Raw genomic sequence first — 57,671 nt, 5'->3', positions numbered from 1 at the left:
TGACTCCTTAGTGCCCAATCATCCTGTTCAGACCGGCTGACTCCATACTCCGCTGCGACACGGCTGCCGTGAATGGCCATATGGACATTGGCGAATGCACACAGTAGACCGTCATGAATCATGAGATCGGTAAGCTCTGAATCGCCCATCCGGGCTCCCCACCTTGCTACTGGAACAGCATAAGGCGCATTGCTCATGCTTTCCATTCCGCCGGCTGCTATGATTTCCGCATCACCGGACCGGATGATTTGATCCGCTAATGTGATAGCACGCAAGCCGGAGGCGCATACTTTGTTGATCGTTTCCGACGGAACACTCCAATCAAGTCCCGCAAGTCTCGCAGCCTGCCTTGACGGAATTTGCCCTGCGCCTGCTTGGAGCACCATACCCATAATGACCCCATCCACGTTCGCGGCCTCAACTCCGGATTTTTGCAGCGCTCCCTTAATCGCGGCTCCTCCCAGCTCGACGGCCTTTACGTCTTTGAAAACTCCTCCGAATTTGCCGAATGCCGTTCTTGCCCCGCCGACGATGACCGTTTCACGCACTGCGGCAATCGCCTCCTATTCCGCCAAAATGCGATAAATGAAATCCGTTTGCATGCCGCCGGTTCCGATGTCCGTTTCCAGGCACTTGGCATCCCGTAAAAAACGCTCCATCCGGTATTCCCGCATATAGCCATAACCGCCAAATACTTGAACCGCATCGATCGCGACGGCTACAGCGGTGTCTGCGGTATATTTTCTGGCTATGGCGGCTTCCCTGCTGCAGGATAAGCCCTCGTTCATGCGCCATGAAGCCTGATAGGTGAGTAACCGCGCAGCCTCAATCTTGGCCGACATGTCAGCCAATTTAAAAGAAATACCTTGCTGTCGACCGATCAGTTTGCCGAATTGCATGCGCTCCTTGGCGTAATCAGCCGCCGCTTCCAAAGCTCCTTGAGCGATACCGACTGCTTGCGCAGCGGCGCCAATATGTCCGATATCGATGACTTGATCGGCAATTTCTTGGCCCTGACCCTCTTTCCCGATCCTATTTTCATTCGCGACCCTACAATGCTCAAATACCATTTCAGCGGTCATCAAAGAGCGCAAGCCCAGCTTCCGCACTTTATTTCCGATATAGCAGCCGGGCGTGCCGTTTTCGATTAGAAAAGCGCTGAGGACCGGCTTTCTTCTTATACTTGGCACTTGTGCGTAAACGATATAAATATCCGCTGCCCCTGCGTTGATAACGAAAGAATTTGCTCCGTTTAGAACAAATCCATCCTCGTCTGCCGTCGCAATAATACCGTTTTCCTTCGCGGTTTTATCTCTGCTGTCAGCTGGAAAACCGCATGCCCCCAGCTTCACTCCACCCGCCATTTCGTTCAAATAAAGCCGTTTAAGCTCTTCGCTTCCGAATCTGCAGACCGGCCAGGCAGAAAACGCAGTATGCGCAGCCAAAACGGCCGCAGTCGATGCACAGACCTGAGATAGCGATTCTAATACGACCGCATAAGTTAAGATATCGCTTCCCGCTCCGCCATATTGCTCTGGAATAGGAATTCCCGTTAAGCCAAGTTCTCCCATCTTTCTGAATAGCAACCGTTCAAATTGTTCCGTCTCATCCCGTCCCCCCGCATTTGGAGCAACTTCCTTTTCTGCAAAATGCCGAACGACCGAACGCGTCATCTCCAGCTCCTCGGATAGGTGAAATCGCATCTCCCTCCCTCCCTTGCGCAGTAAACCTGCATCGCGAGCGTTGCTTCTTCTAGTGGACAAAGTTCGACCTTATCCGCGTTTAACCTATTATATGAAGGCCTCATTATAAAAAATAACTTTAGCGTTCCAGATTCGGAACATATTCTCGCTATCGCTCGAAGACAAAAAAAAAGATCCGCCAAATGGCGGATCAAAATTACAGCCTGTAAACGTAAGGGTCTTTAGGTGTATCTATCGGCTTCCACTCCGATACTTTTAAGACAGGAATTTTTTGCTTAAACGGCTGATATAGCTCCCAGGTTAGCTTGCCAGTGACATGAAACCATTCATCGTCTTTAATTTCAGTGTTATTAGGGAATTCAACAAGCATGCCGAATACGCCGGAATCCGCAACACAGTGAATAAATCCGAAGCGGAAAATAAAATAATGATTCCCGTCCACCTGCTGCCCTTTATAGGCAAAGCCGTCGAAGCCGATTGTTTTTCCCATAAAAGCTTCCGGTGAATTATAAATAGCTTCCATTCCTTTTAAATAATCTGCGTCGTTTAGAATAATAGTCGGTCGATTGATGAATTCAGCCAATTCTTTATTTTTTACTTCGTTATAATCTTCTTTACGATAAAAAACACTTGTATCCGGCTTTAAAAACTGATGGGCTCCCGGGTTATTTTCAATATTTTGCTCAAAGGTCGGAAAGGAAAAGCCCTTGGCCTTTACAAAGCTTGAATCAAGCGCCTGCGCAGGCAGAAAAAGTCCTGTAACTATAGGAACAAATAGAATGAGGTAGCTGAAAAAGCGCTTCAACCTGCTGGACTCGCCGTGCGAATGGCCATGTTCGTGATGATCATGTACATGGCCATGCTGCTGGTGCTCAGTATGTTGGCATTGCTCGTTATGTTCATGCCCTGCCGCCGCAGCTGCCAGCTTCTTCTCTTCCGCAATTTGCTCACGTGAGACGCGTACAAATTCAAAAATGCTCAGGAGCCCCATAATGATGACAGCGCTAATAGATAAATAAGCATATTTCATATTAATGTATTTGTTAATATCGCCTGTATAATGGAGCATAAAGAACATGAAAGAAAATCCGAATAAAATAAAAAATCGAATCATCCGAATAACCTCCCTACAATTAACGAACCTGCGAGCGTGAAGAAGGCTACCAGACCGATCAGTACGGCAACAAATTTTCCGCGGTAGGTACCCAGCAGCATCAACGTATTTTTAATATCGATCATCGGACCAAAAACAAGAAACGCGGATAACGATCCAACGGTAAACGTACTTCTGAATGACGCTGCAATGAAAGCATCCGCTTCCGAACAAAGGGAAATCACAAAGGCCAATGCAATCATGACCAGCGATGAGGTCAGCGGGTTACTTCCCAAATGGAGCAGGTAAGATGTAGGAACGAATGTCTGCATGCACGCAGCGATAAATGCGCCCAAAACTAAATATTTTCCTACCGAAAAAAACTCATCGATGGCATGAACAATAATTTCATAAAGTCGGGATTGCAACGAAACGCGTTTAGTCAAATGTGCAGTGCTTGGCTCTAACGCCGCGGCAACCTGAGGCTCATAGCTTCGGAACGGAAGCTCTTTGAACATAAATGAAAGGATTACAGAAACGGTAAACGCGACCGCAACTGCCAACCCTGCGCGGATTCCCACCATTTTCCAATCATTTCCGAAAGCGATATAGGTTGAAAATAACACGATTGGATTGATAATCGGTCCGGTCAGCATAAATGCAATACCGGCATGAAGCGGCATGCCCTTATTGATTAGCCGGCGGGTGATCGGAACGATGCCGCATTCGCATGAAGGAAACAAAATACCGACACCGCAGCCGAAAATCGTGGCAAGGAACCGGTTTTTAGGCATAATGCGGGCTATCCAATTCTCCTTCACGAAGGTTTGGATGAGTCCGGAAATAAGTACGCCCACCAAAACAAATGGAATAGCTTCCATCACCATACTTATAAAGATCGTATTTAATTGATAGATTGTAGTCAACCCTGCTCATCTCCACAACGTATACTTGAATCAAATTCACTAACTACTAATATAGCTCGTAGAGCTTTAATAATAAAGAAACAAAAAAAGCCACGATTTACGTGGCTTTAGAAGCAAATCCTATCTTTTCCCGTTCTATCGGCTAGGAGCGCCGCATCCGGAGCGGCTTTATCATAACCGTTGATGTTTTGAATCCCGGCATTTTGCAATTGGGGTCCAGCTCCGGACTAGTAGCTTTGTTAACGTTCTGTATGCCTCCCCAGTGCATAGGTACAAATAAAGTGTCCTCCCGAATTTGGTCCGTAATTCGGCTGCGCACGTTAAAGCTGCCTCTTCTGGAGCTGACCTCTACCCATTCCCCATCCTCGATTTGATATTTCCTTGCTGTTCTCGGATGAATTTCGACATAGTTTTCCACGCTGCGTGCGGCTAATGACGGACTTCTGCGCGTCTGCACGCCGGTCAAATAGTGGGACAAAACTCGTCCGTTTGTCATGGTTAGCGGGAACTCCTCGTCAGGCGTCTCTTGCGGGAGCCTGCTTTGCACGGGATGGAATACCGCTTTTCCGTCGGAGTGTGCAAAGGAATCCTTGAACATATTCCCCAAACCTTCTTGCTCGGGTGACGGACAAGGCCAATAAACCCCTCCTTCCCGGCGCAGTCTGTCATACGTAATTCCATAATAATCAGCTAAGCCTCCGCGGCTCGCGACTCTAAGCTCCTCGAAAATCTGTTCGGATGATTGGAAAGAAAAATAGGATGATTTACCCAGCCTGTTTGCGAGTTCGCATAAAATGGCCCAATCATGCCAAGCTTCTCCAGGTGCGCTAAGAGTTGTTTCCCGCAGCAGCACGCGCCCTTCGAGATTAGTCAAGGTTCCATCGTTCTCCAGGTAAGCTGTCACGGGCAGTACTACATCAGCCATGCGGGCAGTCTCTGACAAAAACATATCCGCCACTACAAAGAAATCAACTTTAGACAGCCCTTCCTCCACTAAATTGGCGTTCGGGTTGGAAACGACGGGATTGGAGCCCATAACAAATAAGGAACGAATAGCGCGTTGATGCACGAGCTCCATCATTTCATACGCAGACACTCCTTTGCGGGGCAGCTGCTCGGGATCTATTCCCCATACTTTTGCTACATAGGCCCGGTCGACGTCGCTCTCAATCGAACGGTAGCCTGGCAATTGATCGCTCTTCTGGCCATGCTCCCTGCCGCCTTGTCCGTTTCCTTGACCGGTGACTGCGCCGTAACCGCAGCCTGGCTTGCCGATTTTCCCCGTAGCAAGCACCATATTCAAAAAGTTCCGCACCGCTACATGACCATCCGTCTGCTGCTCGACACCTCTAGCAGTAAAGATGATGCCGGTCGGAGCCTTCCCATAAGCAGCGGCAGCCTTCCGGATGTTTGCTTCATCAATGCCGGTGAGCTCAGCCACTTCCTGCAGACTGACCTCAGACAAATGCCGTTTCAGCTCATCATAGCCGTTCGTCCTGGCCGTAATAAACTTCTCGTCAATCATATCCTCTTCCAGAAGCACTTTTAGCATTCCGTTTGCTAAAGCGGCGTCCGTTCCCGGTTTAATTTGAAGATGAATGTCAGCGATTGACGCAGTTGCCGTTACCCTTGGATCAATGACGATGATCGTTGCTCCGTTTTCTTTGGCCTTCGTAAAATATGGCATCAACGTCGGCTGGCATTCCGCAATATTCGTTCCGGCCAGCACGATGCAGCGTGCAAGAGGAATATCCGACAACCGACAGGTCAGTCCCCTGTCGACGCCGAATGTTTTTGCTCCCGCTGAAGCGGCTGCCGACATGCAAAAGCGTCCGTTATAATCGATATATTTCGTGCCCAGCGCAACTCGCGCGAACTTACCGAGTAAATAGGCAGTCTCGTTGGTTAGTGATCCTCCGCCGTATAGGCCAATCGCGTCGGGACCATGCTCCTCGCTTATAGAGATGAACCGGTCTCTAATCGTATTTAGAGCCTCTTCCCAAGAAACCGGTACAAACTCGCCGTTCCGCTTGACTAACGGATGCAGGAGCCGGTCTGCACTCACCGCATGCTGGAACGCATTCATTCCTTTGACACACAAGCGACCTTCCGATGCGGCGTTTGGAACGCCTTCGACTGTGTATGAATAGCGCCGTGCGCCCGGAACGGGCATCGCCTTTGTGATTTGCATTTTGCACTGCACACTGCAGAAGGGGCACTGCGTCTCCATAACAAAGCCCGAATCCTTGCTTACCGGATCATTTAACAATTGCCGCATATGCCTTCACCGAGCCTTTCGTCATTTTTAATAGGCATACCCGCATCGCCTGCTCTCTCTACTAATTCCTGACGGAAATCCAGATCGAACAGCATTTCTCTTATTTCGACGATACCTTCCCGTTCTATCCATTTCCAAACTGATTCCCCGTAGTATGACCTTTCCCGATAAAGCTGCAGGCACGAAACGGCAAGCTCCCCAGCCTGCTCATCGGTCTCTGCTATCCCTATGAGCTGCCCTTGCTTGACCGGGTGCTCAGCATGGCCGCCTGCAAAGATCTCCCATCCGGCTGGAGCGCCCGTTATGCCTATGTCATGAACGAGCACGCCTGCCGGGCTGTTCATTCCTGACGTTATAGCTGCTTTCACCGGATAAGGCAAAGATAAAGGTTCCCAAACTTTGCGCAGTTTCTCCCCTAGGTAACGGGAATTGAATTCTTCATCTTTATCTTCAGATGTCTTTATTCCAACAGACAGGCTGTTATATTTCTCGTCCTTGACGAATGAAACCTCTTGAATGGATAGTCTAGGATGAAATAGCTCAAGATAATAACGGATAGACGACTGACAGATCTCGCAACCCAAAGGCTTTTTCCAACCTAGGAACAGCATGGCTTCATGTATATCGGAAAACTCTTTTTGAGCAATCGACGCCTTAAGCATCTCGTGATTTAGCTCGGTACAGCCGCAGACAGGCGGCGCAGCGGAAGATAATCCTTCTTTCCCGTTACGGAGGGCATATCGCACAACAGCTTCCATCATTGGACGACAACCGCCGCAAGAGCTTGATGCCTTCGTGCAGTCACGTACCTGTTCAGGGGTCTGCAGGCCATCCTCTATAACAGCTCGCATGATGGCCCCCTTGCTGACAGCATTGCATGCGCATACCGTTTCACGGTCAGGCATGTCTGCTGCTGCTGCATCAAGTCCCCCGCCGCCGCTATTTCCTGCAGGCGTAGAAAGCGCTGATACCGGAGCTTTTCTCTTGACTAGACTTAGCAATGAGGTGCCTTCAACTGTATCACCGAATAAAATGGCACCGCGTATAGTGCCGCCTTTCATTGTCACTTTTTTGTAAGTTCCCCGTACGCCGTCGTACATTTGCAAAGCCGTGTCGGCTTCGCCTTCACGAATATCTCCTACCGAGAAGACTTCCACGCCGGATACTTTAAGCTGGGCATATGGAACAGATCCCGTATACGGGTCCGTATCCTGACCGCATAGGACACGAGCCAACACCTTACCTTGCTCATACAAGGGAGCTACAAGACCATAGGCGGTTCCCCGATGCTCCGCGCATTCGCCGACCGCGTAGACATGTGGAATACTCGTTCTCATAAAATCGTCTACAATTATGGCTCTATTGGTTTCTATGCCGCAGGTTTTTGCAAGCTGAATGTTCGGCCGGATGCCTACCGAGATAACGATCAAATCCGCTTCAAGAGTACTCCCGCCAGTAAAACGGACGCCTTTGGCTCTATTTAATCCGATAATGCTTTCCGTTTCTTTATTTAACCAAAAGCGCATGCCCTGCTGTTCCAATTCCGCTCTTAACAGGTCAGCAGACATGCGGTCCAGCTGCCGGTTCATTAAATAGGGCGCATTATGAATTACATCCGTTTCCATGCCGAGGTTAAGTAAGCCCCTCGCCGCTTCAAGACCAAGCAAGCCCCCGCCTATGACTATTGCTTTGCGATATTTTTTGGCATAGTCCATCATCGTGTTACAGTCATCTATATTTCGAAACGATATAACTCCAGGCTTGCGAACGCCTGCTATAGGCGGAATAAATGCAGATGAACCTGTTGCTATAATAAGGGAATCGTAAGCTGTCCGAATACCGGATGCCGTTTCAACCTCTTGTGTTTCAGCATGAATGCGTACGACCGTCTCTCCCGTATAGAGACGTATTCCCTTTTCCTCATACCAAGACCAATCATTTAGTACTATATCATTAATCGAGGAGTCGCCCTGAAGAACCTTAGACAACAAAATCCGGTTATAATTCGGATGAACCTCGTTTCCAAAAACCGTAATATGAAACTGCTGCGGATCAAGCTTGTAAATTTCCTCTACACATTTGATACCAGCCATTCCATTTCCGATTACAACCAGCTTTTTTCTCTTCATATGATGTCCACATCCACTCACGCGATTTACTATACAGAAAGATTAACCCAGCGAACCTCTTGCCCAATTGAAGCTCCCGAGCCTCCAGGAGGTATAAGTACAAGCGCATTCGCGCTGGCGAAAGCCGCCACATTGCCGGATTTGTCATTACCCAGCAGATCCACCATCCACTCTTTCTCGGCACGATAGACGAAAGCCCGTGCATACCTGGGGTATGGACTTGGCTTTTTAATGGATTCGGTTAATCGACCCTCCATCCATTCGGACCGATAATCGCTCCTTCCTGTCATCTTCAGAACGACTGGCCGCAGAAGCAGCTCTAATCCGGTAAAACAAGCAGAAGGATTGCCGGACAAACAGACAAGCAGCTTGGAATTAATTTGAAAACCCGAGGTTGGCGTACCAGGCCTCATAGCGACCTTTGTAAATAAGGGCTCGGCGCCTGCATGCTCTGCAGCCACCTTGACATAATCGTAATCTCCCACGGAGACGCCGCCCGTGGTAACAACAAGATCAGCGCTATCAAGTGCGGAACTAATTGCTGCTTCAATCTTTTCCATACAATCCGAAACCGGTGCATAGCGAATCACAGTTGCGCCTAATTCCCTTAAACGCGATCCGACCATAAAGCTGTTAGCATCATAAATCCGGCCTGATTCCAGCCCGTGCCCAGGCAAGGTCAATTCGTCGCCAATGGGAATTACCGCAATGGTTGGTTTCCTATATACAGCTACCTCCGTTTGTCCAAAAGAAGCCAGTACCGCGATTTCCTTCGCTTTAATCGTCGTCCCTCTGAACAGCAATTGAATTCCCATCGGAACGTCCTCGCCTTTTTCTGCGATATGCTGGCCATGCGGATAAGGACGGTCGATTTGAATGACTGGAAAAGCGTTACTATCCTTATGTTGCTTGACAGTTTCCTGCATGATAACCGTATCATAGCCTTTTGGGACAGGTGCTCCCGTAAATATGCGTATGGCGCTTGATTGGCTAATCGCTGAATCATACGAACGCTCCGACTGTCCGGAACGAATCTCATCCGATACTTGCAGTTGAACCGGTTGTTCTTGACAAGCATTTAAAGCGACAGCCGAACGTATCGCATAACCGTCCATCGCCGCGCGTCTAAATGGAGGCAAGGAGAAAGGACTTTCAAAATCACATGCAAGCACCCTTGAATCGGCTTCCTCTAAAGGCACCATTTCAGATAAAGGTTCCTGCAAATGCGATATCATCTTTAAAACAGCTATTGAAACAGAAGCCGATAAAGGGTGATGAGCGGTTACGATCGACATGGCTTCCCTCCTCGGATGATATGAAAGAGAAAAATAAGCATAAAAAGCCCTCTCCTGCTTTCGCGGAAAAGGCATCGTTGCCGTAAAAGCTAGCACGCCACTGTGCAGCAAATCATGAATAATAAAGAATAATTTAAGATTAGAGCATTTATTTTTATATGTCAATATATATGACACGAAAATTGAAAACAATAAAGTAAGTGTTAGATATATTGACGTTGATGTGACTCAAATCAATCTTTCTCCTGCCAGCCTTCTAATATCATTGCTTTCTAAGACGGATTGGCCATTACCTGAATTTACAGAATGAATCATAGCTAGTCCTAGCTCCCGCAAAGAAATGGTGTAATTGGGAATAAGACGTTTTAAAACAGGGTAAAGCCAGCTAAATGCATAATAATAGTTATGAGTGTTCTTTAGTCCCTTTATCGGATGTATATAGCCTGGGCGAAACATATACGCTCTTTTGAATGGAAGCTTTAATAAATGGTTTTCCGTCATCCCTTTAATTCTAGCCCACATGCTTCTTCCCTGTTCCGTACTATCCGTCCCGATTCCCGATACATAACAGAAGACCATGCCGGGATTCAAGCTGGCAAGCATACCAGCCATGTATAAGGTCAGGTCATACGTCAACCTCTTATACTTCTTCTCCGTCATACCAGCCGAAGATACACCTAAGCAAAAAAAGCAGGCGTTGTAATTTACTAATTGTGCTTCAATAGATGATAGATCAAAAAAATTACTGTGCAAGATCTCGGTTAGCTTGGGATGTGATACTCCGCACGGATTCCGGTTGATAACCAAAACCTGCTCTACATCAGGATGATTAAGACATTCTTGCAATACACCCTCTCCAACCATTCCCGTAGCACCTGTAACGATTGCTCTAATTTTCGTTTTTGTTTGATTAGACTGTGGCTGCACAAGAGTACCTCCTTTCCTAATTTCTACTTTCGCTTATTTCAAGGGCAACTCAATTTTTTCCAAATAGTCTTTTATATATAAGCGTTTAGGGTTTTTTAGAAACCTTGCCATCCCTTCCGTCCAGCGGTCATTTCGTTTACCGTTCGTTCGACTGGCATAATAGGTTGAAATTTCAGCGTTATACTGCTCTAATTGATCGATGAATTGATCAGTGTCCTGATTGTACTCGTCTTCATGGTATATATTCATTTGCGGTAACCGTGGTTTTTTATCGGAATGATCTGCGGGGTATCCAACACACAAACCAAATAAAGGAACAACTCGGCTTGGTGTTTTGAGCAATTCGGATACCAGTTCCAAATGATTGCGGATTCCACCGATATAACAGACGCCTAATCCCATTGATTCGGCAGCCATGACAGCATTTTGGGCAGCTAGCGTTGCATCAATGACACCAACCATAAACATCTCTGTTGAAGTCAATGTTTCTTTTGCATCCTCACCTGACAAACCTTCCATCCGGCCTGCAAGCTCAAGACGATGCAGATCCAGACAAAATACGAAAAAATGGCCGTTTTTGCTGACATAAGCTTGATTGCCAGCCAGCTCGGCGAGCTTTTCCTTTTTCGAGGGATCTTTTATTCCGATAATCGAATAAGCTTGTACAAAGCTGGATGTTGCAGCAGCTTGAGCGCTTTGCACAATCACACTAATCTGTTCTTCCGTAAGCGGCTTATCCTCGAAAGAACGAATAGAACGATGATTTAATATCGTTTGAATCATTTCATTCATTTCTGTCCACATCCTATTCCCGTCATATAGGCTTTCGTAAAGTTTTATGCAAGAAAAACCGTATTGAGTTTTTATTGGCTGGACTTCATGTAACGTTTCAATGCCCAAAGTGCAATAGCCGCATCCCTGTATCATTCAAGATTGTCATTAACCATCAGAAATATTTTCCCAAACTCTTTCAATATCTTTTAATTGATCTTGAACAAAGATCAGCTTATATATATCCGGTTTTGAGGTACTATTCCAAAAATGATATCCGTAGTTCTTGTTGTAATAGTTCATTATAATCGTCATGATATTTCCATGTGTCCCAATCACAATAGTTTTGCCATAATAATCATTAAGTAATTTATGTATGACCGGTATTGCTCTTTCTTGAGCTTTCCTCGTTGTTTCCCCGCCTTCTAGAGCAAAATCAATATCAGAGAAAGACTTCTCTATAGCTTCTAACAAATGATCCCAAGAAGCTTTATAATCTAATCCTTTAATTGGTCTTTCTATCAGTTCTTCGTATACATCTATTGTTAAATTCTTAAATTCAGCTAAATACTGTACCGTTTGTATCGCTCTAGTGTATGGGCTGGAAACAATACAATCGACTTTAACATCAGCTAATATGTCAGCCACTTCTTTTGCATCGGCTAATCCCTTTTGGGATAGCCCTCTTGTTCTTTCTTCTCCGAATACAAATGGCGACTCCGCATGTCTAACCATATAAACTGTCGTGTTCATTGAATAGCACCTCGATTTCAATGAGATAGTTTTAATACTTCATTAAATAAACTCTTTATTTCCATCCGTTCTTAAGTAACTTAGAATTGCTGGGTTGATCCTATTGTGATATGATTAATGTAACAAAGACCAAGTGCTGTGAACACTTGGCCTGTACAATTGGCTTGGATGGGATTCCCTTCTGAGTTCTCAAAAGACAAAAGCCCACCTTCGGCGGTCAACCTTGGGGTGGGTTTTTACTTTCTCTTGTTGTTAATACTGATGTATGTTAAAAGAGCAAGAATAAACATGCCGAAAAGGAACATGATTGTAATAGCATCTTTTACTTCCATGGCTTCACCTCCTTTTGAAGGGAAACCACGCCCACCCAAGATTCAATTGTAATTTAATTCTAACCTAATACCTTCGGTACGCACAAGTGTTCTATTGGTTATTGCGGAACCTTCACTAAATTGATTCTCTTCATCTCCTTGAGACTTTGAAACCTCCCGATACTTTCATCATCCAATGAATTGCGACATCTCCTCGTTAATCGTATCACGCTGCTCCCAGAACAATCCGTGTCCGCTGCTTTCAAGCCACACAAGCTTGGAGTTTGGAATCCCTTCATTAATCGCCACAGCAAGCTGAGGAAGAACGATTTGGTCATGAATACCTTGAAAAATTAATGTAGGAACCCGAATCTTACCCAGATCAGCGAACAGCGACTCGTCTCTAAGCGATTCGAGAACAGCTGCAGTGGAATAACCTGCCGCCTGTAATCCTAATTGAAAGAACCAATCAGAAAAAGGTTCTGTCACATTTTGAAAGAAAAACATATCTCCAAACTCCTGCAGCATTTTAGGCCGGTTATTATAAGTATCCTCGATGAGCTTGCTTATCGCTTCTTTAGGCAAACCATAAGGGAAGCTTGGACGCTGAGTAAAGCTGGGTGCGGCGGCAGCCATTAACACAAGCTTCGATACGCCATGCCCGTTGTGACGTGCCATATACCGGATGGAAATCGCTCCGCCAACAGAGTGTCCTGCCAATGTGAAATTTTTTAAATTAAGCGCATCAATCACAGCGCGTACATCATCCGAAAGCCGATCGTAAGAGTAATCATGCAGCGGCTTATCTGAATTGCCGAATCCTCTAAGATCAATACCAATGCAACGATAGCCCATTGCTGGAAGCACATCGAACTGATATTCAAACAGCTTGTGGTTGGCAGGCCAACCGTGTATAAATAGTATGGTCTTCTCGCTTCCCGGGTTTACATCCTCTACGTATATATTCACGTGTGACTCCACAGCAACAAAATATCCCACACTCATTCCTCCAATAAATAACGTTTCGTTAGCATTAAGATACTCATTAGAGCATGAATAGGTGAATACCTATAAATCTGAAAGCTTAAAGTCTTCCTAAATATAAAACCGGCAAGGATACGCCATCTTCCGCGATTCCGTTCGAATCACCGCCAGTGATGTCGTTAATTATTTCGATCCTCAAACAATTTCTGACAAACATTACAACTCGTATCTGTTAATATTTTTACTATGTTGTCCCATCATTGAACAGGAGCGCTGATAAATGAAAACGATATCAAACGAAGTCTTTACTAATGAAACTATTACATTCGACGGGTTTAGTTTTATTGGGTGTACGTTTAAGAATTGTGTCATTCTTATTACCACTTTAGATTTTAACTTCGAAAGATGTTCGTTCTTTGAATCGATACTGCATGTCAATCCAAAGCTGCCTATTTTCGAAATCTCGCATCGCCTCTCGCAATCCTCGTATGATTCGGATACCAATTGTTATCGAAATGATTATCAATACCCTAGAACGGCAGTAAATCTTCCTACGGCAACGCTTAGATAAATCCAAATGTTCCTCCTTACATTAGTATTATTTGCTTCAAGGCACTCATAGCCTTAAGTAAAAACAATAAGGAGGAATGAAAAATTGCCGGTTTTCTTGTATCAGCTTGCATTGGTTATCATTGCAGTAAGGTCCGTTTACGTGATCGTACAGATTGATTTAAAACGGAAAGATTGGATGAACACGCTTTATCATGCCGCTATCGCATTCGTCTGTGTGTATTTTTTATTTTAAACGCTTCAGAAATAGATTTGCCTATGGTATGCTGCTCTAAAAAAATAACCCCGACCACATCGGACGGGGTTATTTTTCGACTCTATGAACATTAAATTTATTCCAAGAATCCGATTGGCCAGACCCTCATATATTCCATGAGCAGTGCGGTCGACATGTTATTACATAATACTACAGTCTACATTCGACAAATAACTCCTCTATCCCTCAAAAATCCAGGCAAAATACAGAAAAAACGAGCAGACTTGCAGTCTGCTCGTTCACCTCGTTATTAGATCACATCCGTCAGCTGTGTGCGGCTGTGGCTGTCCAGCGACTGCCAATCCGCGATTTCGCACCTTTTGCCATTAATGTCTGTCAGGATGATCCGGTTTCCGCTCGGGAACTGCATATGTTCATGCAGATTCCGCATGGCCATGCGTGTTGGGCCTAAATTCGTCTGAAGCTCCCATAGCCATAAATCTGATTTCTGCTTCACACTGCCAACCTTCGTAACCCGCGGCAGGAAATAACGGAACTGAAGCTCCCTCTCTATTTCCCTCAAGCTCTCTTCATCCAGCTGGGCAATATCGCGAATAATCCCAAGCTCATCGCCCTTTGCGTCCCGGATCGAAATATATTGCGTTGTGTACAAGAAAGGAAAAGCGCGGAATACAACAAGCTCCTCATAGGGCTTTCCATTAATCACACCTTGGAACACTCCGCCTTGACCGCGGCTGAACATAACACGTTCCGGCTCAAGCATATGAATGTCGTATGTGTCATTCATCAGCCTTCAACCCCCTTGATCTTGGAGAGCTCCTGCTGCGCTTCAACCAGCTTATGATAGGCGCCTTCTTTAGCGAGAAGCTCTTCATGCGTACCGACTTCGACTATTTTACCGCGCTCCAATACGACAAGCCGATCCGCGTTGCGAAGTGTAGACAGCCTATGCGCAATTGCAAAAGTAGTACGGCCTTTCACCAACCGCGTTATCGCTTCTTGGATTTGCCGTTCGGTTTCCGTATCCACGGATGCGGTCGCTTCATCCAAAATAAGAATGCGCGGATCGTGAATGATTGCGCGGGCAATCGACACCCGCTGCTTTTCTCCGCCGGACAACCGGTGTCCCCGTTCACCTACTCTTGTGTCATAGCCGTCAGGAAGCCTTACAATAAAATCATGAGCGTTAGCGATTTTAGCCGCCCGCATAATATCTTCCGGTGTCGCATCAGGTTTAGAGTAGGCGATATTTTCGGCGATCGTGCCGTCGAACAGAAAAGTCTCCTGCAGCACAACCCCAATTTGCTTGCGCAAGTCGGATTGGCTGATGCGCCGCAGGTCAACTCCATCTATGCTGATAGAGCCTTCATCCGTATCATAAAAGCGGCAAATCATATTAATGAATGTCGATTTACCTGCACCGGAATGGCCGACAAGCCCAATCATTTCCCCGGCCTTTACCTGCAGGTTGATGTCCTTAATAACCGGATGATGCTTCTCGTACCCGTATGTGACCTTATCAAACCTTACATGACCTTCAATAACACCGATTGGAACCGGGTCACGTACATCTGGAACCTCCGATGGGGTATCCATAATTTCAAATACGCGATCAGCAGCAGACAAGGCATTGCTCGCCCAGTTAATCATTTGGCTAACCCATTGCAGCGGACCAAAGAGCATCGTCAGATAAGCGATCAGCGCCATTAGCGTTCCAAGCTGAAGCTCCTCCCGAAGCACGGATTGACCGCCGAAATACCAAATAAGGAGCGTACCTAGTCCGGCAATAAAGGAGAATAGAGGGAACATGCCCTGCCAAAGCCCTTCGATTCGAATGTTATGACGGACAACCTCGCGATTAGCTTCCGCATACCGTGACATTTCCGTTGCTTCCTGACCGAATGCCTTGACGACGCGAACGCCTTGTAGGGAGTCCCCGACGAGCACATTCAAACGGAAGATCGACCGCCACTGCTGATACCAACGGCGGCCTATCTTGGGCCACAGCTTCATGGATACCACCACCATGAACGGCATAGGCAGCAGCGCGAATAAGGTCAGCTTCCAATCGAGCCCAAACATAATAATAAATATGGCGATAACACGAAGCGACTCTCCGCTTACCCATATAACCCCGTCGGTCATAAACTGCCGCATCGCTTCTGAATCGCTGTTGACCCGGCCAATAAATTGCGACGTTTGGCGCCTGTCAAAAAAAGCGAGCGACAGCCGCATCAGCGAGCTGTAAATATCTTTACGCAAATCACCCATTAATTTTGATCCGACCCAAACGCCGATTAGTCCGCGTACCGTTTGCATCACTGACATCACTAAAGCTGTAGCACCAAGTCCAATGACAACCATAAGCAGCGTGGAACCCATGTTTTTCGGCTGAAGGACATCGTCGATCATAACCTTAGTCAAGTAAGGGGGGATAAGCTCCACCAGCGTCGTAAATATGAGCAGGAACCCGGCCGCAATCATTTGCAGCTTATAAGGTTTGGCATACTTCAGCATGCGCGCGATAACTTTACCGTTGTTTTTGCAAATCGGGCATACCTGCGAACCTTCAGAAAGCGGATTTTCGCAAGTTGGACAGTAGCGCGGAAATTCTTTCTCCGAAGCCATGGGGCGCTCTTCGTCTTTGGCGATCGCAGTTAACAATTTGGCGGCAAACCCGAACACCGAGGATAGCGCGGCCGTATATCGAGCTACGACTACCGGTCCTTTCTTTGTATCTACCAGCAGCGTTCCGCCGCCAACGCCGTTTACGGCTCTTGCTTCCTTCAAATCCTCGACCTTGAGATTAAAATATTGTAAACCATCCGTCTCCCAAAGCAATATTTCCCGCTCCGTGAAAGTGATCCACTGCTCACCGAAATGACCGTTATTTCGCAGATCCGTTTTCGCGCTGAACAGTGGCTCGTCGGACATCTGAGCCCGAATTTTGTCCGGGAGTTTTTCCAGAATAGACATTTTGCTCCCCCATCAATAATAAAGGTTTAGCGTGCTTTAACGATAATCTTGCGAATACTTTCCCCGGACAAATGATACTTTCGCTCCAGATCGGCAACGGACCATCCGTTTGTATAGTAGAGACAAATCTCCTTGTTTCGTTCCGCCAGCAGCTTCCGTGTTCCGCTGACCTCGCCCCAAAGCGCCCGTTTTTCAGTCGGCTTGGGAATATAAATTAAATCACCCTGAATGTAGTTTTGAAGCTCCTTCAATAAACTAGGGGGAAGCACATCTCTTCCATTTTTGTAGTTCACGATAAACGTCCTCCTCGAACAGGCTTAACTTTGTGTGGCTGGTAGTAACAGTTGCATTCATCATCTTTCCTGCCTCCCTTCGAAATTTGTACAACCCATTTTGAACCCAAAAAACAAAAAAACCGTGGATGCTATATCCTCCACAGGAATCCCCTCGTATTGCAAATTATGGTAAATTCTTCACCACAAGCTTGACGTATCATACCTTTAAGCATAATAGGCCGGATTTGAAATATTCCTGGAATTGAGGATATTCAGTTAAAGTTTAACCACCTTAATTATGTTCAACATTTTTGTCTCCCCCTTTCGGCATTTATATGAAGTCACTATTAAAGTATAAAGAAAGCCCTTTCAGTTGACAAGAAATAATTAACAATATTGCCAGTAAAAATGTTTGTATAAATAAATAGGAGGAGGCCTCGCGGCCTCCCACTTATTAATGGTCTCCGATTAAACGGAGATCACCTCAAAGTTTGTAATCAAATCGATCATCTCCTTTCATTTAGCATTCGTCGGCCCGACAACAACAGTATACTTCCATTATATAGGTGAACGAAAGCTAAAGAACATCTATAAAAGAACTTTACCATTATTGCCCGCTTTAACAACTCGTCTAGCCATCGATTATGCGGCCATCAGCGTATTAAATTGTCCTCTACTATTCGAACCGGAGTGACGTAATGTAATGGAATGCCGGAGCAGTCTGTTTTGGACCATGCTTACCGCTGCTGCCGCCTCCACGATATCCAATTGCGCGAGTTCAACTAACCGTGCAATATCCTCCATTTGATACGCAATGGCAAACGCTCTTAGATAAGCTTTCAAGCCTTCCTCTTCAGGTAACCGAAGACTTCCTGATTCAAGCTCCTTCTTGACGGCATCCAGCGATTCGCGTGCACGATGAAGCGCTGCCTTGATTGCTCCGGCAGTCGTTCCAAGCATCTCAGCCGTTTCCGCATTCGAATAACCGAAAACATCCCGCAGTAGAAATACAGTACGCTGCAGCGGTGACAAGTGCTTGATCAAAGCATGAAGAGCTTCCTCAATTTCGAGTGTGCCTTGATTCGAAGAAAACTCTTTTGGTTTTTCCTGCTTAACAATCCGAGTCCAAATGTTTTTTCTTCGTGATTGGTCAATCCATGTATTTTTTGCAATTCGAAGCAGCAGCGCTTCGGGATTGTTATGCTGTGTCCCGTAAATTGTATTTAATCCCTTTAGCAACGTGTCTTGAGCCAAATCCTCAGCGTCCCAAGTCGATTTTGTAAGAGATAAGCAGTACCGCTGCACCACAGATTGTAATTGCTCGATCCTTTTATCTTCCGTTTTTGTCCCATTGCTATTTAGAGTATCAGCTAAAACCATTTACGTCCTCCTTTGCTCTTCCCGTATTCCGAAATGTAAAGGGAGCTATCCTTACTCAAGTAAACGAACGAAGCTTTTAAAAGGATACGCACGAATAGCCAAAATTAAATAAATTTTCTTTTTTTTCATTATAGTCTCAGCCCCGTATCTTTTGAAACTCTTATTTCGTTTACAGGGGGAAAGCGAAGAAAGAAAATCGGGAGGTTAAAATGTTGAGTAATTATGTTCCTTATGTAGTTGAGCAATCGAGCCGTGGCGAAAGATCCTATGATATTTATTCCCGGCTGCTGAGAGATCGGATCGTCTTTCTGGGCGCGGCAATAGACGATAATGTGGCCAACAGCATCATCGCTCAATTGTTGTTTCTTGCGGCGGAAGACCCGGATAAAGAAATTTCAATGTACATCAACAGTCCGGGCGGCTCCACTTCCGCGGGATTTGCCATTTTCGATACGATGCAATTCGTAAAGCCCCCAGTGCATACGATTTGTACAGGTTTTGCAGCATCCTTCGCTGCCATTCTCCTTCTTGCCGGGGCTAAAGGCCATCGTTCAGCACTGCCGAATAGCGAGATTATGATCCATCAGCCTCACGGCGGCGCACAGGGCCAAGCCAGTGACATTGCTATAAGTGCCAATCGTATCTTGAACATTCGGTCAAAACTAAACGAAATTGCTTCCGAACGTACCGGGCAGCCGATCGAAAAGATCGAGAAGGATATGGACCGCGACTATTTCATGTCCGCTCAAGAGGCGCTCAAATATGGGATCATCGATAAGGTTATTACGTCTTTGTAGAATCGGTTAGAAAATATTTTATAAATATATCCATAAAAATGACCACAATCATCCCATGATTATGGTCATTTTTATGGACAGCAGAGTACCATTAGGCTAGGGGATATTTAAAGCAGTAACAGCATTGTTTAGATCAATCTTGGCTTGCTCCCGAATATCATGCGGATGGTAAAAGCCGTTCTGCACCATGTATGCCGTAATTTGTTCATGGGCGGTAATCGCTTCATCCAAGTGTTTCCTCAGCACAGCCTTTATTTCTGGAGTTGCGGTTTCGGTGAGTGCGATCGCATAGTTTTGAATGCCAGTCTTCGCAGAGAGAAGCATATCAGTAGCTATAACCTGATCGGTCATTGAATCCGTGCCGGTGAAATATTTTACGATGGAATTCATTCTGCTTGCCTCCTACTCAACCGTGTTTGATAATAAATCTTTTAATTCCTTAACCTGTCTGGCCGTTATTTGCGCATCAAAATCCAAGATGCTTTGCAAATTCGGATCGGTAACCAGGTTCTGCATCATTTTTGTTTTGGTCAAGCATGCCGTCTTGAATACAGTAATCTCATGCAGCTCAAGTGTTTCATGCAAAGCGTATTTGTTTGTCAATATGGGTCAACTCCGTCTAAGGTTTAAGTACTACTTTAATGCAATTCTCGGTTTTGGTATCGAATATTTCATAGCCTTTTTTCGCTTCGGATAACGGCAGTACATGAGTAACCACATCTCCGGGATCCACTTTGCCTTTAGAGATCAGATTGTACATGAGAGGCATTAAGTGAATTACGGGAGCTTGCCCAGACCTTATATTTACATTTCTTTGAAAAATGTCCCCTAAAGGAAACGCGTTATATCTTGCTCCGTATGCGCCTGTAATTTGGATGGTCCCGCCTTTGCGAACGGCTTGAGTTGCAATTACGAGTGCGCCCAATGCTCCGCCTTGAAGCTTAATGCCCGATGCAAGAAACTCCATTGGAGTCATCTTTCCGCTCATGCCAACGCAATCAAGGACAACGTCAGCCCCGCCCCCGGTCATTTCTTTTAAATAGCTTCCGACATCTTCCATTTGCTCAAAATTGACCGTTTCGACCTTGTTCGTCCGCTTCGCATGTTCCAAACGGTAATCGATGTAATCCACCGCAATTACTCTCTTGGCCCCTTTCAGCCAACAAAATTTTTGCGCGAGTAAACCAACCGGACCGCAGCCTAATACAATTACCGTATCGCCAGGTTTCACACCTGCGTTATCGACGGTCCAATAAGCTGTTGTCATAGCATCGGCGATCGTTACCAGCTTTTCGTCTTCTACTTCTGAATTTTCCGGAATTTTGAATGAAGTGAAATTGGCATAAGGGACGCGTAAATATTCAGCTTGGCCGCCAGCGTATCCGCCTGTCGTTTCGGAGTAGCCAAAGTAAGCTCCTATCTCGCCATTCGGATTGGAGTTGTCGCATTGGCTTTCCAGCTGATGCTTGCAATAGAAGCATTCGCCGCAGCTTATGTTAAAGGGAATAACGACCCGATCCCCTTTTTTCAGCTTGGATACGCCCTTTCCTACTTCCTCGACTATTCCCATCGGTTCGTGGCCAATGATGTAACCGGCAGGCAGGTTGGGAATCATCCCATGAATGAGATGCAAATCCGAGCCGCAGATAGCCGTCGATGTCAGCTTGACGATCATATCGTCGGCCTTCTGTATTTCCGGTGCTTTTACCTCGGTAACCTGCACATTTTTAATGCCTTGATAGGTAACTGCTTTCATGCTGGGCGTTCCTCCATTAACTAATAGTCTGGCGTCGCGAAAGTTCCTAAACGGCTCGTATCTTTAGGAAACAATTGCATCTCGGCAATTTGTACGGTCGTTTTGGCGGATTTGAGATCCAATTGAAACTGCTCGTCCAATTGATAAGGATGAAACCATTTCTTTGCGATCATCATTTGCGTTAGTTCTTCATGAAGCGCGAGTCCTTCTTCCAATTGGCGGCGCAGCACGGTTCTCACCTCTGGAGTTGCTGTTTCCGACAACGCTATCGCACAGGTTCTTACGCCGGTTTTGATGGCGAGAAGGAAATCAAGGGCGAAGAAGGCATTAGCTTGATCCGGCATACCTTCCGCGTTAATCGGATCCAAATAATCATTATTCATTCTTTTTTCACCTCTGCTTAATGGATGGGTGCCTTCTTGTAGAGATTTTGCAGATCTGCTATCGCCTTAATGGATTGCTCGACGTCTTTCTGCATCAAAGCTTTAAGATCTTGATCGAATACAAGCCCCTGCATTAATTTCGATTTTGCCAAGCATACCGTTTTTAAATTCAGCATCTCATGAATTTCCAACGATTCATGCGGTGCCAATCTATGGTTGGACATGTTAATCACCTCGCTGTTAATAGGCTTTTGTGAATCCAAACAGCCGCTTGGCTGCCATCCCCCATGGCAATCGTCACCATCTCGGAATGAGCGGTAACATCACCGGCTGCCCATACATGCTGAACACTTGTCTTTTTTGTGCGCGGATCAACAATAATATGTCTATTATCCATCAGTTCGATCCCGAGCTGCATGGCAACGGCGGAACGCACTTCATTACCTCCGAATGCTACAAAACAACGATCACAAGTAATGCTGGCTCCGTCACTCAATATAACACCTTTGAATTGTGATTGCTCTGCAAGCACTGAACGTATCGACTCTTCCTTATAGACAATCCCATGAGCTTCAAGGCGCATACGAACCTGATCGTCTATAGCCGCTAATTCATGGTTCACATAAACGAGATCCGACGTCCAATGCGTGAGAGTAAGCGCCATCTCCGCACCGGCATTGCCGGATCCCATTACCAGTGTCTTCTTATCCGTTACCTCGTAACCGTCGCAGTCCGGACAAACATAGACGCTTATCCCCATGCAGGGAAGGAGCTCGGGGAAATCCGGCAGTCGATCCTTGACTCCCGTTGCTAGAAGCAATCTCTTTCCCCGAATTTGCACATCACCTTCTGTGTTCAACAGAAATCCTTCAGAGTCATTGTTGGCACTAACAACTGTCGCGTGTATAAAACGAACTCCCAGGCGCTCTGCTTGGTTTCTCCCGGCAGCGCGCAGCTCAGTCCCGCTTATACCGTCCGGCCAACCGATCAGGTTATGGTAGCTTCTGCACAGATTGGAACGTCCGTCTGCGGAATCTACAACAGCTACCTTATAACGATATCTTCCCAATTGGATGGCAGCCTGTAATCCAGCTATGCCGCCACCTACAATTACACAGTCATAACGCATCTAACACCCTCCGCTTAGCCGGTTGGTCACATTCATACATAATGAATACTTATTATCTTTGAAACCATTTCAAGTTATACCATAAGAATCAATAAACTTCCGGGAAGTCACGGGAAGCCCTCCCGCCCCCTGCACCGATCGCCAATCTAAATAGCTCGTTAAATAAACAATAAACAAATAAGCCAGCCGCTCTTCCTAGAAGAGCCGGCTGGCTTTATGGAAACATCGATATAGGACTAACTATTGCCGTACGCTGAGTCTTCTCCATTTCTTAAGCTCTGGAAGCGCGATTCCAAGCAGCACGATTGTAACTCCCGCCCACTGAAGCATGCTTACATGCTCATTTAGAACAAAAGCTGAAAGCAGCACGGCAACGGGAAGCTCGGACGCGCCAAGAATTCCTGCCATTCCCTCACCTATATGCGGTACGCCGATAGCAAAAAGAACGGGTGGAATAAACGCACCAAACATGCCTAGCAAGAAGCCGAACAAAAGCAGCTCTCCCCATATGAGTCCATTAAACAAAAATAGGGGCGGAAACAAAATAAAGACGAGCAGCATCCCGCCGCTAATCATCCATGCGCTCCGATAAGCCGGATGAACCGAAGGAACTGCTTTTCCGCTGAACAAAATGAATAAGGAGTAGCTCACTGCTGAAAGCAGTCCTAAAATGACACCCGTTACATTAAACTTACCTGTCCCTTGCTCCATGATGCCGGCTGCAAGCAAAGTACCGCCGAGCAGCACCGCTATCGTGAAAAACATAATCCCGTTTGGGCGCTTACGGTGGCTTATCGCCTGAATGAGTACCCCGATCCATGTAAACTGGAATAACAAGATAATGGCTAAAGACGCTGGAATGTAGCGAAGAGATTCATAATATAACAACCCTGTTATTGCCGTAGGTGTGCCCGCAGCCATCAAAAGCAGTCTATGCTTCCACGTTAGCTTGGTGACAGCACCGGTAACTGCGTTATGCTTGCCCGCACTTACCCTTGCTTTCTGTTTCCCACGCCATTTCATAAATAGCGCTAACCCCCATGCGAGAACAAAACCCGTTAACAGCTGACTTCCGACTACTTCGCCAAGCTCGTAGCCTTTACCGTAGGCGAGGACTACTATCGTCGATAATATGCCATAGCTCGCCGCACCCAGAAAAACCGATAACAAATATTTCATTTGTTTTGATGCTCCTTCCTGATGTTTATAAACCAACGTATAAATGCGCAAAAAAAATCCTAACCGCGAATACAGGATCATATCTAAATGATCTTATATTCGTAGTTAGGAAGTTAAGGCTTCCCGTAGAAACCCTCACCCTATTACATCCAATACTGCCGTGAGGTTATACGAAAAATATATGTTGTTGTTTACTTATGATCAGGCTAAATGTTACATGATAAGTAAGCTACTGTCAATAACGAAATACATGGGAATTAACGCTTAGGACTTATAATGATATGATAGAGTGATATGGTTTGGCTAATGAAAGGAGCTTATCGACTATGACAAAATCAGTAAAAAGTGGAACCTTTCGTTCCGTGTGTCCGTTCGATTGCCCCGATACATGCGGTTTAAGCGTTACGATGGATGAGGGCATCATCACAAAAATTACAGGTGACAACGAGCATCCTGTCACGCGCGGCGCGATTTGCAACAAGGTGCGGCAATTGTCTGACCGGATTTATCATCCGGAACGCCTTCTCTATCCCATGCGCCGGACGGGTCCGAAAGGAACGCTTGCCTTCAAGCGCATTAGCTGGGATGAGGCTTATGAAGAAATCACAGATCGCATGCGGAATATAATACACGAACATGGCGCGAATGCCATTTTACCTTATAGCTTTTATGGAAACATGGGTGTACTGAACGCGGAAGGCATGGATCGCCGCTTCTTCCATCGACTTGGCTCGAGTCGACTAGACCGAACCATTTGTAATGCGGCCGGAGCAGCCGGCTATAAATATACGATGGGCGGTTCAATCGGAATTGACCCGGAAGAAACGGTACATACGAAGCTTTTCCTAATCTGGGGCTGTAATCTCGTTTCGACTAATATGCACCAGGCGATGCTGGCTACGGAAGCCCGAAAAAACGGTGCGACCATTATTCATATCGACGTTCACCGCAACCGTACGTCAGCATGGGCGGATCGCTTCATTCATGTCCGCCCGGGTACGGACGCGGCATTAGCGCTTGGCATGATGCATGTCATTATTCGCGACGGACTTTCGGATATCGCTTTTCTTGAGCAGCATGCAATAGGCTATGAAGAGCTTGCTGAACAAGCAGCCGATTACACCCCGGAGCGGGTTGCGGATATTACCGGGGTACCAGCAGCCGAGATTGAAGAACTGGCCCGTCTGTATGGCACAACCTCCCCTTCCTTCATCCGTATTGGTAATGGGCTTCAACATCACGACAATGGCGGAATGATCATAAGAACCATCTCCTGCCTTCCGGCGCTGACAGGACAATGGGGCATTCGCGGCGGTGGCGCCATGAAGGGAAACAGCTGGTACTCGCGTCTGAATGGCGAACGGATAGAACGTCCGGATTTGCTGCCTGATCCGAATGTCCGCACCATCAATATGAATCAGCTGGGTGATGCCCTGCTTGATTTGGATCCGCCCGTGCGAATGCTGTTTGTGTACAACAGTAATCCGGCCATTGTGGCGCCAGATCAAAACCGTGTGCGTGAAGGACTCCTGCGCGACGATCTTTTCACCGTCACGCATGATTTGTTCTTAACAGATACTTGCAAATACTCAGATATCGTGCTGCCCGCGACGTCGCATTTTGAGAATATGGACCTCTATACGTCTTATTGGCACTTATACCTGCAGCTTCACGAGCCTATCATTCAACCAATGGGTGAATGTATATCGAATTTTACTCTATTCAAACAATTGGCATTGCGACTCGGCTTTGAACGTGAGACGTTTGATATTTCGGAGAAGCAAATGATACAAGAAGCACTTGACAGCGACCAGAATCCTTACTTAGCGGGAATTACGTTTGAGCAGTTGATAGGCAGAACATGGATGAAGGCTGGCGGCGATAACCTTCCTCCGTTCACCGATCGGATACCGACTCGATCCGGCAAAATCGAGTTATGCTCCGAGACTATGCTGCGTGACGGCTTACCTCCCCTTCCGGACCACATTCCGTTACGCGAGCCGGATAAGTATCCGTTTTGGCTGATGACCGGACCAAATCATAGCTTCATTAATTCGACCTTCGCTAATCAAGAGCGCTTGCAAAAGCTTGAGAAGGAGCCGCTTCTGTATATACACGCAGACGATGCATCCGAGCTTGGCATGACGAATGGCGAACGCGTCAAAATACGCAACGACAGAGGGGAAGCAGAAGTGATCTTGCGGATAGGCACCGATGTTCTTCCCGGCGTGCTTGTGACACAAGGCTTATGGTGGGATGATGACCGCAAAGGCATTCAAGCAGTAAATGCATTGACGTCGCAACGGCTGGCGGACATGGGCGGCGGAGCTACCTTCTTCTCTAACCGCGTAGAAGTGTTGAAGATTGACACAAAGGACATATCGGATTAACGAAAAAACCCTTGAATTCCTTATATGAGGAGTTCAGGGGTTTTTCATTCGAAACCGTTATTAATAACAAATACCTACTCTTTCCCGCACAAATGACCTGTCAAAATATTCAGAAACGGCAAACTCGGCTGTATCCATAAAAGATATCTTGGAGCCATCGCTGGGCAGTACGTTTTTTTGAACGCGATAATGGCCACTCTGTTCATCCTGAACTAACCTGGTTGGACAAATGATTGTCCAATCTAATGATGTGTTCATTAACTTCGTATATACCTGGTGATGTTCCATTGCAGCTTCATGATTAGTGCGTTTATTTTCTATCGATTGATAGCGGAGCAATTCCGGCTGCAGTACGCTTTGCAAAATACCAGCCGTTCCGATCGTAACCAATCTTTTCACTTTGTATTTAATCATGGCTTCAATTACATTGCTCATTCCGCTTATCAAAGTGCCATTGCTTTCTGTATTGAGAGAACAGATGACTCCGTCCACACCAGTCATCGCTTCATTAACATCTTTTTGGTCACGCACATCGCCAATCACGATATTTGGACCCGGCTCACGAAGAGTACGAACGAAAAGCTTTGTTTGTATGCCCTTTTGCTCTACAAAATATCGAATATATTGTCCTGTCTTTCCGGTTGATCCAATCAGCAATAATTTCATTTTATCCAGCTGAATTACCTCAATTCATCAACGATATTGGACGGTATTTGTCCGGTTAATGCGCTGACCAAATTTTTTGCTGCAAGCATTGCCATATCGAATCTGGTTTGAGTCGTAGCCGAACCAATATGTGGCAAAGTCAATACATTCGGCATTTGTAGGAAAGGATGTGCGGCATCAATAGGTTCCTTTTCATAAACATCGAGTCCCGCCGCGGCAATCGTTCTCTGTTGCAAAGCTTCAATTAGGGCTTCCTCATCAATCGTCTGGCCGCGGGACATATTGATGAAAATAGATGATTGCTTCATCAATTGAAACTCGCTGCGACCAAGCATCCGAGTCGTCTCCGCCGTTAATGGCGCTAATTGAACGATGAAATCTGAAGTTGACAGCAGCTCCTTAAGAGGTGCATAACGCACACCAAGCTGATCTTCTACAGCCTGCTTACGGCTGCGGTTATAATAAATGACATCCATCTCGAATCCAAGCTTAGCGCGACGAGCAACAGCTTCCCCGATACGGCCCATTCCGATAATGCCCAGCTTGGCGTGATGCACATCCGTCCCAAACAATTTCACGCCGTCACCCGTCTGCCATTGTCCTTCTTTAACATACCGGTCCAGCTCGGCAACCCTTCTCGCCGTTCCCAATATAAGTGCGAATGCCAAATCTGCAACGGTATCGTTCAATACATGAGGCGTGTTTGTACCGATGACTCCCCGTTTTTTCATAGCCGCAATATCAAAATGATTGTATCCGACACTGATGCTGCTAACCACTTTCAAGTTGGGTGCCAGATCTAACAACTCGGCATCAATTTTCATGCCAGCCGTAAGCAGTCCTTTCGTCTTGGCGAGCTTGTCCATCAGCGTTTGCCGCGGAATCGGGGCTGCGCTTTCCCATTTCTCAATTTCACAATGCTCGGCCAAGTAGGCCTCGACCTCAGCAGGAATCGGGCGATCAATAAATATGGATGGTTTCATAATCAATCTCCTCTCGGAACTCCAGTTCGATTGCTCTAATCATGCAATGCTGCTTGCCGTTTAAGCAGATCTTCAATAACGATAGATGACATAGCTTCCACCACGGGAATAATTCTTGGGCAAATACACGGATCATGTCTTCCGATTGTCTCAATCATTTGTTCTTGTCCATGTATATCAATCGTATGCTGGGGAACAGAAATCGATGAGGTCGGCTTTACAGCCATTCTAAACACGATTTCCTCGCCTGTACTTATTCCGCCAACGATACCGCCAGCGTGATTACTTAAGAAACCTGAACTGTCCATCTCATCGTTATGCTGGCTGCCCAGCATCTCTGCTGCAGCAAACCCGGCACCGAATTCAATTCCTTTAACTGCGCCAATCGACAGCATAGCTTTTGCAAGCTCTGCGTCCAGCTTATCAAATACAGGTTCGCCAAGGCCTGCATGAAGTCCTCTTATTCTGCATTCAACGATACCGCCGCAGCTATCCCCGATTGCTGCTAAACGCTCAATCTTTTCAATCATTTTAACAGCAGCTATAGGGTCGCAAGCTCGAACTTCGTTTTGTTCAATAACTGATTCGTTAAATGTATGGCATTTGATTCCGCCAATTTCCTTCGTGTATGCGATGACGCTTACTCCTCTATTCTCGAGCAGCTTGCGAGCGACGGCTCCTCCCGCTACTCTGCCGGCCGTTTCTCTTCCAGAAGCTCGGCCACTCCCGCGGTGATCCCGAATGCCATATTTCTTGAGATAACTATAGTCGGCATGACCTGGACGAAAGGTGTATTTGATATCGTCGTAAGCTGCTGGTCTCATATCTTTATTATGCAGCATAATAAAGAGCGGCGTTCCGGTAGTCTTCCCCTCAAAAATACCTGAAAGAATACGGATAACATCATATTCTTTGCGGGGAGAAGTAACCGGGGATTGACCAGGCTTTCTTCGATCCATTTGAACCTGTATATATTGCTCGTCGAGTTCGACTCCAGGAGTTACACCATCTACAATTACACCAACCGCTTCACCATGAGATTCACCAAAAGTTGTTATTTTAAAGAAATTACCAAAAGAATTTCCAGCCATCCTAGCTGCCTCCCTCGTTTCATTTTGACGCTTACGTTATGTTTCAATTATAATTTCGATAATGAAATTAATGAAATTGAAATATAAACAATTTGTCATAGAGAGGAACTATATCACGATGATAATGAACATGGAATGGTATCGGATTTTTCTTCATACAGCCAAAGTTGAAAATTTAACAAGAGCCGCACAAGAGCTTCATATTACGCAGCCATCCGTGAGCTACGCGATAAAGCAACTGGAAGCAGCGCTCGAGGTTAAGCTGTTTGACCGGATGTCCAAAGGAGTAAAGCTAACTGCTGAAGGTTTGGCTTTACTCGAGTATGTTGAGAAATCCTTCTCCATTCTCGAAGCCGGAGAAAGACAATTACAGTCCCTCAAAAACCTTACAGCAGGAGAACTGCGAATCGGTGCAAGCGGACCTATTATCAAGCATCTCCTGTTACCGCAGCTTGATCGCTTTCACGTTGAACATCCGGCTGTTCGAATACGTCTTTCACAAGGCAGAACGTCAGAAATTCGTGCTCGTTTAAAGGAGGGTCAAATTGATATAGGACTTGTTCATTTGCCATTTATTGATCAGAGCCTGGACATCAATCATCTAACAGCCATTCAAGATTGTTTTGTTGTCGGACCTGCCTTTAGGACCTTGGCTGAACAACCGATAACCTCAGCGGACCTGGCAAATATACCGCTTATTCTTCTTTCCAAGGGAAGCAGCACCAGACGATTTGTTAATGAATGGCTTACTTCTCAGGGTATGGATGTAGACGCAGAATTTGAACTCAGCAGTATGGATATGTTAAAGGAATTAGCTGAACGAGGCTATGGCGCGGCTTTCGTAACGAAGTCCTTCGTCACAGAAGAACTGCAAGAAGGAAAGCTATTTCAGCTGCAGACGGTGCAGCCAATCCCGCCTCGTTCCGTTGGATTTGCTACTAAACGCGACACTTCATTATCTTTTATTGCGAACCGCTTTATTGAATTACTTCGCCATTCATTTCATGCAGATACATAAAATCATTATTCTACAGTCATGCCATTTTGTTTCTGTTGAAAATATATATCCCGTCATCTATAATATAGTATGCTTTTATTTGTTATACGGAAAGGAATACTACCATGAGCGAAAAAAACAATTTTCGAATCTTATTGTACTATAAATTTGTAGCTATACCTGATGCGGAGCAATTTGCTGCCGAGCATCTTGCATATTGTAAAGAACTAAACGTGAAAGGCCGTATTCTGATTGCCGATGAAGGCATTAACGGAACCCTTTCAGGGACGATCGAGCAAACCGAGCAATATATGAGTGACTTACGCGCGAACCCTTTGTTCTCGGATATCGTGTTTAAAATCGATGAAGCCGATAAGCATGCTTTCAAAAAAATATTCGTTCGCTACAAGAAGGAGCTCGTAACGCTGCGTTACGATAAACCGCTTGATCCGAACACACTTAGCGGCACGCGTCTCTCGCCTAAAGAGTTTCATGAATATTTGCAAAGAGAAGACGTAATCGTACTCGATGGAAGAAGCGATTATGAGTATGATCTCGGACATTTCCGCAACGCGATCAGGCCTGATCTTGAAACGTTCAAAGAATTTCCGGAATGGCTTCGTGAGAATTTGGCAGAATATAAAGATAAGCCTATCATCACATACTGTACGGGAGGTATCCGCTGCGAGAAGCTCACAGGCGTTATGCTTAGCGAAGGCTTCAAGGACGTTTATCAATTAGAAGGCGGAATTGTAACCTACGGCAAGGATGAAGAAGTTCAAGGGAAGCTTTTTGACGGCAAATGTTATGTATTTGATGATCGGGTTTCCGTTACGATCAACCAGACAGATGAAGATATCGTCGTCGGGAAGTGCTATCACTGTGCTCAGCCGGCAGATACGTACATTAATTGCGCGGATGACTCCTGCCACCGTCAGCATATCGTATGTAATGATTGCGAAGAGACACGCAATGGCTTCTGCTCTTCGGAATGTGAAGAGCATGTTACAAGCTTTTAAATAAGAAAAGGGGCTGCCCTTAAAAAAGTAGATATACCTACTTTTAAGGAGCAGCCTTTTTGCAGTGCTATTTTCTCGATAAGCCCAGCTTACGACCCAGGTATACGATTGCGCCAAGCGCGGCTGCAGCAATGACAACGATCCATGCGGTGTTGGCACCATTTGCCGCTGCTGTCTCATTTACTTCACTTGCACCGGTCGTCGTAACAGCGTCCGAAACCGTTGTAACAGCGGCCATTTCCGAATCGTCCGTTTGCGGTACGTCTATGCTCGTTGTGCTCATTTCCTTATCATCCGTTGTTATTTCCATCGTGTTATCTAAAGTAACGGCTTGAACGCCCTCAACTACCTTCACGAGTTCTGTACCGAATACATCATATAAAAAGTCAGCTTTTTCATCCGTATAGTCGATAATACCGATTTCGATATATTCACCTACCGGCCCTGTATTCGTTACTTGAATGCCTTGCGCTTCGAGTTCATCGACCTTGTCTGTAAAAACATAGGCGTCCACTTTAGCGTGCATTTCACTCAAAGCTTCGTTAGCATAGCCTTGCTCCTCGATGACCTGTGCATGGCCTATTGTCGGGTTAGCCGCCAAAGGGATGAAAGCGATGCTTGCAGCGATAACCCATTTTGTAATCCATTGTCCTTTTTTAACCATGATGAAGCTTTTCATTTGTAATTCCTCCTTGGAATGTTTAATTTATTGTTTTTACTGATTTTGCCACGTTCAATGCTTCCTCGCGGGATAAGTCTCCGTAGATAGAATAAAGCCGGTTATCCATTACCCAATACAACGCTGTGTACGTTTCGGTTAAAGAGTCTATATATGCGGTAACGCCGTTTAGCTCCAGCTTTTCATACTCGGAAAACACTTCTACCGATGCATTTTTATCCACCGTGTACAAGAAGGTTTGGGTGCCCGTTGAATAGGAAAATGTCACCTTGTCTAGTATGCCTTCGACAGTACCGTAAGCAGCGATTTCCTTTTGCAGCTCAAACGATTGAGGTACATAAGCCGGTAACCGAAGCTCTACACCAAACTGCGACTGCGCCTCTTCTATGCTTTGCGGCGTCGAAGTCATCATGGTTGTTCCGATATTCGTATCGTCCACGAGACCTGGATTTTCTGTGTCCAAAAACGTATTAAACGGTGGATCTTCTTCAGGAGCAATTTCCTGAGGGGCGGCTATAAGTATGATTACAGCTGCCACTGCCGCCATTACGCTATATATCCAACGTTTTCGGCGTGAATGAGACCCCTTCCCGGAAGAAGTCGGCTTGCTCTCGGACTGAATGCCGCTCATGACACGTTCTTTCAACCGGCCATCAAACTGCAAGCCGTCAAATAAATATTGTTCAGCTTCTGATTTGTACAATTCCCGCAGCTCAAGATCATCATTGCTCATGAGCTCAACCCCTCCTTTCGCAGGTAAATCTCCAGCTGTTGTCTCGCACGATGCAGCCTTCCGCGCACGGTGCCTTCAGAAGCAGCGGTCGCTTCAGCGATTTCGCGCGTATTCAAATCCAAATAATAATACAAATACAGCACTTCTTGATAGGGTCGCGGCAGCTCGAGAACATGCTTAAATATTAACGAGTTGCTTATGCGCTTCAGAACCTCTTCTTCCACACTGATCATTTGATTTCTGTCGAGCAAGCCCGGATCAGTCGGTTGTTCGGAAAACATTTTGAGACCCGCTTTATCCCGGCATACATTTACGGTAATTCGCGTTAGCCATGTCTTCACGCTGCTATCCCCGCGGAAGCTTGACCAGTTCCGGTACGCCCGGATAAATACCTCCTGGCTCACATCCTCCGCGATATGCCGGTCGTTCATGTAAAAATAAGCCGTTCGCAATACGATGTTCCCATATAAAAACATCATTTGTTCCAATGCTGCTGAAGGATCCTTGGAGAAGCCTTCTCTATCGATTTGGCCGGCCAGCTTCACCGTTGTACTCACCTCCACCCTTATAGACGGGTCGAGAACGAATTCCGCTACGCGCTGCCAAAAAAAATTTTTGGATACTCAAATCTAAAAAGCCGACAACTGCTCCATTAATTTCAATCCTATTTGGATAACCTATAACTGCCTCAATCGTTAAGGCAATTAAGCTAGGGGAGGAAACTCGATGACCCGCAATAAAAACAAATCCATGCAAGCTAAAAATCTGACGTTTGCCAAGCACTCTATGGAAGCCGAAAATAATATAGCTGCTTCTACAGATGAAAACACCAGGCAGAAAGGTCATGTGCCGAACAGCCCATCAACGGGCTAGACGATACGTAAGAAGTAAAACACAAAGAGCTGTCCGCAAGGTTTCCCTCATGGACAGCTCTTCTATCGCTTTCAATTCAAGCATGAATAATGGACTCCCATCTATGCCGGTATTGTTCAAGCCGGGGATGCAGCTTAGAGGGCTCCATAATTAATATAAGCCGAACCTTAACGATCCACTCCTCAAAGGATGAGAACGAGGCAAACAAATTAGCGGTCTCGCTGGATACAAAGAGAAAATGTGGAGCCGGGTAGTTCTGCGTCAAATGGCGCAGAGCCGAATCGATCGGCGTATACTTCTTCCGCTTGCCTTCCAATCGTTCAACAACGATGCTTTCCTCTCCTCGTTCACGCTTCCACTCAAAAAGCTTATCTTCACGCTTATAATAGGCACTTACTGACTCCTTGGTCATCCGCCTTACGGTCTCCTCATGCAGAGGATAAAGAACAAGCTTTGAAAACGAGCGTTCCTTGGCAATGTCGGCAGAGAGATCAAGCTCACGTTCTGTTGTATGTTCAAAGGTATCATAATAAATTAAGCTACCCTTTCTGTCATCTTTTGGCGGCTCATAGCCGAACGGCATCTTTTGGGCAATTTCACTCACGTTGCTGTCCTCCTGTGCTTAAGTTGTGCTTTATTCATATAAGTATCGCCAAGGAAGATCTACCGCTTTCGAAATGCCTATCCGCGGTGTACTTCTAATCGGTCTAATCGGCTCCTTATATTCTAGCCATATACTATTATGCGTCTCCTGCAGCAAATCGTAACCGTTCCACTCCAAATTTATACCGAGAGCTTTCGCCAGCTTTCCGGGCCCATTTAATAACAAGTGATCGGCAATGCCCTCTCCTCTATTCGCTCTTATGAGGCCAATCCCTTCTACTACTTCTCCTCCGCGCAGCAGCACGGCCCCAACCTCGTTCGGCCGGTGAGCAACGATGTTCATGCAGCAGTGCATACCATAGATGAAATACACATACATGATTCCTGCATCGCCGAACATGAGTCGATTACGTTCCGTAACTCCTCTGCTTGCATGACTTGCAGGATCTTCGCTGCCCTTATAGGCTTCCGTCTCCGTTATGGCTACGCGTATAATCTGATCGTCTATTCTTCTTACCAAATGGCACCCGATAAGCTGCTGTGCAACAGTTAAAGTATCCCGTTCAAAAAAAGATTTATCTAATAGCATAGCTTAGCATCCTTTTCCATTACACCTTGTCTGTTGAAAATACCACAATATGAACGAAAATTCCATGCTACAGCTTTCTATAGTCTCTTTTCATTATATTCTTAACCAAACTCGACCATTTAGAATTTGCCGGACAATACTTTTTAGCGACCTTTTCAATTGTTTTTAACCCTTTCCCTACATAGTTTTTGGAAAGGAGTTGTCCAAACTTCCTAACGCTGTCACCCTTCGTTTTAAAGCTGAATGCCTTATTATATTTATCGCCATCTATGGCATTTAACCCAAATAAATTATTTTTCTTTCGAGCAATCCAACTCTTGCCGTTTCCGCTTTCAAGCTTCATAACTGCGATCGTAAAATAAGCATTAATGCCATATTCCTCCTCAATCTCGAGTATCGCTTCCTCCAGTTTATGACCTGCCAGGGCCGTGCCTTCCAAGATTTTTGCAATGTGAGCTTCCGTTAAACCGGAGTCAGACTGAACGATATTCGTCGGTTGACTGGGCTCCGCATCCGCATCTTTTATATCAGCTTGCTGCGTAACCGCATTTTTAAAGCTTTGAATCGTGACTTTCGGTTCAACATCCACATTTTTCGGGGCTGAAGCTATTTCCGCTTCTTCTTTTATCAATTTGGCGTAACGGCCATGGACATAGCCTTCACCCTTCAATTCAAGCCAGCCATTATCGGTCGAAGCAACAATTTCAAGTGCAGTGCCTTGCTTAACAACCTTTATAATTTTAGACTCAGCACTCGGTTGAGTACGAACATTCAGGTAGTATGCGGTGACTTTATATGTATGTATCGGTTCTTCGGTAACCGGTACTTCGGTAACCGCCTCTTCCAGTTCCGGTTTCTGTTCAATGGATTGAATGGTTGCGGGTGACTGTACATCCGCAATAATTGGGATTGGCGTATAGGCAGGAGCTACGGGGGTATTAAGCTCCGCCGTGGATACAGGAGGATTTGCAGCTGAGTTGTTATTTAAAGGTTGATAACGCATTCCTAATGTGATGATTAAAGATAACAGGAGTAAATAAAGAAAAACTTGCTGAATTAACTTTATTCGCATGACTATACCTCTTCCCATAATTTGATGTAGGATACGCATTAAGCGCTAAGTTTGACGCCAAAAATACGCGACCTCGAGGACAATCAGACAGTCTGTGAAGATTATATGTAGGTTCATCGGACAAAAGACGAGTTTTTGTCCTTTTTTCAAGGCCTACGAAATCCGACACGGGGATGACCTGCTGCTTTCGACGTTATTTTTAATGATGAGTACCTCAAAAAAACCTGTAAAAACCTCCTCATTGCCTGCGTTTTCCTTTTCTTTCCTGAAAAGATTAATGAACATGATTGTCGAAAAAATTACACAAAAAAAAGCTCTTATTCCCGAAAGAATAAGAGCTGATGATTATAATAGGAGTTATTTTTTCAAAACGGTTGGCTTATCGATTTTGGGGCCCGTTATTACACCTTTAATGAATGCTTCGCACGGGCGATCTGCGTCGCTTCAACCATGTTCCGCAAGGAATCGATCGTTTCTTCGAATCCGCGAGTTTTAAGTCCACAATCCGGATTGATCCAGAAAAGCTTCGGATCCAGCACACGCAAGGCACGATCGATCATATTAGTCATTTCCTCCACTCGTGGTATACGTGGACTGTGGATATCGTATACGCCTAGGCCGATACCTAGTTTATAGGTGTTCAACTCGAAGCTATGAATAAGCTCGCCATGACTGCGAGATGTCTCGATCGAAATCACATCTGCATCCATTGCTTCAATCGAATCAATCATGTCATGGAACTCACAGTAACACATATGCGTGTGAATTTGCGTCGTGTCCTGAACCGTACACGTGGTCATTCGAAACGCTTTAACTGCCCATGCCAGGTACTTCGCTTGGTCTTCTTCCTTAAGCGGAAGGCCTTCCCGGACCGCAGGCTCATCAACCTGAATCATGCCAATCCCTGCATGCTCAAGCGCCTCTACCTCTTGTCTAAGCGCATAGGCCAGCTGGTAGGCGATTTGTTCGCGTGTGATGTCTTCACGGACAAACGACCAGTTCATTATCGTAATCGGGCCGGTCAGCATCCCTTTAACGGGACGATCGGTCTTCGACTGAGCATACTTTGTTTCCTTGACAGTCATCGCTTCCTCGAAAGCTACATCCCCAAATATAATCGGTGGCTTCACGCAGCGGGAACCATATGACTGCACCCATCCGTTCTGTGTGAACGCGAAGCCCGCAAGCTTCTCTCCAAAAAATTCGACCATATCCGTTCGTTCAAATTCGCCATGCACGAGGACATCCAGCCCGATCTCTTCCTGCAGCTTAATCCAGATATCGATCTGCTCTCGAATGAAGTTTGCATACTGCTCATTGTTCCATTCACCCTTGCGCCACAGTTGACGGGCCTTGCGTACTTCTGCTGATTGCGGAAAACTGCCAATTGTCGTCGTCGGTAACATCGGCAATTGCCATTTCTTCTGTTGAGCAATATGACGCTCAGAAAAAGGCAGACTGCGTTCTGGATGCTGCGCACTAATGGCAGCGACAGCCTGCTGAATGTCGTTACGATTCCGCTCTCCTGAAAGCTTGAGCGCCTCAAGAGCACTCTCGCATTTTTCAAGCTCGTTTGCGATTACGGCCACACCTGAAGAGACTGCTTTAGTCAGAAGGACAAGCTCGTCCAGCTTCTCATCGGCAAATGCGAGAGCATCCTTTAGTTCAGGTAAGAGCAGCGCCTCATTTTTTACCGTGACCGGAACATGAAGCAGACTGCACGATGACTGTACGATTATCCGGTCGGCCGTTACGAATTCACCTAACTCTTCCAGCAGTACCAGTCTCTCGCGAAGTGACGCCTTCCAGATGCCGCGACCGTCGATGACTCCCGCTCCTAGAACCTTGTCCGCAGGAAAACCTAATGCTTTAATCGTTGGCATATTGCCGTAGAATCCATGCACGAAATCAAGTCCTATTCCTTTGACGGGCAGAGCGACGATGTCACTGTAGTTCTCAACCGATTCAAAATAGGTTTGCAGCATGATGTTCAGGTTTGGCACCGAAGCGGCAAATGTCTCATAGATTGTCTTCAGTCGCTGGAGATCAGCAGCGCTTAATTTTGTTACAAGTATCGGTTCATCTATTTGTACCCATTGAACGCCTTCACTCTCCAGCTCCTGAAGGATCTGAACATAGAGCGGCAGCAATCGCTCCAGCCAAGCATCGGTCTCCGATATACTGTACCCTTTTGACAGCTTCAGGAAGGTTAGCGGGCCTACGATCACCGGCTTTCCCTCGATACCGAGCTTATCTTTAGCTTCCCGATACGCATTAAGGGGTCTATTTTCGGTTAGCACAGGGTTTGCCCCATCCAGTTCAGGTACTATATAGTGATAGTTGGTGTTAAACCACTTGGTCATTTCGCTAGCTGTGGCATCCTTTGTCCCACGGGCAATCCCATAATAAACAGATAAAGGCACAATGCCGCCCTTATAAGGAAAGCGTTTTGGAATAATTCCGAACATAGTGGCTGTATCAAGAACATGATCGTAATAGCTGAAATCATTGACCGGGATGAAGTCGATTCCCTTCTCCTGCTGCTTACGCAAATGATTCAAACGGATCTCCTGCAGCTGACTATGAAGCTCCGATTCTTCGAGCTTGCCGGACCAAAAAGCTTCCAGCGCTTTCTTCCATTCGCGATCCGCACCAATACGGGGATATCCTAAAACACTACTTCTCACCATCTTGCAACACTCCTATACAAATTGTTACAAGAAAGATACCACGTATCGGTAGATATAGTGTAACTGGATAAAACTATAGCTAGTCATAGCCTTTGGCTATATCAAAGTTTTTATTGGGTTATCGCTTGTTTGAGCGCTTCTATATATGCCGCTCCGAGCTTGGATAGCGAGGCATTTCTATGAGAAATCCAACCGACATTGATGGTTTCTTCACAATCCAGAGGTACGGGAATAATTTCATTGCCGTTTAAATCGGCGCTTAGAACCCCTGTCGATATGGTATATCCGTTTAATCCAATCAATAAGTTGAAAAGCGTCGCCCGGTCATTTACACGGATGCTCTTCTTATGTGTCAGCGTACTGAGAATCTCTTCTGAAAAATGAAAAGAATTATATTCCCCTTGATCGAAGGACAAATACGGATAATTCTGGAGCTGGTCTATAGTCACGATAGATTGCTTTGCCAACGGATTCTTAATACTGATGAAAATATGCGGCTTAGCCGTAAATAAGCTAGTGAATTGCAAATTTGCGGTTTTGAGCAGTTTGTTGATGACTTTCCCATTAAACTCATTAAGATATAAGATCCCGATCTCGCTGCGTAAACTTTTGACATCCTCGATAATTTCATAGGTTTTGGTCTCACGCAACGTTAACTCATATTCATCTTGGCCATACTCCCGGACCAGACTCACAAATGCATTCACCGCGAAAGCGTAATGCTGGGTAGAAACCGAAAAATGCTGCGGGGAAGGCTTAGCATTAAGATACCTGCTTTCCAACAATTCCGCTTGCTCGACTACCTGCCGGGCATAGCTTAAAAATTCAACTCCTTCCTTAGAAAGAGAGATTCCTTTATTAGATCTTTCAAAAATCGCAAACTGCATTTCTTCTTCCAGATCCTTAATCGCATTTGAAAGACTAGGCTGAGAAATAAACAACCGCTTGGCAGCTTCATTAATAGAGCCCCGATTCACGACCTCAATAACGTATTTTAATTGTTGTAGAGTCAATGCTATACTCCCCTCAAACATCTCTTTGTTCTTAATCCAAGAATACTTACATAATAACTTATCCCATCTCCAATAGTTAATCTTTTTTCATTACTCAGCTCTCAGGGTTTACAAAAAAACAAACGAAATCATAACTTTACGGCATCGTCATGGACGGGTCAATCTAACTAAGATTAAGCTATGAAGGATTTTGATCAGCCTATTGCTGCGTTATGGAGGGGATCTATGAAACTGCATAATCAGATTGTTTTTATTACAGATGCGGACTGCCGCACTGGTTCTTCACTTATTCGAAGGTTAACGGAGGAAGGCGCGCAATTTATTTTAAACAGCCGTTCGGGCGGTGCGGCCATTGCATCTGAACTAACCAGCATTTACGCAGCGGGATCGCAGGCCTTTGTCGTCAACATTGATTTATGCAGCCGTGCCGAAGCAGATGAGATGCTGAAGGAAGCATCGCTGCAGCTCGGTACGGTAGACATTCTTATTCACAACAATAATGTCGTTATGCCCGCCTCTATTGAATCATGTGAAGAAGAACGGTTTCTTCAGAGCTTGAACGTGAACGCGAAATCAGCTTTCATCTGCACGCAAGCCGCCGGTAAACAAATGGCCGATAAGCAATCGGGGAAAATCATTTATATCTCCTCCATTCATGCGGAAAAGCCGACGGGCTCCTCTTTTTGCTACAGTGCATCGAAAGGCGCGGTTAAAATGCTTTCAAAAGAAGCAGCGCTCGTGCTGGGACGTTCCGGCATAAACGTAAATACGATTGAACTCGGTCCGGTTGAAGGCGACAACGAAAAATTCCGGAGCAGCCTTTCTACTCTGTATAACGATTATGAGTATAAGGTTCCAAACGCCGTACTGGGAGATTATGACGACCTTGCCGAGCTCGTCCTGTTTCTTTCTTCTGGTGAATCTCGTTATATCAACGGATCGGATATTCGTCTGGACGGCGGCTTTCTGCTGCATTACATGAATTTCAAAATGAAACGTCCATAACCGCCGGCGTGGAGGTGTGCCATGAGCATAGCAGGCAAAATCGCACTCGTGACCGGTGCGGGAACAGGAATCGGCCAAGGCGTTGCCGTAGAGTTAGCAAGGCGCGGCGCTAAAGTCGCCATTCATTATAATCAGAGCGATGCCGGAGCAAATCATACGAAGCAGCAAATCGATGAGTTCGGTGGAGACGCGATAATCGTGCAAGCGAATGTCGCGAATAAGCAGGAAATTGAGCGTATGGTGAAAAACGCTGCGGACCAATACGGCGGCATTGACATCCTAGTCAATAATGCGGCCCTTCAGCTGAATTACTCGTTCTTCGATCATGATGAAGCTTCCTTCGATCGAATGATGGGCATTAATTTGAAAGGCTACTGGCAATGTATGCAAGCTGTTATCCCCTACATGAAAGCGAAGCAGAAAGGCCGTATCATTAATATGTCGTCCGTTCACAGCAAGCGACCTACCGATTTCGATGTCGTCTACTCGATGACCAAGGGCGGTATACGGATGCTGGGAAGAGAAAGTGCTATTGAGCTTGCCCAATATGGCATTACTGTAAATACAATTGAGCCCGGCGCTGTTGATGTCGGTAAACAAAGCGCCAGAGAATCGAGACCAATCATCACTCCCGAGGATATGGAGAAGCACAAGAAAACGGCAGGTCATATACGAAATAAGTTTCCGCTTGGCCGAGTCGGTACCCCGCTCGATGTCGCCCGGCTTGTTTGTTTTATCGCTTCGGATGAAAGTGAATTCATGACAGGATCTTCGATCCGTCTAGACGGTGCCAGCATGCTGCTTTAATAATCGCTGAGATACGTATTCATACACTTATATAAAGGAGTGAACGTTATGACCAACAATCAATCGTATGAGGAAACGCTTGCCCATGTCAGCACGCATTCAAGTCCTGCCGAACTTCGCATTACCGATATTCGTTTCACCGATATTGTAGGCGGTCCGTTTCACAGCAGCTTGATTAAGGTATATACCAATCAAGGATTGATCGGGTTTGGCGAAGTACGTGACGGCGCGGACAAAGTGTATGCGCAAATGCTGAAGGGAAGGCTGCTTGGCGAAAATCCATGCAACATCGACAAGTTGTTCCGGCGCATTAAACAGTTTGGCGGACATGCGCGGCAAGGCGGCGGCGTAAGCGGACTCGAGATTGCATTATGGGACCTGGCAGGAAAAGCGTACGGCGTACCGGTCTATCAAATGCTGGGCGGTAGATTCCGCGACAATATCAGAATGTACTGCGATACGGAGGTTGTCGGCAAAGATACAGGAACGGCAATGGGTCTGGCCCTTCAGAAACGTATAGAGGCGGGCTTCACGTTCCTGAAGATGGATCTCGGCATCGGCCAGATCATTAATGAGCCTGGAACGTTAAGCGCCCCTACCGGCTTCCTCGAGGAAATGAGAGAAAAGTCGAGAAATCGATACACTGCCAGCAAAGACGGATTAACGCCTGAACAAATACGGGAAATCAAGAGCCGGCATTATGACATTTACAACATCCCCCATCCTTTTACGGCCATTCATGTTACGGAGAAAGGTCTGGATATGCTCGAACAGTATGTTGCGGACGTACGTGCTGTTATCGGCTATGAGATACCGCTCGCCGTCGATCATTTCGGCCATATCGGGCTCGAGGATTGCATCAAGCTCGGCCGCCGCGTCGATAAATATAACCTCGCTTGGATGGAGGATATGATTCCTTGGCAGTATACCGAGCAATACGCCAAGCTGTCACGTTCGGTAACAACACCAATTTGTACAGGCGAGGATATTTATTTGAAAGAAAATTTCAAACCGCTGCTCGAAGCCGGAGGCGTGTCCGTCATCCACCCGGATGTCCTTACAACAGGCGGCATTCTGGAAACGAAAAAAATCGGCGATATGGCGCAGGATTACGGCGTTGCTATGGCGATTCATATGGCAGAGAGCCCGATCGCCTGCCTCGCAGCCGCACATGTCGCCGCAGCCACTGAAAACTTCCTGGCGCTCGAGTACCATTCCTGCGAGGTAGCTTGGTGGGACGACATCATCATAAGCAGCAGGCTGCCGAAAAAACTCGTCCAAAACGGTTTTATCACGATAACAGACGCGCCGGGTCTCGGTATCGATGACTTGAACGATGAAGTACTGGCTCAGCACCTTCACCCGGACATTCCAGGCTTATGGGAATCTACAGACAACTGGAACAACTATTATTCAAATGACCGGCTTTGGAGCTGATATATCAGTTCCGCCTTACATTATAGTAAAAAAGCGGAACGCTTAATGCGTTCCGCTTTTTTATTTTTAAATATGACATTGCCCAGGGTTGCCAGATCTAAAAATATCGATTTTTGAATATCAATGAAACTTATAAGTAATATGATGACTGTTATCTGCTATAAAGTTAGCAGTACTTCACGGTTCTTGCCGTCCCAGACCACTTTTGCTCCCATCGTCTGAGCTACAAAACGCAGCGGAATCATCGTCCTGCCCTTTACAACCTGAATTGGGGAAGGGAGTTTCAAAGATGTACCGTTTACTGCCGCTTCCTGTTTCCCAACTTCCATCTTAATTAAATTGGAGCCATACTTGATTGTAACGATATTGTTGGCATAGTTGACTGAACCGCCTAGCGATTCGAACAGTCCTCGAATTGGAACGAATACTGAACCGTTTATCATCCTAGACTGATTTTCCATAAGCAGGTATTTTCCATTTAATCGAATTCCGATTCCTTTGACTACCTTTTTCGGAATGATTTTATGATCGTATTTGTATTTATCGTCTCCATAAAAGTTACTCATCTTTCCCCATGAAGATACCGTGCCATCCTTGTGAATCACTGTACCTCCTCCTTCACTCTTAGCGCTAATTGCTATAGCCTGACTGAGTCCTTTTACTGGAAAAAGCTTCTTATCTTCTGTTGGCCAAATCCAGTATGACACCGTGCCGTCCTTCATGAGAACAAAAGAGTATGCATACGTATCTCCTACATCGTCCATAGCCCCCGATACTGCCGTTACACCCGGAGCCAATTTTGCAACGTTAAAATTTGGCGTTGTTAACCCATATATGGCATATCGATTAATAATATAGACATCCCATGAAGCGCTGAAAATCATTCCAGTAGAGATCGATGCTGCCTTCTTGAAATCCGTTGGCTCGATGCCAGATTGATAAAGTTTACCGGGAAGGAACGGATCGCTGTATTTGTCTCGTCCCCAGAACCAAACTGTCCCGTCCTTAGCGAGCGCGACCGGAAAGTACCCTCGTCCCTCAATCGCGACGATATCTTCCAACTCACCAATCCGACCCGGCTTTCGTTTTTCTTCTACACTTGCGTCAGGAGCGCAAGTGTCGTTAGGTGTCTGATACTCACACAATCCTTCCAACGACCAAACCGTTCCGTCAGCTTTAAGAACATAATTTCCTGAAATGTCGATAGCATTATCTAACCCTTCAAGACGACTAGGTTGATCAAAGGAATTAAAGTAATAGTATCCTCCGTCAGGAAGTTCTATATTTCCGCTCTTTCTTCCCCATGTCCAAACACTGCCATCCATTTTTATAGCCGCATTGCCTTCGGAGATGGTTTTTACATCCTCAAGGATAGGCACTGCCTCGAAGGTTTTGTCATTCCACGACCACAGTATTCCCTTGTTGTCCAGCGCATTATTTCCAGCAATGCTTATAATGCCATTTAGAAATGGATCCTGTGCTGCATTAGCGGAAGTAGGAACTGCAGACAGAACAATTGTGACCGTAATCGTAAAAATCGCTAACTTTTTCAAAATCCCACGCATCGGTTCACCTCATCACTTTTATATTAATACTTAAGACGTTGTTTTTGGAAAATAGTTGCTACTTTACCAATTAAAAATAAATCTTAGAACCCAAGGATAAGTTCTAATGATGTTTTATCAACTTCATCTTCCGATAATCCTAGAGCACCATTGTTGTAGCTTCATTCATAAAAATGGGCTGGCCCGCGTCTCAACGACATGCTGGCCAGCCCATTTATTATTTTGCTACTGAAGCTTCCATCAAGCCTCGAATGTATCCGATCCCGTAAAGCCGCCCAAGCAGCTCATAGCCGGGATTAGCGTTGTCCTCCCCTTCCATCGTCGGCACATGATCCGGTCTGGCGGGGCCGTTGAATCCAACCTCGTAATACGTTTGCATTGCTTCGAGCATATTCGTTTTACCGTCGTCATGGAACGTTTCCTCGAACTTTTCCGGTGTTCCCCGCACATCGCGGAAATGGACGAAAAAGAGTTTGTCTTGCTTCGCGAATTGGCGAATGACTTCCGGGATATCGTCTCCGGCCGTTGCAAGCGTACCTTGGCATAATGTTATTCCGTTATACTTACTTGGAACCAGATCAATCGCCCGCTGCAGCGCGGCTGCACTGCGAAGTATACGCGAGACACCGCGAATCGGAGTTATTGGCGGATCGTCGGGATGGAGCGCCAGCTTTACCTTTGCTTGCTCGGCCACCGGAACGATGCGCTGCATAAAGTACTCCAGGTTTTCCCATAGCTGGTCTTCTGTAACGATACCTGCTTCCGTGAGCGGCGCATCCTTCATAAGGCTGTGATCATAACTGGATACGAGCGCACCGCCGCGTGTCCGTGTCGTCGTTGAAGTGCGGAACCAATTGAACTGCGCCATGAAGTTGTAACAGAGTACGGGAATGCCTGCAGCGCCCATATTCGTGATAAACCTCTGGAACTGCTCAATTTCCTCTTCTCGTCCTGCCGTACCGAGCTTAATATGATTGCTTGGCGGCATCGATTCAATGACCGAAAGCTCAAGTCCAAAATCGGCGAATCGCTGCTTCATGCGGATAAGCGGCATTAAGTCCCATGGCTTCTCCTGTTTTTCCTCCCAAGGAAGCCCTCCCACCGCATGATCTACACCAAGCTGCTTCGCTAAATGCCATAACCGATTTGGCTGAGACGGGAACACTTCTGCTAATTTCATTATTAGAACACCTCTTTTATACGATTATTGGCCGCCTGCTTTAGCTGCTAATTCTTTACCCAATTTATCGATTTTGTTATAGGCGTCCTCGATAGATTGCTGGCCGAACGTAACGGCTTCCATTTCCTTCCTATACGTATCAACCCATTCCGAAAACCCTGCTGCCGGCGAATAGAACGGCAGCGCTTTATCTAGCGAAAGATCATAAATTTCTTTGCCGAGCTTATCCTTCGGCTGCAGCGTCGGCTCCAGCTCTTTGTAGATCTCAGGGTTAATCGGAATTCCACGCGTCAGGCCGAGAGCTTGCCCTGCTTCTTTGTCCGTAATAAACCACTTCACGAATTTCTTCGCTTCTTCTTTATTTTTGGAATTGGCGCTGACGCTCAAGAAGATCGTTGACTGGGCCCATCCGCCGCCCGCTGGCCCCACTGGTAAGTTAACGACGCCTACTTTACCCGGCATTAACTGCTCCAAGGCGCTTACAGATCCAGTAGTTGCCCCTCTTGTCATGACGACGCCGGAAGCCATTGGATCAGCTTGCGGGTCATTTTCCAGGAAGGCAGCCGCTTTCTCGGCAGGAGGTACAATTTTAGCCTTACGGAACTCCTCATATGTTTGGTAGAAGGTCAAAAATAAATCTTTGTCGAGATTAAACTTCTTGCCGCCATCGGACATGATCGGCTCCTTACCCATCGACGTCTGATAGTAGTTGAAGCTGTCCCAAGTAGTCGTATCGCCAATCGGATATTTTCCTTCCGGCAGCTTAGCCCGCGCGTCTCTTGCCCACTGGAAAAATTCATCATACGTCCAATCCTTATGCGGATGCGGAATTCCGTATTGATCCAGCTCGGTTTTGTTGAATGCAAGCCCTTGCGCGTTTTGACTGAGCGGGATTCCATAAAGCTTGCCGCCGATTTTTAAATTTTCAATAACGGTAGGATCGACGATACCGCTCAAATCGATGTCAGACAGATCCTCCAGCTGTCCCCGAGAAACGTATTCTTGAATGTATGCGGCATCCATTTGCAGCACGTCGGTAATGGATTTCGATGCTGCGAGTGTCGGAAGCTTCTGCCAAAAAGCATCCCACGCCATAAATTCCGGCTTGAATTTCACGTTAGGATTTTGCTTCGTATAAATGTCCAGCGCTTTTTTCGTCGCTTCGTGACGGGCATCCGGTCCCCACCACATGATGCTTAATGTTTTCTCGCCGCCCGTATCCTTATCGGTCTGATTATCAGGCGCATTGGTAGCACCGCTGTTTACATTGTTACCGACATTATTGCCTCCGCCTCCGCTGCAGGCGGTTAACGCAAGCATCAGGACTAACATTAGAAATCCAAAGCTCTTCGGCCAACTTTTGTTCATCATTGGACATCCCCTTTTAATTGATTAATGTGAGATCGTCAACCCTTCAAGCCAGTTGTGGCGATTCCTTCGACAAAGTGCTTCTGCGCAAGGAAAAAAATAATGACAGAAGGAAAGATCGACAGTAAGGACATTGCGAGCAGCTGTCCCCATTGAATGTCGAACTGGTCAATGAACATACGCAGCGCTAAGCCGACCGTAAACTTATCGACCGAGCTCAAATAGAGCACCTGAGCGAAGAAATCATCCCAGCTCCATATGAACGTAAAGATCGCTACCGTAACAAGCGCCGGCTTAAGCAAAGGTAAAATGACTCTTAAAAAAATCCCATAGACGCTCGCGCCGTCAATCGTCGCAGCCTCATCCAAGTCACGCGGAATACCGCGAATAAATTGCACAAGCAGGAAGATAAAGAACGCTCCTCCCCCAAAAAAATGCGGCAGCACCAGCGGCACATAGCTATCGACGAATCCGAGCTTGTTGAACAATATGTACTGCGGTACGACTGTGACCTGACCCGGAAGCATCATCGTCAACAGCAGGATCGAAAACCAAAAGCCGCGCAGCTTGAAATTCAGCCTTCCGAAGCCATATGCCACAATAGCTGCAGTCGCAACTCCTCCTAAAACGTTTCCGAGCTCCATGAGAAGCGTGTTGCTGAAAAAGTGAGCAAAGGTATACTCCGATGAGAAATGCCACCCTTTCCAGTAGTTGCTCCACATCGGTGTCGAAGGCCATAGCGTGGGCAAGCTGAGCTCTTCTGTTTTTTTCAATGAAGCACCTGCCCACCATATAACCGGGTACAGCATGAGGAAGGAGAACGCCGCCAGAAACAGATGGTTTGTCAGCTTGGAACGGAGCGAACTCATTTCGTTTTCCCCCCATCCGATTCGTAGAATACCCAGTAACGCGATGCCATGAAGTTAATGATGGTCAGCACGGCAACAATCGTGAGCAGTATCCAGGCAAGAGCTGACGCATATCCCATCTGATAATGCTTGAACGCTTTCTCGTAAAGAAACATCGCATACATATAGGTCGAGTTGATCGGCCCGCCCTTCGTAATGATGAACGCTGAGGTAAACGTTTGGAACGAACCGATAATGCCGAGCACGAGGTTAAAGAACATGACCGGCGAAAGCATCGGAAGCGTAATGCTAATAAACTTCCTCACCTTCCCGGCTCCGTCAACGGAGGCCGATTCGTACAGCTCCTGTGGAACCTGCTTCAGTCCCGCTAGAAATATAACCATGGTCGAGCCAAACTGCCACGTATTAAGCAGAATCAATGTACCAAGCGACGTGTCCGGATTAGAGATCCAGCCAACTCCCTCAATGCCAAACCATGCCAGCACTTGATTGATATAGCCGTCAAGACCGAACATATTACGCCACAGCGCTGCGACGGCAATACTTCCACCGATTAGTGATGGAAAATAAATAGCCGTCCGGTAAATGTTCATTCCTCGTATGCTTTTGTTAAGCGCCAACGCAACCATTAGCGAGAAAAACAGCTTCAGAGGTACGGAGAATAAAACAAACAGGAACGTGACGCTGAGTGACTTTGTAAAAGTCGCGTCGCTTGATAAGATTTTCGCGTAGTTGTCCATTCCCGTCCAAACCGGATCCTCCAGCAATGAATATTCGGTGAAAGATAAATAAAACGATTGCGCGATCGGCCATAACGTCAGCAGCAGAAAACCGATTAACCATGGAGAAATAAATACATATCCGGCTAAATGGGTTGCTCCTGTATGATTGCGCTTCCGCTTGGGTTGCTTCTTCTCCATTCCAGTTCCAGTCGCCGTCTCAGCAGTCACCCCAATAATCTCCTCCCCCTTTAACTTTTAATTGTTTTTTTGGTTGGTATTCTCTTACTTTATACGAAAGCGGTTTCACCAATAAAGGAGAGGAAATTATGAAAGTGTTTGATTTTATATAGTGTGAAAAATTCATAGACCGGCGTAAAATGCCTTAAGAAAGTCGCATCGACAAATATGGGAAAGTCCCCAACAATAGACTTAAGACTTACGCTTGGCAGCATTATACTCATTCGGAAGAGGTGCTTTTGATGAAATTTGATAATCCGGAAGATATTATTCAGCTTACGCCGCTATGGCAAGGAGAACGATTTCCAAACGGGCGCCCAAAGGTGCCGGACGACGTTCTTCGCCGCATGCGCAAAATTACTTTAGAGGAAGCATGGGGCCCTCTATGGAACAGAGGCTATACGTTTCAATTTGAAGGCGATTTCAAAATCATTCACCCTGATAAAGTTATGGTTGGACGTTCCGTTACCGCCGTTATGGTGCCAAAGCGGCCTGATTTGCATGAAACGCTGCTAAATTACGGTCATCAGCAAGAGGAACGTAAAGGCTTTTTTAATCAATGGGTAATCGACTCTTTGGTCGAGGATGACGTCGCTGTCGTGGATATGTTCGATAAGGTTCACTTAGGCACTTATGTGGGCGGGAATTTGTCAACCGCTATTTCCACCCGTACGAAGCGAGGCGGAGCAGTCATTTGGGGCGGCATACGCGATAATCAGCAAGTGGTCGAGATTGAAAATATAAACGTGTTCTACCGCGGCAGTGATCCGACTGCCATTGCGGACGTAACAATGGTCGGCATGAACGTTCCGACACGGATCGGGCGAGCTATTTGTATGCCTGGCGACGTCGTGCTTGGCACGCCGGCCGGCGTCATCTTCATTCCGCCGCACCTCGCTGAGCTTACCGTCGTACAGGCGGAAAAATCACAGGTGCGGGACGTGTTCGGTTTCGTCCGGCTGCGCGACAGCGTCTATACGACAGCACAAATCGACGCCTCATGGAATGTAGCCTTGTGGCAAGACTTCATGAATTGGTTCAAGAACGACGATGCGGCAGCCGATTACCGCCATTTGACCTGGGATTCCGAGCTGGAAGAAGCGCGCAAAGCGGAACGAAACGGTCCTCAGAACGACGTTCGTCTATAAACAGCAGAACAGAAAAAGGACTCTGGAGGGCATATTCCATGCCGCTAGAGTCCTTTTATATTCATTCTCTATTACTTACCAACCGATTCCCGATACTCGCTCGGAGATAGTCCTACTTTTTTCTTGAATATTTGACTGAAATAACGCGGGTCTTGATAACCGACCTTCTCCGCTACCTCGTAATTTTTAAAATGGGTGCTCTTCAGCATGTCTTTCGCTTTATCAATTCGAATATCCGTCAAATGCTCAATAAACGTTTTACCGGTATTGGTCTTGAACAGCAGGCTCAAATAAGTCGGCGTCATATACACCTTCTGGGCGACGCTTTGCAGGGAAGCGTATTGACACTCCTGCTCCATATGGTGAATGGTTTTCTTAATAATACTGCGGTGGCTTTCCTTCTGGTTATGGGAAAGAACCTCTTTCAGACCGGTAAGAAACGAATGGACATATTGCTTAATGTCGATCATTGTCTCCATTTTCACAATGGACATAATTTCAAACCGCTTGTATGAGCTTACCATTTCCGCCTCAGCCAGCACCCGTTTCTCCATTCCTACAAGAAGCCGCAGTGTCAGCTCATACACGCTCTGAATTTCGATCGGCCCATTCCGAAGCACCCAATCATAAAAAACATTCACGGATTCCTCTACTTCTTCATCTGACTCTGCAGCTTTGAACGAATCAAACAGCTCCTTCTCCTTATCGGACGGATATAGCTGCATCGTTTCATATCGGGGCAGCTCACTGAAGTATATAATCTCTCCCGCACCCCGGTAAAACTTATATTCAAGCGCTCTGGAAGCTTGCCGGTAAGAATGGAATACATCATATAGATGACTGCAAGGCTTTCCTACGCCGATCGTCATCGGTTGGCCAAACTGTGCGTTCAGCATCTCCTGAATCGTTTCCAACACGTCCTTCGAAACCCAGGAAAACAGTACTCCGATCCTTCCCTCTTCATCCATAAACACGACATTGCCGTCTGATATCCGCTCCTGCAAGTAATCGCGCATTTTCTCTACAAAAACAATCTTCTCATGCTCATCTTCGAAATGAGCTGTTGGCTCTAATAGAGCCATAGCCGGAAAGGTATAGTATGGATTTAGATGCAAGCTTGACAGCTTCTCCCTCAAACTCAAATCCGGTTTTGCATGACCAGTATCCGAGACCAAATCTCTAAGAAAGCGGTCCCTCATCCATGTGAGAATGATATCTTCTTTGAATAATTGTCCCTCTTTCAGCATGCTCCACTTCCCCTTTTGTAAGGATGACATACGAGATGCATGACATTAATTGAGATGTATCGTCTTATAAGAGTGCATATGTTCGATGAAGGTTTGCTCAGCCAAGGCAGCGTCTCCTGTTCGTAGAACGTCTACCAAACGCAGATGCCAATCGGCCAGTCCATCCGTAGAGAAGTGGCGGTTAGAAATAGCCATAAACCGCATGACCTTCATCTTCATATGGTTCCATAGCTCTAGAATCATGTGATTATCGCAGCGTTTGTAGAAAAAACCGTGAAATTCCATATCCAGCTCCAAAATGTTTAAGAGATCATTTTGTTCATGCGCCTCATGCATGCGGCGTGTAATGCCTTCCAGATAATTGAAATCTTCTGCGGTTAAATGTATCATCGATTGCCTGACGGCAAAGCCTTCAATAATTTCTCTCAACACAAAAATATCTTTTATTTCCTTCGACGTAATAGTGGAGACGACCGAGCCTTTGTTGGCAACGCCGGTAATGAAGCCTGCTTGCTTCAACCGCTCCAATGCTTCCCGCACAGGAGCCTGACTTATATCAAATTTTTTCGCAATTTCGAGAACGAGCAGGCGGGTGCCAGGCTGCAGCTCCCCTGCAAGGATCTCTTTCTTTAGCGTCGTATAGACATGCTCACTGATTGAGTTTATTGCTGCGATCGGCAGGTTCCCTTGCATCGTATTCACATCTCCATTTCACATTATCGATTATCGATAATACTGATCAAAAAAAGAAAGCGTTGCCAAACCAGGATGTGTAATCCCCCGTCATTCACCTCCCCTGATTTCAGATTATCGATAATTTGCTTCATAACTTTATTATAGAACTGCCTCCCTTCCGCGACAACCGATTTTATTGTCGAATGCTGGAAAAATGATTAAATAAAAAGTCGAAAGAACACGGTTCATTATTTCACTAGTCACACTTGCGCCTTAAGCTTATAATAGAGAATGATTTATATCCGATAATATTACTTGGACAATTGGAGATTTAATGATGAACGTGAAGCTGCCAACAATAAAAAAACAAGTTTTTGATCGTATTATCCGAAGCGGCTTGGTGTCCAAAGCAGAGCTAATGAAGCGATTGACCGTTACGAGTACGAGCTTAACCCGAATATTGGAGGAATTGCTTACGGACGGGCTGATCCTCGCATCTGAGCTAGGTCGCTCGACCGGAGGCCGCAAACCTATTTTGTACCGGGTAAACCCATCACACCGCGCCGTCTTTGGCTTAGAAATTTCCAGGTTCTCCTCTTCAATTGGACTTTATGACTTGAACTTAAAGCCATTAGCGTTCGAAAGATGGAAAATGGATGATCAAATGACACCGGAACGGTTGATCGGAAAAATAACCGTGCTTGCTGAACGGATGTTGAACGACTGCCATATTGAACGTGAAAAAGTGATCGGAATAGGGATCGGAGCCGTCGGTCCTCTTAGCCGCGAGGACGGAATCATGCTGAAGCCGCGGTATTTTCCGGCGGAAGGCTGGAGTAACGTGGCAATCTGTGAAAGCTTGGAACAAAGTCTGGGACTTCCCGCCCTGCTTGACAACGGCGCAAACACGGCCATTATCGGCGAGCACTGGGCGCTTAGGACCGAAGAAGTTGAGCATATGCTTTACGTTCATGCTGGCGTTGGTTTGCGGACGGCTATGATGTCTGGCGGCCAAATTGTTAGAGGCGCGGTCGATATGGAAGGCTCATTTGGACAGATGATCATTCAGACGGATGGACCGCGCCTCGGCGATGAAGGTAATTACGGCGCTTTGGAAGCGATGGTTTCCATTCCTGCTCTTGAGAAGAAGATTCGTTCACAGCTCACTATGGGAAAATCAAGCACGCTCATTGCACTACCGGCCGAAGACATCCGGTTTGACGCACTGCAGGACGCATTTGCGAAAGGCGATTCCTTCGTAACCGAGCAATTTATGCAAACGGCTACATACCTTGGCATAGGAATTGCCAATCTCATTAATATTTTGCACCCTGAAGCGGTCATTTTAGGCGGTCCGCTGGTCAATGTTGACAAGAAGATTTACGATACGGTCATTGAAGTCGCACGCAGCAATATATACTATTCTCCCCAATATGAGCCCCGGTTCTCGCAAGGACAGCTGACGGAGGATGCGGTTACCGCAGGCGCGGCCGTTATGCTTCTGCAGGAATGGGATCTCAGTTGACGACGGTTTAAAAAGGAACGATGCTTAGGCTTGCGCCTGCATTGTTCCTTTTTTTATGTATCGAAAAGCCATACTGTTGCACTTTCTAAGATTGTCATAAATAGGTACTTTTCGGTACCTATATCACTTTTTAGTTCTTATAGCACTAAAAAGTGCGTTCTTCCTTTTTTTCACTTCATATTAGATAATTTTATCGTACCCCATTCGAAGTAAAAAGTAGAGATTTGGAAGGTGACGACTATGAAAATATTGACCGTTGTATCGCACCCAAGGGTGCACTCCTTAACCTTTTCTGTTGCAGCCAGATTTACACAGGGACTCAATGATGCGGGACACGAAACGGAGATGCTGGATTTGCATCGCAGCGGCTTTGATCCTATATTGTGGGAAGCGGATGAACCCGATTGGTCATCTGAAAGCAAGATCTATTCGCCTGAGGTAGAGGCAGAAATCGAACGAATGAAGAAACATGACGCTCTCGCCTATATATTCCCGATATGGTGGTACAATCTGCCTGCTATGCTAAAGGGATATATCGACCGGGTATGGAACAATGGTTTTGCATACGGCTCCAATAAATTGCATCATAAAAAAGTACTGTGGCTTGGTCTAGCAGCAGCCCCGAAAGAACACTTTGAGAAGAGACAATACGATAAGATGCTCTCCCAACAACTGAACATCGGAATGGCCCATTACTGCGGAATCACTAATAGCAAGGTGGAGATATTATATGACACTCTGGATTCAAGGCCGGAAATTTTCGAAAGGCTCCTGACGCAGGCTTATCATTTCGGACTAAATTATGATCATGATTCAAAGTCCGCAACTTAATAATTCATTAGCAAGAGCAGGAAAATGCAAAATCGACGACGAATCTTCTAGCCTGCTAGCAGCTTTACCCATAGATTGTTTTGATATCCGATACCATATACGGGAATGCAAGACGACGGTGTCCTTCAAGGCTCCGCCGTCTTATATGCCGTTCTTCCGTTATCCCCAAGCGGCCAGCTCCATCTCGAAATCGCTCGTGAAATCTGGGCTAATCGGCGTCACCCGCACGTTCACATTAGCCTTCCAGATGTTGATTGAGACGTCGGGTAAAGCGCCCTCGTAGACGTACAGTCCCTTGGCCTGCTGCTGTACCGGCTCCAGCTTCGCCTTCCAGATGCCACGACGGCCATCGGAGCCGACCGCCTCCACGCGGACGTCCTTGTTCCAAATGGCGCCGAGTTGAATTTCGGCACGGAAAGCCGTCTTGTTCAGCCCGATCCTGCTGCTTTGGTCGGCCAGAATGTCCGCTTTCTTGACTCGGACTTCGGACCAGTTGTCACGGATGAATTGCTTGTAGGCGGCAACCCTCGATGCGACCTCGAAGTTGTCAGCGGCGAACCGCTTCCCCCTTACGGTCGTGGGGACATATAACTTGTGCCAGTATTCGCTTACCATTCTGTGGGTGTTGAAGACGGGCGCGATTGAGCAGATCGACTCTTTCATCAGGTTGACCCATTCCGTCGGGACCTCGCGATCACCCCGATTGTAGAACAGCGGAATAATCTCTTCCTCAAGCAGCCGGTAAAGCGCTTCGCTGTCCTGCTGCGCCTGGTACTCGAGGTCGCCGTCCGTCGCGCCTTCAATGGCCCAGCCGTTCCGCCCGTTGTAGCCTTCCGCCCACCAGCCGTCCAGTACGCTGCAGTTGAGTACGCCGTTCATGGCCGCCTTTTGCCCACTTGTACCGCTCGCTTCCATCGGTTTCACCGGCGTGTTGAGCCAAACGTCGACGCCTTGGACCAGCTTCTTCGCCTTATCCATCGCATAGTTCTCCACGATGTAAACCCAGCCCTTGAACCTTTCCTCCCGGGATAGCTCCACTATTCTGCGGATCAGTTCCTGTCCCGGTCCGTCCGCGGGATGCGCCTTTCCGGCGAAAACTAGACACACGGGGCGCTGCGGATCACCCAGAATGTGGGCGAGCCTCTCTAAGTCGCGGAAGATGAGAAGTGCCCGCTTATATGTCGCAAACCGCCTGGCGAAGCCGACGATCAACGGTCCTTCACCGGAAGGGGCAAGCGGCAGTCTCAACTCTCGGACCATCTCGGATTTCGTCCGCTGATGCTCCTCCCAAAGCTCTATGTGCGGGATATCCCGAACAGCAGCCCATACATCCGGTTCCGCAGTACGGACGGCCCAGTCGGACGGGAGGTGCCGGTCGAACAGCTCCTTCATGCCGCTGGCCAGCCACGTCCCGATATGGATGCCGTTCGTGACCGAATCGACTGGAATGTCCTGACTCGGAATATGCGGCATCCACCGGTGGAACATCTCCTGGGTCACCTCGCCGTGCAGCTTGCTCACCCCGTTCACCTTCGACGACGTGCTGACGGCAAGTCGTGTCATGTTGAACGCGTCGCCCAATCGGCCGAGCGAAAGAACCCGCTCCCTGTCCGTCCCGAGCTGCCAGTAATAGTCGCCGAAATAACGGTCCATCATGTCGATGGAGAAGACGTCATGCCCAGCCGGAACCGGTGTGTGCGTCGTGAATACAGTGCTCGCCTTGACGGCTTCAAGTGCCGTCTCGAACAGCACTCCTTCGGCGGACAGCATGCGGATGCGCTCGAGAGTTAGGAACGCTGGGTGCCCTTCGTTCATATGCCAGACGTCCGGCCGGATGCCCAGCGTAGCGAGCAGTCTCGCACCGCCGATGCCGAGGATCATCTCCTGGCTTATGCGGACGTCTTGTTCGCTCGGATAGAGTGTGTCGGTCAAGCGACGGTCCGCGTCGCTATTCGATTCAACATCGGTATTGAGCAGGTACAGCGTGACAGAGCCAACCTGCACGGACCACGCTTTCGCATACACCTGTCTGCCGCCGATCATCACGCCGACGACGAGAGGCCGCCCTTCAGCATCCCTCACGGGACGAACCGGGTAGGAGCTCGCCTCTGGGTCGATATTTTGATACAGATGCTGCTGCGAGCCGCCCTCGTTGATGCGCTGCTGGAAGTAACCCTTACTGTAAAATATGCCTACGCCCGTAAGCGGAACATTTATGTCTGCGGCCGCCTTGATATGGTCGCCTGCCAATATGCCAAGGCCGCCCGAGTAAATCGGTAAAGATTCGTCAAGTCCAAACTCTGCCGAGAAATACGCTACACCGCCGTTTGACATCATCCCACCTCATTTTCGCGAAAAATTGCGCTTCGAATGTAAGCGCATGACTTGATGCCTCTATACTATATGCCGGTTTGCGGTACACGTGCCTATGGCAAGCGGGAGCTACGGTGTGGTAAACCCCAGCAGGCCGCGTCAACCGCGGTCCCTGGGGCGCCCTTGGTTCTATTCTTATTTCCGCCGTCACCGGAAAATGATTACTCGGGAACCAGCTCTGAGGTAGAGCATCTTAAGCGGACTGAACTCGAAGTTTACCGGCAAGCGGGTTCGTGTTCAATATTAGGATTAGACTCAAGCAATTTAATCTGTGTTGTTGTAAATAGGCGTTTGGACATGGTGTAGGTTTACCTCATTCATTGTAGTATTTTTTATTAAAACACAAAAACCCGAAAGATGGGCACTTTTTCTAAAGTGTCTATCTTTCGGGTTACAGTTCAGGCAAACTGCTCCTTATTGGATTGAACTAAGGTTCCCGTTACTTCAATGAATTAGTCCTCCACCAGCCAGCAAATGGTTTCCCAATCACAACTCACATTAACCGATAATGGTGGTGTCTTCGTCACTTTTGTATTCTAAAATATCTCCAGGCTGACATTGTAAAGCCTTACAAATCGCCTCTAAAGTTGATAATCGAATCGCTTTTGCCTTTCCATTTTTCAATATAGAAAGGTTAGCCATTGTTATTCCAACCCTCTCCGAAAGTTCTGTTACGCTCATTTTTCTTTTAGCCAACATCACATCAATATTGATTATAATCGCCATTTTATTCACCTCAGACCGTCAAATCATTTTCTGATTTTATATCAATAGCCTCTTTTAAAAGCTTTTGGAGAACAGCAGCAAAAACGGCAATCACCATGGAGGCAAAAATCATGACCATTCCAATTATTATGATACCTGGGGCATCGTCTTTCTCCGCCATGAGATAGAAGAGTGGCATGCCTACCACAAACAAGCTGCTGATTGTGATTGCACAGTATTTTATATTCATTAAAGCTCTTACAGATAAATCCGAGAAAGCTTTGTTCTTGTCAATATAGCTTAACAGTTTAAAAGCTTGAAACAGAGCAAAATAAAAAGGTATCGCCGTAGCATACAAATCGATTAAAACGAGATATTTCATATAAGTAATATCTGGATACAATTCTGCTGCAAAATTCGCAATCTCAGGCACCAAAAATATGCACAAAGCAAGAACTGGGATTCCAATAAGAATAACAGCTGCCTTTAAAAAGAGTGTTGTTCCTCGTTTCATAAAAAGCCCCTCACTTATTATTAAATTTAATTTGACTTTAACACAGAATATATCGTTTTGCAATAAAAAAATACTGACATTAAATACATTGTTGTTGTTACAGCTTTTCAGTCGAATAGAATGCAGGCCTACCATTTGGTAGGTTGGGCCTGCAAACCCTCACAGATCCGTACGTGCCCAATTAAGGCATACGGCTCTTCAAATCATCTTACTGAACAAAGGCCTTAGCCTTG

At 46.4% G+C, this 57,671-nt stretch carries 56 protein-coding genes and 1 riboswitch (1 of these 57 running past the window's edge); of the genes, 12 read left to right on the top strand and 44 right to left on the bottom strand.

From position 1 onward, the window contains the following. The 12 genes from DFP97_RS23440 to DFP97_RS23390 form a co-directional block, all read right to left on the bottom strand. Positions 1–548, bottom strand: partial view of an acetyl-CoA C-acetyltransferase gene (locus tag DFP97_RS23440; protein ID WP_114382883.1) — the 5' portion only. It extends 622 nt beyond the left edge of the window; 548 of the gene's 1,170 nt are visible here — the first part of the coding sequence; it begins with the start codon at positions 546–548; its stop codon lies beyond the left edge, outside the window. A gap of 15 nt (positions 549–563) precedes the next feature. Continuing rightward, a complete protein-coding gene (locus DFP97_RS23435; protein ID WP_114382881.1) occupies positions 564–1,703 on the bottom strand; it encodes an acyl-CoA dehydrogenase family protein in 1,140 nt (379 codons plus the stop codon). A gap of 196 nt (positions 1,704–1,899) precedes the next feature. After that, positions 1,900–2,817: a TIGR03943 family putative permease subunit gene (locus DFP97_RS23430; protein ID WP_114382880.1), complete on the bottom strand. Its 918-nt coding sequence runs from the start codon at positions 2,815–2,817 to the stop codon at positions 1,900–1,902. Beyond that, complete coding sequence (locus DFP97_RS23425) at positions 2,814–3,683, bottom strand: permease (protein ID WP_114383072.1); 870 nt, start codon at positions 3,681–3,683, stop codon at positions 2,814–2,816. Before DFP97_RS23425 ends, DFP97_RS23430 begins: the two co-directional genes overlap by 4 nt. A gap of 181 nt (positions 3,684–3,864) precedes the next feature. Beyond that, positions 3,865–6,000, bottom strand: a complete 2,136-nt coding sequence (gene nasC / locus DFP97_RS23420; RefSeq protein ID WP_114382878.1) for an assimilatory nitrate reductase catalytic subunit NasC — start codon at positions 5,998–6,000, stop codon at positions 3,865–3,867. Beyond that, complete coding sequence (nirB, locus tag DFP97_RS23415) at positions 5,985–8,129, bottom strand: nitrite reductase large subunit NirB (RefSeq protein WP_114382876.1); 2,145 nt, start codon at positions 8,127–8,129, stop codon at positions 5,985–5,987. Before nirB ends, nasC begins: the two co-directional genes overlap by 16 nt. A 29-nt stretch (positions 8,130–8,158) precedes the next feature. Further along, the gene (locus tag DFP97_RS23410) at positions 8,159–9,424 is read right to left on the bottom strand and encodes a molybdopterin molybdotransferase MoeA (RefSeq protein ID WP_181873647.1); all 1,266 of its coding nucleotides are present in this window, start codon (positions 9,422–9,424) and stop codon (positions 8,159–8,161) included. A gap of 228 nt (positions 9,425–9,652) precedes the next feature. Next, the gene (locus DFP97_RS23405; RefSeq protein WP_245976562.1) at positions 9,653–10,351 is read right to left on the bottom strand and encodes a Rossmann-fold NAD(P)-binding domain-containing protein; all 699 of its coding nucleotides are present in this window, start codon (positions 10,349–10,351) and stop codon (positions 9,653–9,655) included. Between the two features lie 33 nt (positions 10,352–10,384). Next, entirely contained in the window at positions 10,385–11,143 is a 759-nt protein-coding gene (gene nfsA, locus DFP97_RS23400) for an oxygen-insensitive NADPH nitroreductase (protein ID WP_114382872.1), read from the bottom strand. 147 nt (positions 11,144–11,290) lie between these two features. Further along, positions 11,291–11,875, bottom strand: a complete 585-nt coding sequence (locus DFP97_RS23395; protein ID WP_114382871.1) for a histidine phosphatase family protein — start codon at positions 11,873–11,875, stop codon at positions 11,291–11,293. A 236-nt stretch (positions 11,876–12,111) separates the two neighbouring features. Beyond that, positions 12,112–12,207, bottom strand: a complete 96-nt coding sequence (comI, locus tag DFP97_RS32150) for a competence inhibitor ComI (RefSeq protein WP_220271187.1) — start codon at positions 12,205–12,207, stop codon at positions 12,112–12,114. Positions 12,208–12,375: 168 nt separating this feature from the next. Then, complete coding sequence (locus tag DFP97_RS23390) at positions 12,376–13,185, bottom strand: alpha/beta fold hydrolase (RefSeq protein ID WP_114382869.1); 810 nt, start codon at positions 13,183–13,185, stop codon at positions 12,376–12,378. Between the two features lie 640 nt (positions 13,186–13,825). On the opposite strand from DFP97_RS23390, the gene DFP97_RS30920 reads away from it, so the two are divergent. Beyond that, positions 13,826–13,975, top strand: a complete 150-nt coding sequence (locus DFP97_RS30920; protein ID WP_181873646.1) for a hypothetical protein — start codon at positions 13,826–13,828, stop codon at positions 13,973–13,975. A gap of 271 nt (positions 13,976–14,246) precedes the next feature. Here the strand turns inward: DFP97_RS30920 and DFP97_RS23385 are convergent, their stop codons facing one another. The 4 genes from DFP97_RS23385 to DFP97_RS23370 form a co-directional block, all read right to left on the bottom strand. Next, the gene (locus DFP97_RS23385) at positions 14,247–14,744 is read right to left on the bottom strand and encodes a DUF1854 domain-containing protein (protein ID WP_114382868.1); all 498 of its coding nucleotides are present in this window, start codon (positions 14,742–14,744) and stop codon (positions 14,247–14,249) included. Continuing rightward, entirely contained in the window at positions 14,744–16,933 is a 2,190-nt protein-coding gene (locus DFP97_RS23380) for an ABC transporter ATP-binding protein (RefSeq protein ID WP_114382866.1), read from the bottom strand. Before DFP97_RS23380 ends, DFP97_RS23385 begins: the two co-directional genes overlap by 1 nt. Positions 16,934–16,959: 26 nt before the next feature. Next, positions 16,960–17,226, bottom strand: coding sequence for a CD3324 family protein (locus DFP97_RS23375; RefSeq protein ID WP_114382864.1), 267 nt, complete (start codon positions 17,224–17,226; stop codon positions 16,960–16,962). 624 nt (positions 17,227–17,850) lie between these two features. Next, positions 17,851–18,588, bottom strand: a complete 738-nt coding sequence (locus tag DFP97_RS23370; protein ID WP_114382863.1) for an RNA polymerase sigma factor — start codon at positions 18,586–18,588, stop codon at positions 17,851–17,853. 212 nt (positions 18,589–18,800) lie between these two features. Between DFP97_RS23370 and clpP the strand changes: the two genes are divergently transcribed. After that, the gene (clpP, locus tag DFP97_RS23365; protein ID WP_114383068.1) at positions 18,801–19,385 is read left to right on the top strand and encodes an ATP-dependent Clp endopeptidase proteolytic subunit ClpP; all 585 of its coding nucleotides are present in this window, start codon (positions 18,801–18,803) and stop codon (positions 19,383–19,385) included. A 96-nt stretch (positions 19,386–19,481) separates the two neighbouring features. Here the strand turns inward: clpP and DFP97_RS23360 are convergent, their stop codons facing one another. The 7 genes from DFP97_RS23360 to DFP97_RS23330 form a co-directional block, all read right to left on the bottom strand. After that, entirely contained in the window at positions 19,482–19,775 is a 294-nt protein-coding gene (locus tag DFP97_RS23360) for a spore coat protein (protein WP_114382861.1), read from the bottom strand. 12 nt (positions 19,776–19,787) lie between these two features. Beyond that, positions 19,788–19,988, bottom strand: coding sequence for a hypothetical protein (locus DFP97_RS23355; RefSeq protein WP_220271186.1), 201 nt, complete (start codon positions 19,986–19,988; stop codon positions 19,788–19,790). 16 nt (positions 19,989–20,004) lie between these two features. Next, complete coding sequence (locus tag DFP97_RS23350; RefSeq protein ID WP_114382859.1) at positions 20,005–21,141, bottom strand: zinc-dependent alcohol dehydrogenase; 1,137 nt, start codon at positions 21,139–21,141, stop codon at positions 20,005–20,007. A gap of 20 nt (positions 21,142–21,161) precedes the next feature. Further along, entirely contained in the window at positions 21,162–21,524 is a 363-nt protein-coding gene (locus tag DFP97_RS23345) for a spore coat protein (protein WP_114382857.1), read from the bottom strand. Between the two features lie 17 nt (positions 21,525–21,541). Beyond that, positions 21,542–21,748 (bottom strand): spore coat protein, encoded by a 207-nt coding sequence (locus DFP97_RS23340; protein ID WP_114382856.1) that lies wholly within the window; start codon positions 21,746–21,748, stop codon positions 21,542–21,544. 5 nt (positions 21,749–21,753) lie between these two features. After that, a complete protein-coding gene (locus tag DFP97_RS23335) occupies positions 21,754–22,653 on the bottom strand; it encodes an NAD(P)/FAD-dependent oxidoreductase (protein ID WP_114382855.1) in 900 nt (299 codons plus the stop codon). Between the two features lie 240 nt (positions 22,654–22,893). Beyond that, positions 22,894–23,832, bottom strand: coding sequence for an EamA family transporter (locus tag DFP97_RS23330; RefSeq protein ID WP_114382853.1), 939 nt, complete (start codon positions 23,830–23,832; stop codon positions 22,894–22,896). An 82-nt stretch (positions 23,833–23,914) separates the two neighbouring features. After that, positions 23,915–24,026, bottom strand: a riboswitch (purine riboswitch). Positions 24,027–24,158: 132 nt separating this feature from the next. On the opposite strand from DFP97_RS23330, the gene DFP97_RS23325 reads away from it, so the two are divergent. Continuing rightward, positions 24,159–26,222, top strand: a complete 2,064-nt coding sequence (locus DFP97_RS23325) for a molybdopterin-containing oxidoreductase family protein (protein WP_114382852.1) — start codon at positions 24,159–24,161, stop codon at positions 26,220–26,222. Between the two features lie 60 nt (positions 26,223–26,282). On the opposite strand, the gene DFP97_RS23320 is transcribed toward DFP97_RS23325, so the two are convergent. The 3 genes from DFP97_RS23320 to aroC are packed head-to-tail and all read right to left on the bottom strand — an operon-like array spanning position 26,283 to position 28,962. Then, positions 26,283–26,888, bottom strand: coding sequence for an NAD(P)-dependent oxidoreductase (locus DFP97_RS23320; RefSeq protein ID WP_114382851.1), 606 nt, complete (start codon positions 26,886–26,888; stop codon positions 26,283–26,285). Positions 26,889–26,902: 14 nt separating this feature from the next. After that, positions 26,903–27,871, bottom strand: a complete 969-nt coding sequence (locus DFP97_RS23315) for a 2-hydroxyacid dehydrogenase (RefSeq protein ID WP_114382849.1) — start codon at positions 27,869–27,871, stop codon at positions 26,903–26,905. Between the two features lie 35 nt (positions 27,872–27,906). Continuing rightward, entirely contained in the window at positions 27,907–28,962 is a 1,056-nt protein-coding gene (gene aroC, locus DFP97_RS23310; RefSeq protein ID WP_114382848.1) for a chorismate synthase, read from the bottom strand. A 118-nt stretch (positions 28,963–29,080) separates the two neighbouring features. Here aroC and DFP97_RS23305 point away from each other — a divergent pair, with 118 nt between their 5' ends. Next, positions 29,081–29,980 (top strand): LysR family transcriptional regulator, encoded by a 900-nt coding sequence (locus tag DFP97_RS23305; protein ID WP_245976561.1) that lies wholly within the window; start codon positions 29,081–29,083, stop codon positions 29,978–29,980. Between the two features lie 104 nt (positions 29,981–30,084). Further along, entirely contained in the window at positions 30,085–30,978 is an 894-nt protein-coding gene (gene trhO, locus DFP97_RS23300) for an oxygen-dependent tRNA uridine(34) hydroxylase TrhO (RefSeq protein ID WP_114382846.1), read from the top strand. A gap of 67 nt (positions 30,979–31,045) precedes the next feature. Here trhO and DFP97_RS23295 read toward each other — a convergent pair whose 3' ends face one another. Genes DFP97_RS23295 through DFP97_RS23285 form a run of 3 tightly spaced genes read right to left on the bottom strand, consistent with a single transcriptional unit; the run spans position 31,046 to position 32,947 of the window. Then, a complete protein-coding gene (locus DFP97_RS23295; RefSeq protein WP_114382845.1) occupies positions 31,046–31,657 on the bottom strand; it encodes a hypothetical protein in 612 nt (203 codons plus the stop codon). Positions 31,658–31,679: 22 nt separating this feature from the next. Then, positions 31,680–32,390, bottom strand: a complete 711-nt coding sequence (locus tag DFP97_RS23290; protein WP_114382844.1) for a DUF4367 domain-containing protein — start codon at positions 32,388–32,390, stop codon at positions 31,680–31,682. Then, positions 32,387–32,947 carry a sigma-70 family RNA polymerase sigma factor gene (locus DFP97_RS23285; protein WP_245976560.1) on the bottom strand — a complete coding sequence of 187 codons (561 nt, stop codon included), beginning with the start codon at positions 32,945–32,947 and terminating at the stop codon, positions 32,387–32,389. Before DFP97_RS23285 ends, DFP97_RS23290 begins: the two co-directional genes overlap by 4 nt. Positions 32,948–33,116: 169 nt before the next feature. Between DFP97_RS23285 and DFP97_RS30915 the strand changes: the two genes are divergently transcribed. Further along, positions 33,117–33,263 (top strand): hypothetical protein, encoded by a 147-nt coding sequence (locus DFP97_RS30915; RefSeq protein ID WP_181873644.1) that lies wholly within the window; start codon positions 33,117–33,119, stop codon positions 33,261–33,263. Between the two features lie 76 nt (positions 33,264–33,339). On the opposite strand, the gene DFP97_RS23280 is transcribed toward DFP97_RS30915, so the two are convergent. From DFP97_RS23280 to DFP97_RS23260, 5 genes are all read right to left on the bottom strand, one after another. Continuing rightward, positions 33,340–33,846, bottom strand: coding sequence for a hypothetical protein (locus tag DFP97_RS23280; RefSeq protein WP_114383062.1), 507 nt, complete (start codon positions 33,844–33,846; stop codon positions 33,340–33,342). 51 nt (positions 33,847–33,897) lie between these two features. After that, positions 33,898–34,455, bottom strand: a complete 558-nt coding sequence (locus DFP97_RS23275) for a DNA-3-methyladenine glycosylase (protein WP_114382842.1) — start codon at positions 34,453–34,455, stop codon at positions 33,898–33,900. Positions 34,456–34,522: 67 nt separating this feature from the next. Then, positions 34,523–35,566, bottom strand: a complete 1,044-nt coding sequence (locus DFP97_RS23270) for a glucosaminidase domain-containing protein (RefSeq protein WP_114382840.1) — start codon at positions 35,564–35,566, stop codon at positions 34,523–34,525. A gap of 362 nt (positions 35,567–35,928) precedes the next feature. Further along, positions 35,929–38,217 (bottom strand): 5-methyltetrahydropteroyltriglutamate--homocysteine S-methyltransferase, encoded by a 2,289-nt coding sequence (metE, locus tag DFP97_RS23265; protein WP_114382838.1) that lies wholly within the window; start codon positions 38,215–38,217, stop codon positions 35,929–35,931. A gap of 110 nt (positions 38,218–38,327) precedes the next feature. Beyond that, on the bottom strand, positions 38,328–39,230 hold the full coding sequence (locus DFP97_RS23260) for a LysR family transcriptional regulator (protein WP_114382836.1): 903 nt from the start codon (positions 39,228–39,230) through the stop codon (positions 38,328–38,330). A 225-nt stretch (positions 39,231–39,455) separates the two neighbouring features. Here DFP97_RS23260 and DFP97_RS23255 point away from each other — a divergent pair, with 225 nt between their 5' ends. From DFP97_RS23255 to DFP97_RS23245, 3 genes are read left to right on the top strand one after another with little or no spacing between them, the layout of a single operon-like run. Next, positions 39,456–40,235: an SDR family NAD(P)-dependent oxidoreductase gene (locus DFP97_RS23255; RefSeq protein ID WP_114382834.1), complete on the top strand. Its 780-nt coding sequence runs from the start codon at positions 39,456–39,458 to the stop codon at positions 40,233–40,235. Positions 40,236–40,256: 21 nt separating this feature from the next. Further along, a complete protein-coding gene (locus DFP97_RS23250; protein WP_114382833.1) occupies positions 40,257–41,042 on the top strand; it encodes an SDR family NAD(P)-dependent oxidoreductase in 786 nt (261 codons plus the stop codon). Between the two features lie 48 nt (positions 41,043–41,090). After that, positions 41,091–42,479, top strand: coding sequence for a mandelate racemase/muconate lactonizing enzyme family protein (locus tag DFP97_RS23245; RefSeq protein WP_114382831.1), 1,389 nt, complete (start codon positions 41,091–41,093; stop codon positions 42,477–42,479). A 158-nt stretch (positions 42,480–42,637) separates the two neighbouring features. On the opposite strand, the gene DFP97_RS23240 is transcribed toward DFP97_RS23245, so the two are convergent. The 5 genes from DFP97_RS23240 to DFP97_RS23220 form a co-directional block, all read right to left on the bottom strand. Then, a complete protein-coding gene (locus DFP97_RS23240; RefSeq protein WP_114382829.1) occupies positions 42,638–44,044 on the bottom strand; it encodes a stalk domain-containing protein in 1,407 nt (468 codons plus the stop codon). 217 nt (positions 44,045–44,261) lie between these two features. Continuing rightward, complete coding sequence (locus tag DFP97_RS23235) at positions 44,262–45,224, bottom strand: mannonate dehydratase (RefSeq protein ID WP_114382827.1); 963 nt, start codon at positions 45,222–45,224, stop codon at positions 44,262–44,264. 24 nt (positions 45,225–45,248) lie between these two features. Then, on the bottom strand, positions 45,249–46,595 hold the full coding sequence (locus DFP97_RS23230; RefSeq protein WP_342773306.1) for an ABC transporter substrate-binding protein: 1,347 nt from the start codon (positions 46,593–46,595) through the stop codon (positions 45,249–45,251). Positions 46,596–46,630: 35 nt separating this feature from the next. Further along, entirely contained in the window at positions 46,631–47,461 is an 831-nt protein-coding gene (locus tag DFP97_RS23225) for a carbohydrate ABC transporter permease (RefSeq protein ID WP_114382825.1), read from the bottom strand. Further along, entirely contained in the window at positions 47,458–48,381 is a 924-nt protein-coding gene (locus DFP97_RS23220) for a carbohydrate ABC transporter permease (RefSeq protein ID WP_114383057.1), read from the bottom strand. Before DFP97_RS23220 ends, DFP97_RS23225 begins: the two co-directional genes overlap by 4 nt. Before the next feature lie 281 nt (positions 48,382–48,662). On the opposite strand from DFP97_RS23220, the gene DFP97_RS23215 reads away from it, so the two are divergent. Further along, positions 48,663–49,568 carry an RraA family protein gene (locus DFP97_RS23215; RefSeq protein WP_114382823.1) on the top strand — a complete coding sequence of 302 codons (906 nt, stop codon included), beginning with the start codon at positions 48,663–48,665 and terminating at the stop codon, positions 49,566–49,568. Between the two features lie 71 nt (positions 49,569–49,639). Here DFP97_RS23215 and DFP97_RS23210 read toward each other — a convergent pair whose 3' ends face one another. Continuing rightward, a complete protein-coding gene (locus DFP97_RS23210; protein WP_181873643.1) occupies positions 49,640–50,815 on the bottom strand; it encodes a helix-turn-helix domain-containing protein in 1,176 nt (391 codons plus the stop codon). Positions 50,816–50,860: 45 nt separating this feature from the next. Further along, positions 50,861–51,508 (bottom strand): GntR family transcriptional regulator, encoded by a 648-nt coding sequence (locus tag DFP97_RS23205; RefSeq protein WP_114382819.1) that lies wholly within the window; start codon positions 51,506–51,508, stop codon positions 50,861–50,863. 316 nt (positions 51,509–51,824) lie between these two features. Here DFP97_RS23205 and DFP97_RS23200 point away from each other — a divergent pair, with 316 nt between their 5' ends. After that, complete coding sequence (locus DFP97_RS23200; RefSeq protein ID WP_114382817.1) at positions 51,825–53,015, top strand: ROK family protein; 1,191 nt, start codon at positions 51,825–51,827, stop codon at positions 53,013–53,015. A gap of 240 nt (positions 53,016–53,255) precedes the next feature. After that, positions 53,256–53,846 (top strand): NAD(P)H oxidoreductase, encoded by a 591-nt coding sequence (locus tag DFP97_RS23195; RefSeq protein WP_114382816.1) that lies wholly within the window; start codon positions 53,256–53,258, stop codon positions 53,844–53,846. 159 nt (positions 53,847–54,005) lie between these two features. On the opposite strand, the gene glgP is transcribed toward DFP97_RS23195, so the two are convergent. From glgP to DFP97_RS23180, 3 genes are all read right to left on the bottom strand, one after another. Further along, positions 54,006–56,183 (bottom strand): alpha-glucan family phosphorylase, encoded by a 2,178-nt coding sequence (gene glgP / locus DFP97_RS23190; protein ID WP_245976559.1) that lies wholly within the window; start codon positions 56,181–56,183, stop codon positions 54,006–54,008. A 534-nt stretch (positions 56,184–56,717) separates the two neighbouring features. Continuing rightward, a complete protein-coding gene (locus DFP97_RS23185) occupies positions 56,718–56,945 on the bottom strand; it encodes a helix-turn-helix domain-containing protein (protein WP_114382812.1) in 228 nt (75 codons plus the stop codon). A gap of 10 nt (positions 56,946–56,955) precedes the next feature. Next, positions 56,956–57,438, bottom strand: a complete 483-nt coding sequence (locus tag DFP97_RS23180) for a DUF2975 domain-containing protein (protein WP_114382810.1) — start codon at positions 57,436–57,438, stop codon at positions 56,956–56,958. Positions 57,439–57,671: the final 233 nt, after the last annotated feature.

This window comes from Paenibacillus prosopidis (assembly GCF_003337375.1).
In the GTDB taxonomy this organism is placed as follows: Bacteria; Bacillota; Bacilli; order Paenibacillales; family Paenibacillaceae; genus Pristimantibacillus; species Pristimantibacillus prosopidis.
This window is presented reverse-complemented; position numbering and strand designations above follow the sequence as displayed.

Coding starts and splice junctions, on each gene's coding strand:
- DFP97_RS23435 (WP_114382881.1), bottom strand. CDS start 1,703: ATGCGATTTCACCTATCCGAGGAGCTGGAGATGACGCGTTCGGTCGTT.
- DFP97_RS23430 (WP_114382880.1), bottom strand. CDS start 2,817: ATGATTCGATTTTTTATTTTATTCGGATTTTCTTTCATGTTCTTTATG.
- DFP97_RS23425 (WP_114383072.1), bottom strand. CDS start 3,683: ATGGTGATGGAAGCTATTCCATTTGTTTTGGTGGGCGTACTTATTTCC.
- nasC (WP_114382878.1), bottom strand. CDS start 6,000: ATGCGGCAATTGTTAAATGATCCGGTAAGCAAGGATTCGGGCTTTGTT.
- nirB (WP_114382876.1), bottom strand. CDS start 8,129: ATGAAGAGAAAAAAGCTGGTTGTAATCGGAAATGGAATGGCTGGTATC.
- DFP97_RS23410 (WP_181873647.1), bottom strand. CDS start 9,424: ATGTCGATCGTAACCGCTCATCACCCTTTATCGGCTTCTGTTTCAATA.
- nfsA (WP_114382872.1), bottom strand. CDS start 11,143: ATGAATGAAATGATTCAAACGATATTAAATCATCGTTCTATTCGTTCT.
- DFP97_RS23395 (WP_114382871.1), bottom strand. CDS start 11,875: ATGAACACGACAGTTTATATGGTTAGACATGCGGAGTCGCCATTTGTA.
- comI (WP_220271187.1), bottom strand. CDS start 12,207: ATGGAAGTAAAAGATGCTATTACAATCATGTTCCTTTTCGGCATGTTT.
- DFP97_RS23385 (WP_114382868.1), bottom strand. CDS start 14,744: ATGAATGACACATACGACATTCATATGCTTGAGCCGGAACGTGTTATG.
- DFP97_RS23380 (WP_114382866.1), bottom strand. CDS start 16,933: ATGTCTATTCTGGAAAAACTCCCGGACAAAATTCGGGCTCAGATGTCC.
- DFP97_RS23370 (WP_114382863.1), bottom strand. CDS start 18,588: ATGGTTTTAGCTGATACTCTAAATAGCAATGGGACAAAAACGGAAGAT.
- DFP97_RS23360 (WP_114382861.1), bottom strand. CDS start 19,775: ATGAATTCCATCGTAAAATATTTCACCGGCACGGATTCAATGACCGAT.
- DFP97_RS23350 (WP_114382859.1), bottom strand. CDS start 21,141: ATGAAAGCAGTTACCTATCAAGGCATTAAAAATGTGCAGGTTACCGAG.
- DFP97_RS23345 (WP_114382857.1), bottom strand. CDS start 21,524: ATGAATAATGATTATTTGGATCCGATTAACGCGGAAGGTATGCCGGAT.
- DFP97_RS23340 (WP_114382856.1), bottom strand. CDS start 21,748: ATGTCCAACCATAGATTGGCACCGCATGAATCGTTGGAAATTCATGAG.
- DFP97_RS23335 (WP_114382855.1), bottom strand. CDS start 22,653: ATGCGTTATGACTGTGTAATTGTAGGTGGCGGCATAGCTGGATTACAG.
- DFP97_RS23330 (WP_114382853.1), bottom strand. CDS start 23,832: ATGAAATATTTGTTATCGGTTTTTCTGGGTGCGGCGAGCTATGGCATA.
- DFP97_RS23325 (WP_114382852.1), top strand. CDS start 24,159: ATGACAAAATCAGTAAAAAGTGGAACCTTTCGTTCCGTGTGTCCGTTC.
- DFP97_RS23320 (WP_114382851.1), bottom strand. CDS start 26,888: ATGAAATTATTGCTGATTGGATCAACCGGAAAGACAGGACAATATATT.
- DFP97_RS23315 (WP_114382849.1), bottom strand. CDS start 27,871: ATGAAACCATCCATATTTATTGATCGCCCGATTCCTGCTGAGGTCGAG.
- aroC (WP_114382848.1), bottom strand. CDS start 28,962: ATGGCTGGAAATTCTTTTGGTAATTTCTTTAAAATAACAACTTTTGGT.
- DFP97_RS23305 (WP_245976561.1), top strand. CDS start 29,081: ATGATAATGAACATGGAATGGTATCGGATTTTTCTTCATACAGCCAAA.
- trhO (WP_114382846.1), top strand. CDS start 30,085: ATGAGCGAAAAAAACAATTTTCGAATCTTATTGTACTATAAATTTGTA.
- DFP97_RS23295 (WP_114382845.1), bottom strand. CDS start 31,657: ATGAAAAGCTTCATCATGGTTAAAAAAGGACAATGGATTACAAAATGG.
- DFP97_RS23290 (WP_114382844.1), bottom strand. CDS start 32,390: ATGAGCAATGATGATCTTGAGCTGCGGGAATTGTACAAATCAGAAGCT.
- DFP97_RS30915 (WP_181873644.1), top strand. CDS start 33,117: ATGACCCGCAATAAAAACAAATCCATGCAAGCTAAAAATCTGACGTTT.
- DFP97_RS23280 (WP_114383062.1), bottom strand. CDS start 33,846: ATGCCGTTCGGCTATGAGCCGCCAAAAGATGACAGAAAGGGTAGCTTA.
- DFP97_RS23275 (WP_114382842.1), bottom strand. CDS start 34,455: ATGCTATTAGATAAATCTTTTTTTGAACGGGATACTTTAACTGTTGCA.
- DFP97_RS23270 (WP_114382840.1), bottom strand. CDS start 35,566: ATGCGTATCCTACATCAAATTATGGGAAGAGGTATAGTCATGCGAATA.
- metE (WP_114382838.1), bottom strand. CDS start 38,217: ATGGTGAGAAGTAGTGTTTTAGGATATCCCCGTATTGGTGCGGATCGC.
- DFP97_RS23255 (WP_114382834.1), top strand. CDS start 39,456: ATGAAACTGCATAATCAGATTGTTTTTATTACAGATGCGGACTGCCGC.
- DFP97_RS23250 (WP_114382833.1), top strand. CDS start 40,257: ATGAGCATAGCAGGCAAAATCGCACTCGTGACCGGTGCGGGAACAGGA.
- DFP97_RS23245 (WP_114382831.1), top strand. CDS start 41,091: ATGACCAACAATCAATCGTATGAGGAAACGCTTGCCCATGTCAGCACG.
- DFP97_RS23240 (WP_114382829.1), bottom strand. CDS start 44,044: ATGCGTGGGATTTTGAAAAAGTTAGCGATTTTTACGATTACGGTCACA.
- DFP97_RS23235 (WP_114382827.1), bottom strand. CDS start 45,224: ATGAAATTAGCAGAAGTGTTCCCGTCTCAGCCAAATCGGTTATGGCAT.
- DFP97_RS23230 (WP_342773306.1), bottom strand. CDS start 46,595: ATGATGAACAAAAGTTGGCCGAAGAGCTTTGGATTTCTAATGTTAGTC.
- DFP97_RS23225 (WP_114382825.1), bottom strand. CDS start 47,461: ATGAGTTCGCTCCGTTCCAAGCTGACAAACCATCTGTTTCTGGCGGCG.
- DFP97_RS23220 (WP_114383057.1), bottom strand. CDS start 48,381: ATGGAGAAGAAGCAACCCAAGCGGAAGCGCAATCATACAGGAGCAACC.
- DFP97_RS23215 (WP_114382823.1), top strand. CDS start 48,663: ATGAAATTTGATAATCCGGAAGATATTATTCAGCTTACGCCGCTATGG.
- DFP97_RS23210 (WP_181873643.1), bottom strand. CDS start 50,815: ATGCTGAAAGAGGGACAATTATTCAAAGAAGATATCATTCTCACATGG.
- DFP97_RS23205 (WP_114382819.1), bottom strand. CDS start 51,508: ATGCAAGGGAACCTGCCGATCGCAGCAATAAACTCAATCAGTGAGCAT.
- DFP97_RS23200 (WP_114382817.1), top strand. CDS start 51,825: ATGATGAACGTGAAGCTGCCAACAATAAAAAAACAAGTTTTTGATCGT.
- DFP97_RS23195 (WP_114382816.1), top strand. CDS start 53,256: ATGAAAATATTGACCGTTGTATCGCACCCAAGGGTGCACTCCTTAACC.
- glgP (WP_245976559.1), bottom strand. CDS start 56,183: ATGATGTCAAACGGCGGTGTAGCGTATTTCTCGGCAGAGTTTGGACTT.
- DFP97_RS23185 (WP_114382812.1), bottom strand. CDS start 56,945: ATGGCGATTATAATCAATATTGATGTGATGTTGGCTAAAAGAAAAATG.
- DFP97_RS23180 (WP_114382810.1), bottom strand. CDS start 57,438: ATGAAACGAGGAACAACACTCTTTTTAAAGGCAGCTGTTATTCTTATT.